The sequence below is a fragment of the Burkholderia sp. Tr-20390 genome (genome assembly GCF_017104595.1).
Classification (GTDB): Bacteria; Pseudomonadota; Gammaproteobacteria; order Burkholderiales; family Burkholderiaceae; genus Burkholderia.
Window position 1 is genome coordinate 1 of the sequence record NZ_JAAGPC010000038.1, and the last position, 57365, is coordinate 57365.

53 protein-coding genes and 2 pseudogenes (1 of these 55 running past the window's edge) are annotated in these 57365 nt (G+C 65.5%); 19 read left to right on the forward strand and 36 right to left on the reverse strand.

What is annotated here, in order from left to right; genetic code table 11:
* On the forward strand, positions 1-628 hold a 628-nt coding region (locus G3N98_RS13220), incomplete at its 5' end, for an isochorismate synthase (RefSeq protein ID WP_241025900.1).
* Between the two features lie 25 nt (positions 629-653).
* Here the strand turns inward: G3N98_RS13220 and G3N98_RS13225 are convergent.
* Entirely contained in the window at positions 654-1538 is an 885-nt protein-coding gene (locus G3N98_RS13225) for a LysR family transcriptional regulator (protein WP_206148410.1), read from the reverse strand.
* A 76-nt stretch (positions 1539-1614) separates the two neighbouring features.
* Here G3N98_RS13225 and G3N98_RS13230 point away from each other — a divergent pair, with 76 nt between their 5' ends.
* Positions 1615-2916, forward strand: a complete 1302-nt coding sequence (locus tag G3N98_RS13230; protein ID WP_206148411.1) for an aspartate aminotransferase family protein — start codon at positions 1615-1617, stop codon at positions 2914-2916.
* Positions 2917-2951: 35 nt separating this feature from the next.
* Here the strand turns inward: G3N98_RS13230 and G3N98_RS13235 are convergent, their stop codons facing one another.
* Positions 2952-4196 carry a LuxR C-terminal-related transcriptional regulator gene (locus G3N98_RS13235; protein WP_241025901.1) on the reverse strand — a complete coding sequence of 415 codons (1245 nt, stop codon included), beginning with the start codon at positions 4194-4196 and terminating at the stop codon, positions 2952-2954.
* A 321-nt stretch (positions 4197-4517) separates the two neighbouring features.
* On the opposite strand from G3N98_RS13235, the gene G3N98_RS13240 reads away from it, so the two are divergent.
* Positions 4518-4790: a hypothetical protein gene (locus tag G3N98_RS13240; protein WP_089475382.1), complete on the forward strand. Its 273-nt coding sequence runs from the start codon at positions 4518-4520 to the stop codon at positions 4788-4790.
* Positions 4791-5081: 291 nt separating this feature from the next.
* Here G3N98_RS13240 and G3N98_RS13245 read toward each other — a convergent pair whose 3' ends face one another.
* Positions 5082-5831: an SDR family oxidoreductase gene (locus G3N98_RS13245; RefSeq protein ID WP_206148412.1), complete on the reverse strand. Its 750-nt coding sequence runs from the start codon at positions 5829-5831 to the stop codon at positions 5082-5084.
* A gap of 45 nt (positions 5832-5876) precedes the next feature.
* Between G3N98_RS13245 and G3N98_RS13250 the strand changes: the two genes are divergently transcribed.
* The 3 genes from G3N98_RS13250 to G3N98_RS13260 all read left to right on the forward strand — a co-directional run bounded on the left by G3N98_RS13250 (position 5877) and on the right by G3N98_RS13260 (position 8237).
* Positions 5877-6854 (forward strand): AraC family transcriptional regulator, encoded by a 978-nt coding sequence (locus G3N98_RS13250; protein WP_089475384.1) that lies wholly within the window; start codon positions 5877-5879, stop codon positions 6852-6854.
* Positions 6855-6927: 73 nt separating this feature from the next.
* Complete coding sequence (locus G3N98_RS13255; RefSeq protein ID WP_206148413.1) at positions 6928-7785, forward strand: AraC family transcriptional regulator; 858 nt, start codon at positions 6928-6930, stop codon at positions 7783-7785.
* A 44-nt stretch (positions 7786-7829) separates the two neighbouring features.
* Positions 7830-8237 (forward strand): DUF2000 family protein, encoded by a 408-nt coding sequence (locus tag G3N98_RS13260; RefSeq protein ID WP_089475386.1) that lies wholly within the window; start codon positions 7830-7832, stop codon positions 8235-8237.
* Positions 8238-8429: 192 nt separating this feature from the next.
* Here G3N98_RS13260 and G3N98_RS13265 read toward each other — a convergent pair whose 3' ends face one another.
* From G3N98_RS13265 to G3N98_RS13280, 4 genes are all read right to left on the reverse strand, one after another.
* The gene (locus G3N98_RS13265; protein WP_089475387.1) at positions 8430-8780 is read right to left on the reverse strand and encodes a VOC family protein; all 351 of its coding nucleotides are present in this window, start codon (positions 8778-8780) and stop codon (positions 8430-8432) included.
* Between the two features lie 66 nt (positions 8781-8846).
* On the reverse strand, positions 8847-9770 hold the full coding sequence (locus tag G3N98_RS13270) for a DMT family transporter (protein ID WP_206148414.1): 924 nt from the start codon (positions 9768-9770) through the stop codon (positions 8847-8849).
* A 13-nt stretch (positions 9771-9783) separates the two neighbouring features.
* Complete coding sequence (locus tag G3N98_RS13275; RefSeq protein ID WP_175239140.1) at positions 9784-10770, reverse strand: 2OG-Fe(II) oxygenase; 987 nt, start codon at positions 10768-10770, stop codon at positions 9784-9786.
* A 29-nt stretch (positions 10771-10799) separates the two neighbouring features.
* Positions 10800-11780: a hypothetical protein gene (locus G3N98_RS13280; protein WP_175239141.1), complete on the reverse strand. Its 981-nt coding sequence runs from the start codon at positions 11778-11780 to the stop codon at positions 10800-10802.
* Positions 11781-11912: 132 nt separating this feature from the next.
* Here G3N98_RS13280 and G3N98_RS13285 point away from each other — a divergent pair, with 132 nt between their 5' ends.
* On the forward strand, positions 11913-12764 hold the full coding sequence (locus G3N98_RS13285) for a LysR substrate-binding domain-containing protein (protein ID WP_175239142.1): 852 nt from the start codon (positions 11913-11915) through the stop codon (positions 12762-12764).
* 81 nt (positions 12765-12845) lie between these two features.
* Here G3N98_RS13285 and G3N98_RS13290 read toward each other — a convergent pair whose 3' ends face one another.
* From G3N98_RS13290 to G3N98_RS13310, 5 genes are all read right to left on the reverse strand, one after another.
* Positions 12846-13547 carry an ABC transporter ATP-binding protein gene (locus tag G3N98_RS13290; protein WP_039366289.1) on the reverse strand — a complete coding sequence of 234 codons (702 nt, stop codon included), beginning with the start codon at positions 13545-13547 and terminating at the stop codon, positions 12846-12848.
* Positions 13547-14320, reverse strand: coding sequence for a high-affinity branched-chain amino acid ABC transporter ATP-binding protein LivG (gene livG, locus G3N98_RS13295; protein ID WP_069252315.1), 774 nt, complete (start codon positions 14318-14320; stop codon positions 13547-13549). The genes G3N98_RS13290 and livG overlap by 1 nt, the downstream gene beginning before the upstream one ends.
* Complete coding sequence (locus tag G3N98_RS13300; RefSeq protein WP_206148415.1) at positions 14317-15588, reverse strand: high-affinity branched-chain amino acid ABC transporter permease LivM; 1272 nt, start codon at positions 15586-15588, stop codon at positions 14317-14319. The genes livG and G3N98_RS13300 overlap by 4 nt, the downstream gene beginning before the upstream one ends.
* Positions 15589-15599: 11 nt before the next feature.
* Entirely contained in the window at positions 15600-16526 is a 927-nt protein-coding gene (gene livH / locus G3N98_RS13305; protein ID WP_041493199.1) for a high-affinity branched-chain amino acid ABC transporter permease LivH, read from the reverse strand.
* Positions 16527-16708: 182 nt separating this feature from the next.
* Positions 16709-17824, reverse strand: a complete 1116-nt coding sequence (locus G3N98_RS13310; protein ID WP_089426904.1) for a branched-chain amino acid ABC transporter substrate-binding protein — start codon at positions 17822-17824, stop codon at positions 16709-16711.
* A gap of 813 nt (positions 17825-18637) precedes the next feature.
* Between G3N98_RS13310 and G3N98_RS13315 the strand changes: the two genes are divergently transcribed.
* Positions 18638-19261: a hypothetical protein gene (locus G3N98_RS13315; RefSeq protein WP_206148416.1), complete on the forward strand. Its 624-nt coding sequence runs from the start codon at positions 18638-18640 to the stop codon at positions 19259-19261.
* 311 nt (positions 19262-19572) lie between these two features.
* Here G3N98_RS13315 and G3N98_RS13320 read toward each other — a convergent pair whose 3' ends face one another.
* Together G3N98_RS13320 and G3N98_RS13325 are read right to left on the reverse strand one after the other, a co-directional pair.
* The gene (locus tag G3N98_RS13320) at positions 19573-20013 is read right to left on the reverse strand and encodes a hypothetical protein (RefSeq protein ID WP_346779084.1); all 441 of its coding nucleotides are present in this window, start codon (positions 20011-20013) and stop codon (positions 19573-19575) included.
* Between the two features lie 216 nt (positions 20014-20229).
* Positions 20230-20484, reverse strand: a complete 255-nt coding sequence (locus G3N98_RS13325) for a hypothetical protein (protein WP_206148417.1) — start codon at positions 20482-20484, stop codon at positions 20230-20232.
* Between G3N98_RS13325 and G3N98_RS39780 the strand changes: the two are divergent.
* A pseudogene (locus G3N98_RS39780) lies at positions 20483-20702 on the forward strand (hypothetical protein); the annotation flags it as partial. The gene G3N98_RS13325 and the pseudogene G3N98_RS39780 sit on opposite strands and share 2 nt — an antisense overlap.
* 256 nt (positions 20703-20958) lie before the next feature.
* Here the strand turns inward: G3N98_RS39780 and G3N98_RS13330 are convergent.
* The 13 genes from G3N98_RS13330 to G3N98_RS13390 form a co-directional block, all read right to left on the reverse strand.
* Positions 20959-21231, reverse strand: coding sequence for a hypothetical protein (locus tag G3N98_RS13330; protein ID WP_206148418.1), 273 nt, complete (start codon positions 21229-21231; stop codon positions 20959-20961).
* 296 nt (positions 21232-21527) lie between these two features.
* Entirely contained in the window at positions 21528-22010 is a 483-nt protein-coding gene (locus G3N98_RS13335; protein WP_206148419.1) for a hypothetical protein, read from the reverse strand.
* Between the two features lie 5 nt (positions 22011-22015).
* On the reverse strand, positions 22016-23302 hold the full coding sequence (locus G3N98_RS13340) for an RHS repeat-associated core domain-containing protein (protein ID WP_241025902.1): 1287 nt from the start codon (positions 23300-23302) through the stop codon (positions 22016-22018).
* Positions 23303-23425: 123 nt separating this feature from the next.
* Positions 23426-23851: a hypothetical protein gene (locus G3N98_RS13345; protein ID WP_206148420.1), complete on the reverse strand. Its 426-nt coding sequence runs from the start codon at positions 23849-23851 to the stop codon at positions 23426-23428.
* Between the two features lie 136 nt (positions 23852-23987).
* Positions 23988-24392, reverse strand: a complete 405-nt coding sequence (locus G3N98_RS13350) for a barstar family protein (protein ID WP_206148421.1) — start codon at positions 24390-24392, stop codon at positions 23988-23990.
* Between the two features lie 3 nt (positions 24393-24395).
* On the reverse strand, positions 24396-28694 hold the full coding sequence (locus tag G3N98_RS13355) for an RHS repeat-associated core domain-containing protein (protein WP_346779085.1): 4299 nt from the start codon (positions 28692-28694) through the stop codon (positions 24396-24398).
* Positions 28691-29149, reverse strand: coding sequence for a DUF1795 domain-containing protein (locus G3N98_RS13360; protein ID WP_175029656.1), 459 nt, complete (start codon positions 29147-29149; stop codon positions 28691-28693). Before G3N98_RS13360 ends, G3N98_RS13355 begins: the two co-directional genes overlap by 4 nt.
* 17 nt (positions 29150-29166) lie before the next feature.
* Positions 29167-31305 carry a type VI secretion system tip protein TssI/VgrG gene (tssI, locus tag G3N98_RS13365; protein WP_206148422.1) on the reverse strand — a complete coding sequence of 713 codons (2139 nt, stop codon included), beginning with the start codon at positions 31303-31305 and terminating at the stop codon, positions 29167-29169.
* Between the two features lie 405 nt (positions 31306-31710).
* Entirely contained in the window at positions 31711-32220 is a 510-nt protein-coding gene (locus G3N98_RS13370) for an OmpA family protein (RefSeq protein ID WP_089475699.1), read from the reverse strand.
* 85 nt (positions 32221-32305) lie between these two features.
* Complete coding sequence (locus G3N98_RS13375) at positions 32306-33574, reverse strand: diguanylate cyclase (RefSeq protein WP_175239147.1); 1269 nt, start codon at positions 33572-33574, stop codon at positions 32306-32308.
* On the reverse strand, positions 33571-34278 hold the full coding sequence (locus tag G3N98_RS13380; RefSeq protein ID WP_206148423.1) for a YfiR family protein: 708 nt from the start codon (positions 34276-34278) through the stop codon (positions 33571-33573). Before G3N98_RS13380 ends, G3N98_RS13375 begins: the two co-directional genes overlap by 4 nt.
* 281 nt (positions 34279-34559) lie before the next feature.
* Positions 34560-36806, reverse strand: a complete 2247-nt coding sequence (locus tag G3N98_RS13385; protein ID WP_206148424.1) for a molybdopterin cofactor-binding domain-containing protein — start codon at positions 36804-36806, stop codon at positions 34560-34562.
* Between the two features lies 1 nt (position 36807).
* A complete protein-coding gene (locus G3N98_RS13390; protein WP_206148425.1) occupies positions 36808-37302 on the reverse strand; it encodes a (2Fe-2S)-binding protein in 495 nt (164 codons plus the stop codon).
* 128 nt (positions 37303-37430) lie between these two features.
* Between G3N98_RS13390 and G3N98_RS13395 the strand changes: the two genes are divergently transcribed.
* Positions 37431-38324, forward strand: coding sequence for a LysR substrate-binding domain-containing protein (locus G3N98_RS13395; protein ID WP_206148426.1), 894 nt, complete (start codon positions 37431-37433; stop codon positions 38322-38324).
* A gap of 9 nt (positions 38325-38333) precedes the next feature.
* On the opposite strand, the gene G3N98_RS13400 is transcribed toward G3N98_RS13395, so the two are convergent.
* A complete protein-coding gene (locus G3N98_RS13400; protein WP_089441835.1) occupies positions 38334-39224 on the reverse strand; it encodes a LysR substrate-binding domain-containing protein in 891 nt (296 codons plus the stop codon).
* A gap of 243 nt (positions 39225-39467) precedes the next feature.
* Between G3N98_RS13400 and G3N98_RS13405 the strand changes: the two genes are divergently transcribed.
* From G3N98_RS13405 to G3N98_RS39785, 8 genes and pseudogenes are all read left to right on the forward strand, one after another.
* Positions 39468-40370 carry an amidohydrolase family protein gene (locus G3N98_RS13405; RefSeq protein ID WP_011354246.1) on the forward strand — a complete coding sequence of 301 codons (903 nt, stop codon included), beginning with the start codon at positions 39468-39470 and terminating at the stop codon, positions 40368-40370.
* A 36-nt stretch (positions 40371-40406) separates the two neighbouring features.
* Positions 40407-41312 carry an amidohydrolase family protein gene (locus tag G3N98_RS13410; RefSeq protein ID WP_089462178.1) on the forward strand — a complete coding sequence of 302 codons (906 nt, stop codon included), beginning with the start codon at positions 40407-40409 and terminating at the stop codon, positions 41310-41312.
* Positions 41313-41393: 81 nt separating this feature from the next.
* Entirely contained in the window at positions 41394-42788 is a 1395-nt protein-coding gene (locus G3N98_RS13415) for a UbiD family decarboxylase (RefSeq protein ID WP_089475403.1), read from the forward strand.
* Entirely contained in the window at positions 42785-43399 is a 615-nt protein-coding gene (locus G3N98_RS13420; protein ID WP_206148427.1) for a UbiX family flavin prenyltransferase, read from the forward strand. The genes G3N98_RS13415 and G3N98_RS13420 overlap by 4 nt, the downstream gene beginning before the upstream one ends.
* Entirely contained in the window at positions 43396-44517 is a 1122-nt protein-coding gene (locus G3N98_RS13425; protein ID WP_206148428.1) for a GTP-binding protein, read from the forward strand. The genes G3N98_RS13420 and G3N98_RS13425 overlap by 4 nt, the downstream gene beginning before the upstream one ends.
* Before the next feature lie 61 nt (positions 44518-44578).
* Positions 44579-45952: a nucleobase:cation symporter-2 family protein gene (locus G3N98_RS13430; RefSeq protein ID WP_175239153.1), complete on the forward strand. Its 1374-nt coding sequence runs from the start codon at positions 44579-44581 to the stop codon at positions 45950-45952.
* A gap of 85 nt (positions 45953-46037) precedes the next feature.
* The gene (locus tag G3N98_RS13435) at positions 46038-47420 is read left to right on the forward strand and encodes an amidohydrolase family protein (RefSeq protein ID WP_206148429.1); all 1383 of its coding nucleotides are present in this window, start codon (positions 46038-46040) and stop codon (positions 47418-47420) included.
* A 14-nt stretch (positions 47421-47434) separates the two neighbouring features.
* Positions 47435-47566, forward strand: a pseudogene (locus G3N98_RS39785) (Asp/Glu/hydantoin racemase); the annotation flags it as partial.
* Positions 47567-47605: 39 nt separating this feature from the next.
* Here the strand turns inward: G3N98_RS39785 and G3N98_RS13440 are convergent.
* A complete protein-coding gene (locus G3N98_RS13440; protein WP_206148430.1) occupies positions 47606-48331 on the reverse strand; it encodes an SMI1/KNR4 family protein in 726 nt (241 codons plus the stop codon).
* A gap of 218 nt (positions 48332-48549) precedes the next feature.
* On the opposite strand from G3N98_RS13440, the gene G3N98_RS13445 reads away from it, so the two are divergent.
* A complete protein-coding gene (locus tag G3N98_RS13445; protein WP_206148431.1) occupies positions 48550-49791 on the forward strand; it encodes an FAD-binding oxidoreductase in 1242 nt (413 codons plus the stop codon).
* A 30-nt stretch (positions 49792-49821) separates the two neighbouring features.
* Here G3N98_RS13445 and G3N98_RS13450 read toward each other — a convergent pair whose 3' ends face one another.
* From G3N98_RS13450 to G3N98_RS13480, 7 genes are all read right to left on the reverse strand, one after another.
* Entirely contained in the window at positions 49822-50589 is a 768-nt protein-coding gene (locus G3N98_RS13450; protein WP_089475410.1) for a FadR/GntR family transcriptional regulator, read from the reverse strand.
* A gap of 190 nt (positions 50590-50779) precedes the next feature.
* Positions 50780-51652, reverse strand: coding sequence for an amidohydrolase family protein (locus G3N98_RS13455; protein WP_206148432.1), 873 nt, complete (start codon positions 51650-51652; stop codon positions 50780-50782).
* Positions 51653-51712: 60 nt separating this feature from the next.
* A complete protein-coding gene (locus G3N98_RS13460) occupies positions 51713-52654 on the reverse strand; it encodes an ABC transporter substrate-binding protein (RefSeq protein ID WP_206148433.1) in 942 nt (313 codons plus the stop codon).
* 97 nt (positions 52655-52751) lie between these two features.
* Entirely contained in the window at positions 52752-53789 is a 1038-nt protein-coding gene (locus tag G3N98_RS13465) for an ABC transporter permease (protein WP_206148434.1), read from the reverse strand.
* A 27-nt stretch (positions 53790-53816) separates the two neighbouring features.
* Positions 53817-55355, reverse strand: a complete 1539-nt coding sequence (locus G3N98_RS13470) for a sugar ABC transporter ATP-binding protein (protein ID WP_206148435.1) — start codon at positions 55353-55355, stop codon at positions 53817-53819.
* A 12-nt stretch (positions 55356-55367) separates the two neighbouring features.
* A complete protein-coding gene (locus tag G3N98_RS13475) occupies positions 55368-56144 on the reverse strand; it encodes an SDR family oxidoreductase (RefSeq protein WP_206148436.1) in 777 nt (258 codons plus the stop codon).
* A gap of 43 nt (positions 56145-56187) precedes the next feature.
* Positions 56188-57365, reverse strand: the 3' portion of a protein-coding gene (locus G3N98_RS13480; RefSeq protein WP_206148437.1) for an L-fuconate dehydratase. It continues 100 nt past the right edge of the window; 1178 of the gene's 1278 nt are visible here — the last part of the coding sequence; its start codon lies off the right edge, out of view; the stop codon is at positions 56188-56190.

A 57365-nucleotide genomic window follows, 5' to 3' on the forward strand; every position in this document is an offset into this window, starting at 1 on the left:
TATACGCTCTCCTGTGGCGTTACTCGAGTTCCGACGTGTTCTCTTCCGCTCTCCCGACGACGATCGCGCGCTCGGCGCGGCCTTGATGGATTCCGCGAAGGAACGGCTCGAACACGCGCTCGTCGTCGACGCGATCCGCGCGGCGCTCGCGCCGCTGTCGCGCACGCTCGACGTGCCCGAGCAACCGTCGCTGCACCGGCTGCCGAGGCTGCAGCACCTGAGCACGCCGATCCGCGCGACGCTGAAGGCGGACGCGACGCTGCTGCAGGTCGTCGCGGCGCTGCACCCGACGCCGGCCGTGGCCGGCCATCCGCGCGCCGAAGCGCTCGACCACATCCGTGCGCATGAAGGCTTCGATCGCGGCTGGTATGCGGCGCCCGTCGGCTGGATCGACGCGCACGGCAACGGCGACTTCATCGTCGCGCTGCGCTCCGCGCTGGTCGACGGCGGCGCGTGCCGGTTGTTCGCGGGCTGCGGCATCGTCGCCGATTCCGAGCCGGCCAACGAATATCAGGAGACCGAACTCAAGTTGTCCGGCATGCAGGCGGCGATCCGCATGCGCGATGCGGCGGCCGATGCCGACGCACGCGGCCCGGCCACGATGTCGGCCTCGTCGACGGTCGAGTGATGCGTCGGCGCGGCGGCCGCGCGCATCACAACAGCGGCAGCGTGAGCCGGATATGCTCGGCGAACGCCGCCGTCAGATGCGACGGCCGCTTGCGATCGAACTTCAGCGCAATACCCACGGCCGGCAACGGCGGCAGGCGCGGATCGCCGGTGACGATCGCCAGGTCGGCCGGTACCGCCGTCTGCGTCATCACCGCGAACGCCTGCCCCGAACGCACCAGCGCGATCAGCCCCGCGAGACTGCTGCTCGCATACGCGACGCGGTAATCGCGGCCCGCGCGATCCAGCGCCTCGCAGGCCGCGAGGTGATCGAGCGTGTCGCGATCGGACAGCGCCAGCGGCAACGGATCGAAATGCGCGGGTTCGAGCCCCGGATAGCCGATCCAGACCAGCTGCTCGCGGCGAATGATGTCGTCGTTCGCGCCGTCGTCCGTCAATGAAATCATCGCCAGATCGACTGCGCGTTTGTCCAGTTGCTCGATGAGCCGCGGCGTCGGCCCGCACACGACCTCGACGATCGCCTGCGGATGCTGGCTCGAAAACTGCCGCAACAGCGCAGGCAGCCAGACTTCCGCGTAATCGTCCGGGCAGCCGAAGCGGATCGTCCCCGACAACCCCGTGCCGCACAGGTCGGCCATCGCCTCGTCATGCAGCCGCAGGATGCGCTGCGCATGCACCAGCAGCCGCTCGCCCGGATAGGTCAGCACCACGCCGCGCCCGGTGCGCTGGAACAACGGCTGGTCGACGGCCTCCTCGAGCCGCTTCATCTGCTGGCTGAGCGCGGACTGGGTCCGGCCGACGCGCGCGGCCGCGCGGCTGAGCGCGCGCACCTCGGCAATCACGACGAACGAGCGCAGCAGGTCGATTTCGAGCGAAAGCGCCAAGGTATTAGCTCCTTTTCTACCTTGCATTAGAACTATTCGTTTCCATCAAACCAGACGCGCACCTAGACTGCAAGCGCCCCCTGCCCCTTCCTGGAGACGCCCGATGCCCCTGAACGACGACCCGACCTTCTGGCGCAACGCCACGCAGCACCTGGTCCGCTACGGCGGCACGTTCGAGCCGATGATCATCGAGCGCGCGAAGGGCAGCTTCGTGTACGACGCGGACGGCCGCGCGATCCTCGATTTCACGTCGGGCCAGATGAGCGCGGTGCTGGGCCACAGCCATCCGGACATCGTGTCCGTGATCGGCGAATACGCGGGCAAGCTCGACCACCTGTTCAGCGGGATGCTGTCGCGGCCGGTCGTCGACCTCGCGACGCGCCTCGCCGACGTCACGCCCGTCGGGCTCGATCGCGCGCTGCTGCTCAGCACCGGCGCGGAGTCGAACGAAGCGGCGATCCGGATGGCGAAGCTCGTCACCGGCAAGTACGAGATCGTCGGCTTCGCGCAGTCGTGGCACGGGATGACCGGCGCGGCCGCGTCGGCCACCTACAGCGCCGGCCGCAAGGGCGTCGGGCCGGCCGCCGTCGGCTCGTTCGCGATTCCGGCGCCGTTCACGTACCGGCCGCGCTTCGAGCACAACGGCGCCTACGACTATCTGGCCGAACTCGACTACGCGTTCGACCTGATCGATCGCCAGTCGAGCGGCAACCTCGCGGCGTTCATCGCGGAACCGATCCTCAGCTCGGGCGGGATCATCGAACTGCCGGAAGGCTACATGGCGGCGCTCAAGCGCAAGTGCGAGGAACGCGGGATGCTGCTGATCCTCGACGAGGCGCAAACGGGCGTCGGCCGCACCGGCACGATGTTCGCGTGCCAGCGCGACGGCGTGACGCCCGACATCCTGACGCTGTCGAAGACGCTCGGCGCCGGGCTGCCGCTCGCGGCGATGGTGACGTCCGCGGCAATCGAGGAACGCGCGCACGAACTCGGCTACCTGTTCTACACGACGCACGTGTCGGACCCGCTGCCCGCGGCCGTCGGCCTGCGCGTGCTGGACGTCGTGCAGCGCGACGGGCTCGTCGAGCGGGCGAACGTGATGGGCGACCGGCTCCGGCGCGGCCTGCTCGACCTGATGGAACGCTTCGACTGCATCGGCGACGTGCGCGGGCGCGGGCTGCTGCTCGGCGTCGAGATCGTCAAGGATCGCCGCACGAAGGAACCGGCGGACGGGCTCGGCGCGAAGATCACGCGCGAATGCATGAAGCTCGGGCTCAGCATGAACATCGTGCAGTTGCCGGGCATGGGCGGCGTGTTCCGGATCGCGCCGCCGCTGACCGTCAGCGAAGCGGAAATCGATCTCGGGTTGTCATTGCTCGACCAGGCGATCCGGCGCGCACTGTAACGGAACACGCGATGCAACGCCGGGCGCCTCGAATCCTAGTCGAGCCGCCCGGCCCGGAACACGCTGCGCAATTCGTCATGATTGTGGACGTTGAGCCGGCGATAGATCTTGCGGACATGATCGACGACCGTGCTGTCGCGCAGCGCGAAGTCCCGCGCAATCTCGCTGTGTGAGCGGCCCAGCACGAGCTGTACGCAGAGTTCGCGTTGTCGCTCGGTCAGGCCGAACGCGAAGCCGAGGCGTTCGACCATCAGCCTGAGCGGCGGAAAGTGTTCGATATGGATCACGATCGCGGCATCGCGTTGCAACGCGGTCGCGTCGGTACAGCGATAGGCCTTGAAGCGGAAACGCCCCGCAAGGTTGCGACGCTCGAGCGTCGCGGGTGGCGCCGGGTAGCCGAGCCAGATCCGGTTGAGGTTCGACCGCAGCGGCGCGAGCCAGTCCGGCAAGCGTTCGTGACGATAGAACGCGAGCGGCTCGCCGGTCGCGAGCGCCAGCATCCGGATGCTGTCCACGTTGTGCAGCAGGAGCCGGCCATCGTCGTCGACCACCAGGGTCGCGGACTCGCTGCATTCCGATTCATGCAGCGTGGGCCGCACGGGCCGCGACAGCGCGTGGGCCAGATGCCGCGCCATGGGTTCGATGTCGCGATGGTTCTTTTCCGAGAACGGACGACAGCCCGGTGCGCGCGACAGCAGCAGGCTGCCCCAGCCGCGCGTGCCGTCCGTCGCGGTCAGCTCGAGACAGTGGCGCATCGACACCGGCTGCCACAGGTCCGCATACATGTCGCTCGCGAGCAATGCATCGTCGTAGTGCGCGCTGTTGTCGAAACCGCGGCCGCGGCGCATCGCCTCGGAAAACGTGATGCCCAGCACCTGCTGCCGGGACGTGTTGTGGATGTTCGCGAAATATGTCGGCAATAGCGAATAGACCCCCTCGTTTTCGCTGTACACGTCCGACACGGCGTAGTGCTCGTCGGCATAGAAGAACATGCCCCAATCGGCACCGACGATGTGCCGGGCCGCCTCAATCACATGAGGAATGACGAGATGCGGCTCGACGGCAAGCGAACAGAGCCGGCGAATATGGCTTGCAAGCGCGACGTGTTTGTCAGACATGAATGCGCTCCTCGAACATGCACCGGATTCGTTCGCGGGTCGCGGCGAGACGCTCGACTTCATACGCTCCGCGACGTCTGTGCAGTGTAGGCATTCCACATGACAACTACGGCAATTGCCCCCTTTCAAGAGGGCGTTAAACCGGCATGCGGGTTCTATCATTCCGCCATTCCGGCTGCATTCGCGTGACGAACCCGCTCCTGCGTTCGGCATGGGGGGATTTGTCCGGCGCGATGCAATGAAGGCGGAATGACCCGATTCACGATGCGCGAGTCAAACGCGCACAGGACGACTCGACACGCGCGACAGAAGCATCGCGTGAATCCGCGCATGCCGACGCGTCAATCGCCGTAAAACCTTGATGAAATGCCCGGGGGAGGATCGACGTTGCGCGTACGGGCAGCCTGCGCAACGTCGACATACGCGGACGATGCAGCATCCGCGTCGTGGTTGTTGCATTGCTTGTTCATGTGAGGTGCCACGATGAAGAGCATGGTCAAGGCGGCGTTGGCCGCCATTTGTGTGTTGGGTGCGTCAGGCCTCGCCCGGGCGCAGGACGATGGCGCCGCGGCGGCGTCGAGCAAGCCGTCCGACTCGGCGATCAGCGCGACGTCGATGGGCAGCATGCCCAGCGGCGGGGCGCAGGCAGGCGGGCCGACCGGGCTCACCCGCGCACAGGTCAAGGAGGAATACCTGCGGATGCAGAAGTCGGGGGATCTTCAGCGTCTCAACCAGCTGTACCAAGGCGGCCAGTAGCGGCAGAGGTCCGGCTCGGCGTGGTCGCGCATGTATCGGGTGGGGGTAGCTGGCGCGACCCTGCAGGGCCGGCGGATAGACAGGCAGCGAGTAAAGGCGCGCCCGGCGTTCTTTCATGCCGAGTGCGACAGGCAGAACCGCACGGATCGCCTCCGCCCGTGATGCATGCACGTACGTGCATGCCACCGCGCCGGCGGCTCGTTTCAAGCCGGAGGCATCCCGCCTCACTCGCGCAAACGAGCTTGCCTGATCCGTTTACCGGCAAGCCGGTTCGCCCCATGTCGGTGAGCCTCAGCCCGCTTCCGCCGCCCACGCGACGGCATCGGCGCCGGCCGGAATGCGCATCGGGCTCGACGGATCGGTCGCCGCGCGCCATACCGCTTCGGCGACGTCCTGCGCGTGGGTGACCGGCGCGGATTCGTCGACGATGCGCGCAAAGACCGCCGCTGCAAATTCCGCATAAGCCTCGTGCTCGAAGCCATGCATGTGCGCGCGCGCGTTGTCGGCGAAACGCGTGTCGGGCGCACGCCCCGGCAGCACGAGATGCGCACGCACGCCGAACGGCGCGAGTTCGAGCGCCACCGATTCGGTGTACGCATTGACCGCCGCCTTGCTGGCGCGATAGGCGGCGAGCAGCGGCAGCACCTTCAGCGTGACGCTCGACGTGACGTTCACGACCACGCCGGCCCCGCGCCGGCGCAACTGCGGCAGCACGGCTTCCGTCACCGCGATCGTGCCGATCGTGTTGGTCTCGAACAGCGCGCGCACGGTGTCGATCGGCATCAGTTCGGCCGGTGCGGCCGCACCGAAACCCGCATTGTTGACGAGCACGTCGATCGGGCCTGCGGCGTCGATCGCCGCGCGGATGCTGTCGGGGTTCGTGACATCGAGCGCCAGCACGCGCAGGTTCGGCGACGGCGGCAGCACGCCCTCGCGCGGCGTACGCATCGTCGCGACGACCTGCCAGTCGCGGGCCAGGAAATAGCGGGCGATCTCGAGGCCGAAGCCGGAGGAACAGCCGGTGATCAATACGGTCTTCATGCGAACTCACTCCTGTGACGTGTTGAGCATGTGTTCGTACGATAGATGGCCGGATCCGTATTCGCTACAATCGAAAATCCAATTTTCATTTGCGAGAGTCCGGCGATGATCGATCCGTTGGCCGAGGTCGTGACGCTGCTGCAGCCGAGCACGCGGTATTCCAAGCTGGTTCACGGCGCAAGCCCCTGGCGCATCAGCCGGACGGTCGCCGGCGAGCCGTTCTATTGCGCGGTCCTGGATGGCGGGTGCCGCGTCGCGATCGACGGACATCCGCCGATCGAGCTGCTGCCCGGCGATTTCGTGTTGATTCCGGCTGCCTACGGCGTGTCGATCTCCAGCTTCGAACTGCCGCCGCCGGGTGTCGAAACGGCCGCCCCGGTCATGCTCGACAACGGCGAATACCGGATCGGCGACGCGGACCGCCCGGTCGACACGCGCATGATGGCGGGCAATTGCAGCTTCAGTTCGCCCGACGCTGCGCTGCTGGTGTCGCTGCTGCCGCAATACGTGCACGTGCGCGGCGAGCCGCGCCTGACCACGCTCGTGCAACTGGTGCGGGACGAATCGCGTGCGCAGCGGCCCGCGCGCGAACTCGTGCTGTCGCGTCTCGTGGAAGTGCTGCTGATCGAGGCATTGCGCTTCTCGGCCGGCACGGATGCGTCGCCCGGCCTCGTGCGCGGGCTCGCCGACAGCCGTCTCGCCGCCGCGCTCCGCGGGATGCACGCACGCCCCGCGCACCCGTGGACGGTCGTCGAGCTCGCCAGGGAAGCCGCGCTGTCGCGCTCGACCTTCTTCGAACGCTTCAGCCGCGCGGTCGGCGTCGCGCCGATGGAATACCTGCTCACCTGGCGCATGGCGCTCGCGAAGAACCTGCTCCGCCGCAACGAGGGCCGCATCGCCGAGATCGCGGGCCGCGTGGGCTACAGTTCCGCGAGCACCTTCAGCGTCGCGTTCACGCGCCACGTCGGCCGGCCGCCCGCGCAATACGCACGCGACGAGCAGGCGACGGCAAACGAAGCATGATGCGCGCCCGTCCCCACTGCCCCGCGACCTGCGTACACTATTCGTCACGCAACGACGAAGCGCGACGCATCCGATGACGACACCCGCGAAGCACATCGACACAACCGGCCACTGGCTCGTCGCGCGGCGCGATGCGGAAACCGGCATCGAAAGCCTGCATGCGCATTTCAACGGCCATGCCTACGATGCGCACGATCATGACGACATGCTGGTCGGTTTCACCGAACAGGGCGTCCAGCAATTCCAGTGCCACCGGTCGGTGCATACGAGCGTGCCGGGCCGCGCGATCCTGATCGAGCCGGGCGCGCTGCACGACGGCCACGCGCCCGAAGCCGGCGGCTTCACCTACGGGATGCTGTACCTGCCGCAAGCGTGGGTCGAGCGCGCGGCGCGCCGGCTGGACCTGCCGGGCCTCGGCGGCGTCGAGGCGTCGTTCGGTCATACGCTCGTCGACGATCGCGGCCTCGTCGACGCGATCCGCCAGGCGTTTCTCGCGATCCACGGCAACGAAGGCAAGCTCGCGCGCGACCAGACGCTCGACCGCCTGCTGATCCGGCTCGGCGGCGAACTGCGCGGGCCGCTCATGCTGGAAAGCGCCGTCGTGCCGCCCGCGATCGCACGCGTGCGCGATCTGCTGCATGAACACATGGACGACAACATCGGGCTCGATGAACTCGCGCATGCAGCAGGGATCGACCGGTTCCGGCTGACGCGGCTGTTCCAGCGTGCGTTCGGCACGTCGCCGCACGCGTACCTGGTGCGCTTGCGGCTGCGTGCCGCGCGCCGGCTGCTGGCGGCCGGCCGCACGCCCGCGCAGGCGGCCGCGGACGTCGGCTTCGCCGACCAGAGCCACCTGGGCCGCTGGTTCCGCCGCGCGTACCGGATCACGCCGGCCGCTTACCGGCAACTCTGCACAAACGTTCCAGACTGATCGCGCGCGGCAGCCGATCATGAGCGTCTCTACAAGGAGCACTCATGTTCGATACCAAGGTCGCGCTGATCGTGCGCGACGATCTCGCCGCGTGGCAGAAACTCAATGTCGTCGCGTTTCTCGCGACGGGCGTCGCGGCCGAAGCGCCCGAAGCGCTCGGCGAACCGTACGAGGATGCGGCGGGACGCCGCTACGGCCGCATGCTGGGCCAGCCGATGCTGGTGTTCTCGGCCGACCTGAACGGCCTGCAGGCCGCGCACCGGCAGGCGCTGTCGCGCGAGCTCACGATCGTGCCCTACGTGCACGCGATGTTTTCGACCGGGCACGACGCGGCCAACCGCGACGTGTTTCGGGCCGGCGATGCGGAGAATCTCGACTTCGTCGGGCTGGCGCTGCGCGGGCCGAAGAAGGCGGTCGACAAGGCGGTGAAGGGGTTGGCGTTGCATGCGTGATGCACCGACGTTCTGGCTACCCGATACAGCCCGCGTTGCCGATTTTGTCCCGATTCGGACGAATTGCCCGGATGTAGCGCATTTCGCTACGATCGAAGCCGATTGGGCTACACATTGACTTCGCCCGGTACGCCCTCCGTCATGCCCAGGCGTGACCGGGCACGACGCAGCCCGCCGCGATGTATTTCGGAATCAGCGATGCGCAAGCACGTTGACCAGCTTGCCGAACGGATCGCGCACATAGAACCGCCGCACGCCCCACGGCTCGTCGGCCGGGCCGTACTCGACCGGAATCCCGGCCGCAAGCACGCGTGCGAGTGCGTCATCGACGTCGTCGACCTCGATCGACAGATCGGGGGTCGGCGTGCCCGATCCGCCCTCCGATGCGAAGCTGATCTGCACGTCCATCTGCTCGGCATTGCCGTAGGTCGCGATCCAGCCGTGGTCCATCAGCAGGTCGAGGCCGAAGATCCGTTGGTAGAAGCGCTTGGCGTCGTCGACTGACCGGGTGTCGATATTGGCGACGATCCGTTTGACTTTCATCGGGTTCCTTCGCTGAGCATGACAGTACCGCGACGCTACACCGGAACCGCGCGCGCAACCAGTGCATCAACGGCCGGCCGCCCCCATGTTCGCCCGCCGCGCCCGCGCGGGCCGCTCCACGTGCTTGCCGGCCAGCCACACGCCGATCGCGACGACCACGATGCCGAGATAGGTCGTCACCTCGATCCGGTCACCGAACATCCACGCGGCCCACATCAGCGTCACGGGCGGTTCGAGATAGACGAGGGTCGCCACGCGCGTCGCGGGCATCCGCTTGAGCAGCGCCCACAACGACAGATAGGCGATGAAGGTCGAGAACACGGTCAGCCACACGACGGACACCCACACGTTCGGCTGGGTCGGCACGTGCAGGTTGCCCGTGACGATCCCGCACACCGCGAACAGCACGAGGCTCACGCAGCCCTGCACGAACAGCGGCAAGAACAGTCCGTCCTCGTTGCTGCGCGCGGCCGTCAGCGCGCGGCGCCGCTGATAGATCGTCGCGATCGACAGCCCCAGCGCGGACACCAGCGGCAGCAGGTACATCACGAGCCCGACCGACCCGGCCGGCAGCGCATACTGCCCGCCGATCACGATGCCCACGCCGACGAACCCGACGACGAGCCCCGCCCACTGGCGCGCCCCGCTGCGCTCGCTGCCTTCGAGCGACGTCATCGCGGCCGTGATGAGCGGCTGCATCGCGGCGACGATCGCGGCGATGCCGGGCGGCAAGCCGTGCTGAATCGCCACGTACACGCAGGCCAGGTAAAGAAACTGCGACAGGAAGCCGATCACCGCGTGATAGCGCAGCTTCTCCCACGTCAGGCGCGCGAGCTGCCGGTTGAGGACGATCGCGAGGCACAGCGTGACGAGCAGGAACCGCCAGAACAGCAGGTTGAACGCGCCGGCCGTCTCCGCGCCGAGCTTGGCGCCGATGAAGCCGGAACTCCACGACAACACGAAAACGAGCTGGAGCAGGAATAGCTGCATGGGGCGACGGCTCTCAGAAAGTTGCCGGGGACAGGCGCGGGTCTGCCAGATCCCCGGGGCGAATCGGTTCGAGCCCGAGGCGGTGATACTGCAGTTCGGCGTCGTCCCGGAGCGCGCGCTGCAGCGCCAGCCAGTTGACGACCGTGCGCGGGATGCCGTCGTCCGACGCGAGATGCCAGAAGCCGTTGTCGTCCTCCCGCGTGGTCGGGCAATGAAACGACAGCACCAGCGACATGCGCCGCCCCGCGTCGACCGGTTCGACGCCATGGAACAGCTTGCTGCCATAGATGAGCAGCGCGTCGCCCGCGTTGTCCAGATTCGCGGTCTTCACGTGCCGGCGTTCGCGATCATGGCGATCGAACGTCTCCGCGGTCGATTCGTAGAACAGAAAGTTTCCGCCCTCGTAGTCGGATCGATCCGACAGCACGATGTTCAGCACGAAGCTGGTGCCGTCGGTGTGCCACATGCCCAGCTGTTCCTTGCCGTCGCGCTGGCTCGTCGGGTAGTAGTAGTTGAACTGCGAGCGCGCATTGACCATCGGATACGGAATCAGCGGCACACCGGCCAGACGCGACACCCGCAGCAGGAACGCACGGTCGTGCATCATGTCGTCGATGAACCGCGAGCGCTCCGTCACCGCACGCACGCGCTTCGAGATGATCCAGTTGCTGCTCGACGCGCTGCGCTCCAGCGCGCGGCCGATCTCGCGCAATGCAGCAACCGCCTCGTCGGAAAACAGCCCGCGAAGATGGCACACCGCGTTGAGCGCATCCGAGCGCGTGCCGCGCATCGGCACACCGCGATAGCCGAGCGCGTCGAGATTGCGCCGGTATCGCACTTCATAGTCGTCGCGCAGGCAGGCGCTGCTCCAGCGCATCGGTTCCGTCGCGGCATCCAGCGAGCCGTCGACATTCGCGCCGCCGGACAGCGACGTCTGCAACGCAAGCCGCACCCGATCGAACCCGCGCGCAAACACCGGCAATGCATTTCCCTTGTTCATCGCGTGCCTCGCTGTCGTGGTTGCGGCATTCAGCCCTTGAACTGGGCGATCTGGTACACGACGCTGCCGTCGCCGCTGTGCAGTTCGTCGATCACGCGGCAATTGGCGTGGCTGTGGCGCACGTGGCGGAATTGCTCCGGCGTGTATTTCAGGCAGACGTTGGTGATCAGGTGCCCGTCGGCCCCGGCTTTCGATACCGGTTGCAACGTGACTGCCACATGGAACTGGTCGCCGAGCAAATTGAGCCGGACGATCGACACATGGTGCTCACCGAGCGGCTCGAAGCCCTGCTGCCGGCTGACGACTTCGGAAAACCGCACCATGTTCTCGTTCCGGTAGAAGTTGTAGATGGGCTCCTCCCTCCCCTCGACCAGCAGCTGCATCTCCGACACGACGTAGGTCGACTTGCCGCCGAGATTGCGGATCAGCCGGCCGATCGTCACGGGCAATTCGTTGCCTTCCTGGAAACCGAGCATCGTGATGAACGTCACGTCCTGGCCCACGTCGATGTGGTTCCATTGCACGTTCCGGTAATCGTCGGCGATGTAGTTGAAACAGCCGGGCGTTTTCAGGAACGGCATGATCGCGTGCCGCATCGCGTCTTCGGACGACTCGTTGATGTCGACGGCCGTATAGCGCAGATGGTCCGGGCCGCCGCCGCTGACGGCCTTCACGAGTTCGGTCGTCTTGACCGGCTCCGGCCCGAGCTCGATGTAATGCACATCGCGGCCGCGCGACAACGTCGCGAGCCGCTCGCTCAACTGGCCGATCGCTTCGCGCAACGAACCGTTGCCGTCGCGGTCCGCGCACAGCGCGGGGCTCCGCACGCCCAGCTCGTTCAGGTTGCGCATCAGCGCAAACACCTCGCGCCCGGCTTCCTTTCTCCTCGCGTCATCGTCGCTGCGCTTGAGCGTCGAATACTTTTCGTGATTCTCGACCGTCCATACCGACTCGGCCTTCAACTTCCTGTCCCGCACCAATGCATCTACAACGAAATCATTGATCGACATGAATCGTTCCCCGGATACGTGCACCGCGCGACCGGCTGCCTGCCGTTGTCTGCCTGTTGACCGAGAATATGGGATGCTCAATAATTCCGTCAATCGACATTACCTGAATCACTGATTCGGAAAAACCAAATCATGCCGCGCACCCTGGACGTCGACCTGCTGCGAACCTTCCACGCCGTTGCAAAGCTCGGCCGCTTCAAGGATGCGGCCGTTCACGTGAACCGCAGCCCGTCGTCGGTCACCGCGCAGATCCAGAAGCTCGAGGAGATGGTCGCGCAGCGCCTGTTCACGCGGAACAACCAGGCCGTCGAACTCACGCAGTACGGCCACAAGCTGCTGAGCGACACCACCGAGTTCCTGCTGAGCCACGACCGGCTCGTCGAATCGCTGTCGCCGCAGATGCTGACCGGCAAGCTGCGGCTCGGCATCCCCGATTCGTACGCCGCGCACTTCATGGCGGAATTCCTGCCGCGCTTCGCCGCCGACCGGCCGCTGCTCGAACTGACGGTCGAAGCACGCTCCAGCGAAGAGCTGCAGTCGCTGTTCGCGCGCGGCCAGCTGGACATCACGATCGCCGTGGTGCCGAAAGCGACGCCGCACGGCGAGCTGCTCAGCAAGACCCATCCGGTGTGGGTCGCCGCGCGAACCTTCAAGTTCAATCCCGACGCGCCGCTGCCGATCGCCGTGCAACTGCAGGGCTGCCCGTACCGCGACACCGCGCTGAACGCGCTGAAGAAGGCGAAGATCCCGCACCGGATGCTGCTCGAGAGCGCCAGTTCGCCGGCGGTCGAGGCGTGTATCGCGAACGGCCTCGCGGTCGGCCTCATCGAACACGATCGCGTGTCCGGCAACCTGACGAGCCACGTCGCCGGGATCGTGCTGCCCGATCTCCCGCCGCACCTGATCACCATCCTGACGGACGACAGCAATCGCGCCGCGCTGCATCTGCGCGACGTTCTGAAAAGCACCTTCAGGATCGGATGAAGACAAGGCCGGGAACCGGCCTTGCATGAGAAAGCGAAGAGGACGCGCCGCCGGCCCGTTGCAGGCCGGCGGCGTTCGGCATCAACCGCCGAGGTACGCCTGCTTGATGCGATCGTTCGCGAGCAGGTTCGCGCCCGTATCGGCGAGCACGACGCGCCCCGTTTCGAGCACGTAGCCGCGATCGGCCACACCCAGCGCCTTGTTCGCGTTCTGCTCGACGAGGAACACCGTGACGCCTTCGTCGCGGATCGTGCGGATGATGTCGAAGATCTGCGCGATCACGAGCGGCGCGAGGCCGAGCGTCGGCTCGTCGAGCAGCAGCAGACGCGGCTTGCTCATCAGCGCGCGACCGATCGCCAGCATCTGCTGTTCGCCGCCCGACATCGTGCCGGCCCGCTGCGTCGCCCGTTCCTTCAGGCGCGGAAACAGCTTGAACACGTGCTCGATGCCGTCGTCGATCTCATGGCGGCTCGCGAAGAAGCCGCCCATCTTCAGGTTCTCGAGCACCGTCAGGCTCGGGAACACGCGCCGCCCTTCCGGCGAGATCGCCATCCCCTGCCGCATGATCTGGTGCGTCGACATCGCGGTGATGTCCTTGCCCTCGAACAGCACGCGGCCCGACGACGCGCGCGGCGTGCCGCACACGGTCATCATCAGCGTCGTCTTGCCGGCGCCGTTGCTGCCGATCAGCGTGACGATCTCGCCCTTGTTCACCTCGATCGACACGCCCGCGAGCGCCTCGACCGCGCCGTAGTGCGTATGGACCTGTTCCAGCTTCAGCATCACTCTTCCCCCAGATACGCCTTGATCACGCGCGGGTCGTTGCGGACCGCTTCCGGCGTGCCGATCACGATCGGCCGGCCGTGCTCCATCACGAGGATGCGGTCGGACACGCCCATCACGAGGCTCATGTCGTGTTCGATCAGCAGCACCGATACGCCGAACTCGCGGCGCAGCTTGTCGATCAGGTGCTGCAGCTCGATCTTCTCCTGCGGGTTGAGGCCGGCCGCCGGCTCGTCGAGCATCAGGAGGCGCGGCTCGGTGATCATGCAGCGCGCGATCTCCAGACGCCGCTGGTGCCCGTACGACAGCGTGCCCGCCGGCCGGTTGGCGACCGACGTCAGCCCCATCCGGTCGAGCCACACGGCCGCGCGTTCGAGCGCTTCCTTCTCGGCACGGCGATACGCCGGTGTCGAGAACAGGCCGGGCAGCAGCCCCGCCTTCACCTTGCGGTGCTGCGCGACGAGCAGGTTCTCGACGACGGTCAGCGACTTGAACAGGCGGATGTTCTGGAACGTGCGCACCAGGCCCTTCAACGCGATCTTGTGGCTCGGCAGCCCGCCAATCGCGTGGCCGTCGAGCACGACGTCGCCGCCGGTCGGCTTGTAGAAGCCGCCGACGCAGTTGAACACCGTGGTCTTGCCCGCGCCGTTCGGCCCGATGATCGCGAACACCTCATCGCGACGCACGTCGAAATCGATCCCGTCCACCGCGAGCAACCCGCCGAAGCGCATCTGCAACCCGGCGACCTTCAACAGTTCCGTATTCGCGCTCATTGCGGCAGCTCCACGTGGGGACGGCTCGCGGGCAGCAGGCCCTGCGGACGCCACATCATCATCAACACCATCACGAGACCGAAGATCAGCATCCGGTACTCGGCGAAGCCGCGCGCGACTTCCGGCAGCACGGTCAGCAGGATCGCCGCGAGAATCACGCCGAGCTGCGAGCCCATCCCGCCGAGCACGACGATCGCGAGGATCAGCGCCGATTCGATGAAGGTGAACGATTCAGGATTCACGAGGCCCTGGCGCGCCGCGAAGAACGCGCCGCCGATACCGGCGAACGCCGCACCGAGCGTGAACGCCGACAGCTTGATGCGCGTCGGGTTCAGGCCCAGCGAACGGCATGCGATCTCGTCGTCGCGCAGCGCTTCCCACGCACGGCCCATCGGCATGCGGATCAGGCGGCTCGTCACGAACAGCGTGAAGCCGACCAGCACGAGCGCGAGCAGGTACAGGAAGATCACCACGTGGTCGCCGCTGTATTCCAGCCCGATCAGTTCATGGAAGGTCTTCGCGCCTTCGACGCTCGCGCTGCGCACCATCTCGTAGCCGAACACGGTCGGCTTCGGGATGCCCGAGATGCCGTCCGGGCCGCCCGTGAGGCTCGTCAGGTTGTTCGCGAGCAGGCGGATGATTTCGCCGAAGCCGAGCGTGACGATCGCGAGATAGTCGCCGCGCAGCCGCAGCACCGGGAAACCGAGCAGGAAGCCGAACGTCGCGGCCGCGATCGCGGCGAGCGGCAGGCATTCCCAGAACGACAGCCCGAAGTACTGGTTCAGCATCGCGTACGTATAGCCGCCGACCGCGTAGAACCCGACATAGCCGAGATCCAGCAGCCCCGCGAAACCGACCACGATGTTCAGCCCGAGGCCGAGGATCACGTAGATCAGCGCGAGCGTCGCGACGTCCACCGCGCCGCGCGAGCCGAAGAACGGCCACACGAGCCCGACCGCGAGCAGCACCCAGACGATCACGCGCTGCTGCTGCGCGCCCATCGCGGGCATCGCCGGCAGCTTCACCGACGATTTCGCACGCACGAGCCACGGCTTGAACAGCTGGAACAGGAACACGCCCGCGACCGCGATCCACACCGGCCGCCAGTGCGGCGTGAGCACCACCTGATAGCCTTCGAGCTTCAACTGCAGCCCGAGCACCGGAATCGTGAGGATCGCCGTCAGGAACGCGGCGGCCACGGCATTTTTCAGCGCCTGGCCGATCGAAGCGTCGGCGGCCGGGCGGCGAACGGAAATGACTTGACTCATCTGCGTCTCCCTCAAACCTTTTCGATGTCCGACTTGCCGAGCAGGCCGGTCGGGCGGAAGAGCAGGATCAGCACGAGCAGGCCGAACGCGACGACGTCCTTGTACTCGGCCGGCATGTAGCCTGCGGCGAAGGTTTCCGCGAGGCCGAGCAACACGCCGCCGAGCATCGCGCCCGGGATGCTGCCGATCCCGCCGAGCACCGCGGCGGTGAACGCCTTGATGCCCGCGACGAAGCCGATATACGGGTTCAGCTTGCCGATCGTCAGCCCGATCAGCACGCCGCCGACGGCCGCCAGCATCGCGCCGAGCACGAACGTGAACGAGATCACGCGGTTCGTGTCGATGCCGAGCAGGTTCGCCATCTTCATGTCCTCGGCGCATGCGCGGCACGCCCGGCCCATCCGCGAATGCGAGATGAACAGCGTGAGCGCGATCATCAGCACGAGCGTCACGCAGACGATCATCAGGCGCGAATACGGGATGGTCACGTCGAAGTCGCCACCGAGGTGAATGTCGAATGCGCCGGAGATCAGCACGGGCACGGACACGTCGCGCGCACCCTGGCCGATCTGCACGTAGTTCTGCAGGAAGATCGACATGCCGATCGCGGAGATCAGCGGCACGAGGCGCGGGCCGCCGCGCAGCGGCCGATACGCGACGCGCTCGACCGCGAAACCGTACAGGCCGGTGACGATCACCGACACGATCAGCGCGGCGCCGAGCACGAGCGGCAGCGGATAGCCGGCGGAAATGCCGATGGCAGTGAGGGTCACGAGGCCCACGTACGCGCCGATCATGTAGATCTCGCCGTGGGCGAAGTTGATCATGCCGATGATGCCGTAGACCATCGAATAGCCGATGGCGATCAGCGCATAGATCGCACCCAGCGTCAGGCCGTTGACCAGCTGCTGGGCGAATTGGGGAAAGAAGTCAGTCATGTGCGGGAAGCTCCCGTTGGCGTCGTGTCGCCTGCCGTCGCCGGATCACGGCGTGGCCGCGCGCAACGCACGGTGTCGTCTCGGGCCGCCCCATGGCCGCGCAATGGGCAGATGCGCGGCCAATACGCACCCGCCCCGTCCGGGTCTCGGACAGGGCGGCATGCGCGGGCGGATACTCCGTCTTACTTGGCGGCGGTCTTCGTCGCGTCCTTGTGCCACGTGTACACGACGAACTTGAACGCCTTCAGGTCGCCCTGTGCGTCATACGCGACCTTGCCGATCGGCGTGTCGAACGTCGTCTTGTGCATGTACGCGGCGACCTTGGTCGGATCGGTCGTCTTCGCTCCGGCGATCGAGTCGGCGATGATCTTCACCGCGGCGTACGACGGCATCTGGAACGGGCCGTTCGGGTCGCGCTTCTTGTCCGCGAACGCCTTCACGAGCGCCGCGTTGGCCGGATCGGCCGAGAAGTCGGCCGGCAGCGTGACGAGCATGCCTTCCGAGGCCGGGCCGGCGATCGCCGTCACGTCCTTGTTGCCCACGCCCTCAGGCCCCATGAACGTGGCCTTCACGCCCTGCTCGCGCGCCTGGCGCATCAGCAGGCCCATTTCCGGGTGGTAACCGCCGAAGTAGACGAAGTCGACGCCTTGCGACTTCAGCTTCGTGATGATCGCCGAGTAGTCCGAATCGCCGGCGTTGATGCCTTCGAACAGCACGACCGGAATCTTCGCGGCTTCGAGGTCCTTCTTCACCGACGATGCGATGCCCTGGCCGTACGACTGCTTGTCGTGCAGGACCGCGACCTTCTTCGGCTTCACGTTGTTGATGATGTAGTGCGCGGCGGCCGGGCCTTGCTGGTCGTCACGGCCGATCGTGCGGAAGATGAAGTGGCGCTTCTTGCCTTCCGTCAGTTGCGGCGCGGTGGCCGACGGCGTGACCATCACGATGCCTTCGTTCTCGTAGATGTCGGAGGCCGGGATCGTCGAACCCGAGCACACGTGACCGATCACGTACTTGATCTTCTGGCTGACGATCTTGTTGGCGACGGCGACGGCCTGCTTCGGTTCGCATGCGTCGTCCATCATCACGACTTCAAGCTTGTTGCCGCCCGCACCGCCTGCAGCGTTGACCTGCTCGATCGCGGTCAGCGCGCCGGCCTTCACCATGTCGCCGTATTGGGCGACCGAACCGCTCATCGGACCAGCGATGGCGATCTTCACGGTTTCCGCTTGCGCGGCGGCGGCGCCGGCGGCGAACAGCACGGCGGCGGAAATGGACGTAAGACGGGACAGCGTCATCTGGGAGCTCCTCGATGTTGTTTAGTCATACGGGCAAAGGCGGCATGACTTGCGCAATCGAACAGCACCCGGGGCGAGGACATGGGACACGCCCGAGACACATAGAAGACGGAACTCCAGCGGAATGTTGCGTAGCGGGGCCCGGCTCTTGCAGTCCCCGAAGGGGACGTCTGGTTCGGAAAGACATCGTGATGCGTCTTGCATTGCGCAAGCGTTTCGCCTGCCCCGCTTGCCAAATCGCTTGTTCGGAGGGATGGTCCGACAGCCATTGGCAAGGCAGTCGAAATTATATGGGCGTTTTTAAATCGTCTGTCAAAAATGCCGGTCGACCGAGGGAAAACACGGAGGGTTTTGGGGGTAGCGGTGGCGATGGGGGCGCAACCGCGTGAGGGGCGAGAACGTTTGGTTGGGGTGCAATTGGGTTGCTATGGGGTGGGGCTGATTGGGTGAGTGCCTTGCTGCGCTTGGCTTTTGGCGGTCTCGGATTTCGTGCGGGGCGTTTTCGGGTTGTTAAGGGTCGGACCGCTGAAACTTAATCAACTGACGATTGCTTTGCTGGGCACCAACTCGGGGCGTTCGATCGAGGCGGTCAATCCTACTGTTTACAAACAAAACTAAACATCTGGAAGCTGATCGTTATTTTTATGAAATAATACGATTTCGCTTCTGCAATCCAGCCAGCCTTCCTGCGAGTCGTATACCCAGCGCCTCGCAGTCGCTTCAGGGCCGCTTCGACGCCCCTCCGTCGCCCAGCCGCCAGCCAGTGATCTGCCGTTTTTTTTCCCATCGCATATCACCTGCTTCGGAACGCTGATGAATCACCCTCTCTGCCTCTCTTCCGCCGCCGCGATCGCGTGTGCGCTTTCTGTTTCTGCCGTCGATGCTTCCGGGCGCGATTCGCTGACCGATCGGTCGGTGGGTGCCAATGTGTTTCGGTCGGAGCGTCGGGCTGCGGCTCGGAATGACGGGCATGCGGCGCGAACGGGCCACAGTCGCCTGGAGTACGCCGCGCCGATGGAGCGCGGTCCGTTCGATACGCCGGATACGCGGCCGTTGCGGGTGACGGGCGATGCGCTTGTGGTACCGACGCCTTCGGTTGAGCACGAGCCCGATTTTGTATTGCCGTCGAACCGCGTCGCGCTCGGCGCGGGTGGGAGTGACAGTTTTGGTCGCGCGGTGCCTGGATATGCACAGCGCGCGGAGAACTGGAATGAATACCTGCGCGCGAACGGATCGCGGCCTGCTGGTAGTGGCGGTTCGTATGCGCCGCAGCGGCCGTACGACGCGCCGCGCGGTCCGCATGGGGCGCCGAATCCGTTCGATCCTTCGGTGCCGCAACCGGAAACGCGGACGTTTTATGACAACGGCGTGGGGACGAAGTGCACGGCGACGGGCGGTGCGGGGACGTCGCGGTCGTCTTGCAATATCGGGTGGTGAGGCGCGGGGGGGCGACGTCCGTGGTTGCTCTGAACGCCGGTATGGCGATAGACCAGTGTCTTGCCTCCATCGCGAAATGGGCGTAGCAGCTCTCGTCTCGTTACGATGGCATGCGCATTGGGCATTCGCGTAAACGCTTAATCAACTGCTGGTTTCTAGTGCAATCGATGGGGCAATATTGTCCAGCTATCGTCGCCCGCGTAGTACTGTTCAAGCCGACTCAATTCAGAACCCTCCTAAACACATTTGATTGACGCCATCCGGATTGAACACCACCACCGCTCGCAAGCAGCATCACTCACTTTCGAACTTTAAACTGCCCTATTCCACGCCCCGTCTTCCGCCTTCTCCGGCTCAACGAATGCCCAAATCGCATGACATCGAGTACAGCGATAGTACATTGCAGATCCTGCCGACCCTGGTCCCTCAGAATCAAAACGAGGCGGAGCAATATCCGCGAGGACTCCGCTGGTAACGGCAGTATCGCGACGTTGCGAATATTGTTGATATTCCAGGCGTGATTCGAACTGTTTGGGCGAGCCAACTGCCAGACAGTACTCGCACGCTGGAAGTAACTGCGCGATCACTCCATTGCTCCGGGCTTCACTTCCTCGTCTGAGCTTGAGTAATTGACCTCGTGGAATTTGCGCCTCGACACGAGCACTTTCGTTGCCCAACCACACACGCAGTTGCTGCAAATCGATATCTCGATCGCGATAGCGGCGAAACATCTCCTGAATATCCTGATCCACTGACCTTTCCCCTCTGACGTATTCATGAGGCTAGCCCACAAACTTACGGCTAACATCGTCGACTGGGTGAGGTCAGTAGTCCCGGCTCAGACTGCAGCTCAGCCCCGTCTGGTCGCTACCCACTGGCCAGCAACGGTTTTTCACATAAGAAAAGGCGGCGTTATCCATCGACGCGACAGCCCCTTCAAGCGCGCAAATATGAACTAACCGAATCGCTTACGATTCGCACCGCGCCGGAAGCGCACTTACGGTAGCCGCCGCCTTACCCTGGTCGATCCGTGCCAGCGGCACATAGCTATTCGACTCATACAAGTACGTCAGCGCTTCCTCGCCCTGACGATCGTGGTACGTCTCCTGCACGAGCCGCATGCCGTCCCACTGGTAGTCCGTACTCGCATAACCCCCATTCAGCTTCCGAATCCGCCGGCCGAACGCGTCGTATTTGAAATGCGTCGTCCCGACGGTCTTCAACTGGTATGAATACCTGCGGGCGGACGGCTCAAGGCCGGCTGGTAGTGGCGGCTCGTATGCGCCGCAGCGGTCGTACGATGCTCCGCGCGGCCCGCATGGTGCGCCGAATCCATTTGCAGCCGGAGATGCGGACGTTCTATGACAAAGGTGCGGGGACGCATTGCACGGCTACGGGCGGTGCGGGGACGTCTCGGTCGTCTTGCAATATCGCCTGGTGATGCGCCGCAGCGACCAGTAGCGGCGGTCCCATCACACGCGCTGCGCGACATCGCGCAGCGCGGCCGCATCCTGCGGCGTTCCTCTTACATCTGCGTGATGATCAGCCTGCCCGGCTCAATCCTGATCTGAGCCTTTCGGCCCGGAACAAATCCAGCATCGTTGACCAGCGAAATTCCACCGATCTTCAGACACGGATAAGACTTGCTCGACCTGCGGGAGCGTGATTGTCACGGGTATCCCACATTTCCTATTTCGTTAAGAAACGTTGCCCACGGCAGCATTCCAGGCGCGCTCGAAATCCTCCTCCTCGACTTCTTCATGTGGTGAGATTTCAAGCTCGCCCTTCATCCCGTCAAATAGCAAAAAACCAATATCAGAATTCCAATCGCGCCGGGATGACGACGCGTAGACAGATCCATTGTCAGGTCGATTAATCTGGCGCGTCGCGACACCATTAACAAATTCCGTGAAAATCTCTCCGAGGCCGCACGGAAACTCTGTTCTGGAACAGAAATATTCTTTCCTCATGAGCAACCGATCCGCTTCATTTACGCACTTCAAAACATCACGTGGCCTCTTCTCTTCAACCAGGGAGGTTCCAAGATGTGACCCCGTCTCCTTGCCCTCACATTGCCCCCGCGGCGCCTACGGCAGCGGGTGCATCACATTCCCTGCAGGACTTGCATAAAGTCCCGGCGATACCCCCGCAGCACCATGTAGCCTCGTCAGATAGTGCTTCCGCCGTTCCAGCTCCCGGATTCGGCAGCAGCGCGAGTTTGTGGCATGTTCCTATCGGCTAGATGTTTTCTCCGTCGGATCCGTAATTATTCGACAACCTCAACGTCCGGATTTAACTTCTGATAGATACCTATAGCCTCTGAGCCGACATTTGAAATCGTACGAACCCCACACGGCTCGAATTTCTCACACACCTGGCCTTCATTATCAACATAGCGCCTCCTCAGCCGATCATAAAAGCAGTGATTCGGAAAAACATCCATCTCCGACTCATTCAAATGCCCGACATTCTCAAACCCTCCCTTCTCCCTCCAGTCCATCGCCGTAACAAGGGCGGGCGGCACAATCAAATTATTTTTATCCAATATAAATTTAGAATTTTTCTCAGCCGAAATCTCGTTGTACAGATAAATTATACAAATCTCCTCCGAGCCATACTTGAAATCATCCTTCACCACGAGCCCCGGGATGAATCCAACTCCCTTCAAATGCATAACGAATAAATCTCCTTTTTCCGGAGTCGCTTTTTTCCCACCTTCCAGGAGATCAATCACTTCCTTCATTTTCACTTGCTTCATTCGAGTAGATGCCCCCATCCGTTATCCTGCAACCAGTTTCGGCCCCATGTTACAGCATCGTTATACAAGGGGCGATTCGGATCAATGCTGTTGTCGATATTCGTAAATTCGCCGCGCTTGGCATCAATTATCGCCTGCTCGACTGATCTCGCCTGATTTCTCGGAAGCTGTCCCGTCTCATCTGTAAGCAAATCGAGGTTATAACCAAGGTTTTTGGCGTACCGTGTAGACGGATCTTTTGCTATCCCGACGTAATTTGGCTCTTGTCCCCTTGCACTTCTCAGATACACATCCGCCTTGCCGCGACTGCGCGCCACCCAATCCTCAAATGATTCCGGCGTGGACTTGGTGGAGCATGGGGACAGCCCGAACGGATCAATCCACGAGATCGGGTTTCGCGCATAGTGATAGAGGTTAGTTCCGCCCATCAACCCGATTGGATCCGGATTGATAAAGCGCCCGATGTCCGGATCGTAGAACCGGAACGTGTTGTAGTGCAACCCAGTCTCGCGGTCCAGATACTGCCCCTGGAAACGCAGATTTTGCGCCCGCGGCACATCAGTTGGCACTGGCGCCATCGCTTGCACATCACCCCACTCAGGCGTCGGCTGCCGCCGCGCCCTCGCAATCCACTCCTCCTGTACCGCGTTGCCCCACACTTTGTACCGAGCCTGCCAGACCAGCTCGCCATCGGCGTTAGTCAGTTCCTCCGGCAACCCCGACACATCGTTATGGAAATAGTAGACCGCATCCCGTGCATTGGCGTCGTTAGCCGCCGCCTTGCCCTGATCGATCCGCGCCAGCGGCACATAGCTATTCGACTCATACAAGTACGTCAGCGCTTCCTCGCCCTGGCGATCGTGATACGTCTCCTGCACGAGCCGCATGCCGTCCCACAGGAAGTCGGTACTCGCATAACCCCCATTGAGCTTCCGAATCCGCCGACCGAACGCGTCGTATTCAAAGTGCGTCGTCCCGACACCAAGCCGGTCCTTCGTCACGACGATCTTCAACTGGTTCCAGTCGTCGTACTCAAGTACCAGCTCTTTGGCCGGCCCGTGCCCACTCAACTTGCGAACCAGCCGACCATATACGTCGTACTCGAAGCGCTTGTCCTCGAACACCTTGAGCCGGTTGTGCTCGACGAAGCCTCCCGGGTGATCGCTCGACACCAGGTTGGCTGCCGCGTCCCAACGAAACACTTCCGACCGCAATCCCGGCCCGACCGCCTGTTCAATGCGACCCGTCGGGTCATACCGATAGCTCGTCGTGCCATAGCGCAAATCCCGCTTCGGAATCACATGGTCCGCAGCATCGATCAGCTATTAGGGGCTACCTTTGGCAGCCCCCGCACCCTTCAAAATCTATCCCCGGAAGAATAGACTTTGTCATTAAGCCACACAATCTCAAAATGAATAAACCCACAACTCCTCAAAAACAAAATCCAAACTTAAAAAATCCGTCAATCTCTCAAAATCATCAAACTCATCCGGCAAAGAAAGCCCCACCCCCTTTACATCATCCACTTGAACAAATCCGCACCATGCAATCTGAGTTTCAGTATTCTTCAATACTTCACCCACGGCCATTCCAGGCCACAACTTATCCAAGTATTTCCCCGCGAACTTACTATTGCATGCCAGACTTTCTATCCGACCATTTTCCGGATCATGATAGATCGCAATTGTTTCATCAATGCTAACTACGTTCTGACCGGTACGCTCTACGACATGCGTCTCGCTCAGTCTATCAATGACGTCCTGAACCTGCTCACTGAGAAGAATCCCCCCCAGCGATTTACTTGGAACAATTATGTTATTCAGCATCTCCACTCACAACGTTCATGCGTGACTTGCTTCGCCGTCAGTCGCCCGATCGCATCGCGTTGCCCCAAAGCCAGCGTGTACGACTAAGCACGGACGGTCGACTGCTACCTCGAAGGTCCGCCCGTACGCCTCTTGTTTGCACTCAACTTGGAGTTTGAAAAACCAGCAACGTCTTCATCCTGGATGCCGTCACGTTAGGATCAGCCAACGAAGTACACAGATCGGTGAGTATGTCCGTGGCAATAGCAAATGCTTCAGGATCCGCGACCTTCAGACAATCTGAATTTAGCCAGAATATCGCTATTTCCCCCCGCTCCAATTCGTCCAAGCCCGACCACAGAGAATCTGCTAAAGCATCCCAGCTTCGGTTGCTGTGTAACGGTGGATCTAGCGGGCATGTGCTACGAATCGCATCAAAAAACTGCTCCTTGGATGCAATTTCCGTAGGCAAAAACATAACCAGCCAACCGCCGCGCCTGCACTCTTCGGCAATGCGCTCTGCTTCGGCCGAATCGACCACGTAAAGTCCTGGCTTATCCAGCATCATGAATCACCTGATTTGAACAAAAGCGGGATTTCCCGTATCGCCATAATGTGTCCATGTGTAATACATCTCTCCCGTTTGGCTGTTCACCACAATACGGTTAGTGCCCGCACCTGTAGTGCCTGCCGATGGCGCTACCCGATACTCTTGATATGGGGATGTTGGGCCTTTATCTCCCGGCAAGTCCCCAGCCCAATTCTTAAACTGCGTGCCCCACTTCTTTGACAAAGGCCCCGTAGGTACCGTGCCGTTGTCGATATGACTCAAGGTATTCAGCAGCGCTGACTCTTCGGCCGCAGGTAACGATCCCGGAGCAATTCGCGCAATCGGATCTTTCGGTGTTCCTGTCGTCGATCCGCACGTCAGCCCCCAAGGATCAATCCACGAAATCGGGTTTAGCGCATATTGATAGAGGTTCGTTCCACCAAGCAATCCGATCGGATCCGAAGTAACGAAGCGCCCGATGTCGGGATCATAGAACCGAAAAGTGTTGTAGTGTAGGCCCGTCTCACGATCCAGATACTGCCCTTGTAAGCGCAGGTTCTGCGGTCGCGGGACACGGGCCGACTGGAGCACATCCTCCCGCAATTCACCCCACGCTGGGGTCGGTCGACGCGGAGCCCGCGCGACCCACTCCTCCTGTACCGCGTTGCCCCACACCTTGTACCGAGCCTGCCAGATCAACTCGCCATCAGCGTTAGTCAGTTCCTCCGGCAACCCCGACACGTCGTTGTGGAAATAGTAGACCGCATCCCGCGCATTGGCGTCGTTAGCCGCCGCCTTACCCTGGTCGATCCGTGCCAGCGGCACATAGCTGTTGGACTCATACAAGTACGTCAGCGCTTCCTCGCCCTGACGGTCGTGATACGTCTCCTGCACGAGCCGCATGCCGTCCCACAGGAAATCCGTACTCGCATACCCCCCATTGAGCTTCCGAATCCGCCGACCGAACGCGTCGTATTCGAAGTGCGTTGTCCCGACACCAAGCCGGTCCTTCGTCACGACGGTCTTCAACTGATTCCAGTCGTCGTACTCAAGTACCAACTCTTTGGCCGGCCCGTGCCCACTCAACTTGCGAACAAGCCGCCCATATACGTCGTACTCGAACCGCTTGTCCTCGAACACCTTGAGCCGGTTGTGCTCAACGAAGCCTCCCGGGTGATCGCTCGACACGAGGTTCGCCGCTGCGTCCCAGCGAAACACTTCCGACGGCAATCCTGGCCCGGCCGCCTGTTCAATGCGACCGGTCGGGTCATAGCGATAACTGGTCGTGCCATAGCGCAGATCCCGCTTCTGGATCACATCTCCCACAGCGTCGTATTGCCACTGCTTCGCCAGCAGCTCGTCCGCCGCCCTGCCTCGCTGTGCAACGTGCCGGGCACGACGGCCAACCGCGTCATACCCGAAATGACTCGTCAGCTTGCCTTGCGTCCGCAGAACCTCCCGATGCAGATCATCGCGCTCGATGTCCGCCACTGCAGCCCCGTCAACACGGATCTGATGCACATGGCCCGATCCGTAATGCAGCCAGTCGATCGTACGCTCGCCTGAAATCGTGGTGCTGACGCGGTTACCCAGCTCATCGTAGGTATGCGCAAGCCAGCCCGTCGGCGTGTACTCCTCGAGCACCTCACCGCGCGGCCCGTACTTCAGGCTGACCCGATTCTTCAACAAAGGACCACGAGCGGCCAGCGTGTACAACTCGGCCGACGCGATTCGGCTCGCCTTGTCGTACAGGTACTCACAACGTTCATGCGTGGCTTGCTTCGCCGTCAGTCGCCCGATCGCATCGCGCTCGTATCGCGTCTCGATCTTGCCATCCCGCACGATCGTGCCTTGGCCACACACGTCGTACTCGTATGTGCGCTTGTGGCCATCGAGCCCGATCTGCGCAGCCACCAAGTCGCGACGGTCATACTGGAAGCGATACGACTCGCGATTTTCGTTGGTCAAGCTCGCAAGCCGGAACGCATCGTCGTACCCGAATCGCACCACACGATTAGCCGCGTCAGTACGAGCAAGCAGCTGTCCACGCGGATTGATCTCATACCGCGTGCTGCGCTGATTCGCATCGACAACCTCAACGAGACGCCCGGCCAAGTCATACCGGAACGCCTGACGAGCACCATCCGCCGTCCCGATCCCCGTGACCCGCCCCATCGCATCCGTTTCGTACACGGTCGACTGCCCGGCCGCATCGGTCACACGCGCGAGCGCACCACGTGCGTCATACGCAAACCGCGTAACCTTGCCGGAACAATCGGTATACGACGTCAACTGCGCACGACCATTCCACTCAAGGAACTTGTACCCACCCCGCGCATCGCGAATCGTGTGCACGAGCCCGCGCTCGTCCCGGTGATACTCGGTTGCAAAACCCGCCGGATCGCGTGTCAACGTCAGATTGCCGCGATCGTCGTAACGGTATATCCACCGGGAATTCGCCGGATCGGTTTCCGCGACAGGCAGGTCGTAGTACCCATTCCACTCGGTCCGCTCAACCTGGCCAAGCGCATCGATGCGCTGCGTCTGACGCCCGCGCTCGTCATATTCGAAGCGCGTCGTGTTCCCGGCCGGATCGGTCGTGCTGACCAACTGCCGCTTTGCGTTCCACTCCAACTGCCACACGTGGCCTTCGGCATCCGTATGGCTCGTCGGCTGCTGATCCTCGTTCCATGTCCAGCGCGTCACGCGACCGATCTGGTCGGTAATCGTCACCGACCGCTGCGCGAGATCCGCGTCGAACGTGTACGCTTCGCCGTCGTTGGTCCAGTGGCGCACCACACGCGCGTCGCGGCCGACACCCTGCCACGCATAAAAACACTGCAGGCCGCCAGGCAGCGTGTGCTGGACCATCAGCCCATGCTCGTATGCGAAGCGTCGCCCGATATGACCGCTACGATCGGTAACGGCCACCAGTTCGCCGGCGTTGCCATACGCGTACCGCACCAGCGTGTCGGGTTGTTCACCGTCAACGCCACGGGTCAGCTCGATCGCGCCGATACGTTGCGGATGCAACTTGTCGTAGGACAGGGTCAGCAAGCGACCGGCGCTGTCGTGCAACCGTACGGGTCGCACGATCTCATCGTGAGCTTCTCGCTCAACCTCGATCCAGTTACCGTTGCGATCTTCGAGACGCCACAGCTTGAGCGCTTCGCCATCCGCATCGGTACGAGCGCGGCCGAAATCGCGATACACCCCGTCGACCGTCTCGACCACATAGTGGCCACCTTCGGTGCAGATCAGGTAAATGCCTTCCGGCACGCTGAAATGGCTTTCACCCGGCGACACGGCCGGGAACACGATATCGCGCCCCTGCTCGTCCCAGTACGTGATCGACACCACTTCGCCGTGTTCACGTGCAAGCCGCAACTCGACGCTGATCGGCACGCTCCACCCCGTCCCGAACAGGCTGTCGGCACGATCGTCGAGACTGCTATAGAAACGCTGCCACACGATCGGCAGCGGCCCGGGCAGGACGAAGTCGGTATCGTCCGTACCATCGAGCACCTTGCTGCCGGTAATGACGTCGACCGGATGCCCCGCCGACGGCCTCGCCAGACTACCCAGCCAGGTTCCGAACGCACCCCCCGCGAAATTCACCGCAAGACATGGCACCTTGCTTTTCAGGAAGTCGCCCCAGCTCATCTTCCCGCGGCCGCACACCGCGAGCGCGATCCCAAGCGCGGCCCCCAGCCACCCGAGCCGCGTGGCCGACTTCACATCCCGCACCCGCTGCGTCCCACCGCCGATAAATACGTTGTCCGAGCCTTCGGCAATCGTCCCGTCACAGGTCGTCTTGTCGCCAACCCGCGCGGCCGGTTGATCGTTGATATAGACGCTGCCCGACCCGTCGGCAATCATCTGTGGCCCGGGATGATCGGTACACGCAACGGTATCGAGATCGCCCGGCTTCGCCGCCCGCGCCGCCGGCTTGTCGTTGACGTAGACGTTGCCCGACCCACTCGCGATCTTGCCTTTGATCTCGGGCGGCACGAGCGAATTGGCCACCGACTTCGCGCCGTCGTCGATGGCATCGTTCATGCCGCTCGCTTCCATCAGCGCGCCGGAGCCGACCGCCACGCCTACACCGATCGCAATCACGAGCGGCGTCGCCAACCCCGCCGTGCCGATTTCGAGCGCAGCGAGGCCGGCGAATATCAGCCCCTCCATCGCCTCTGCCACCAACGCACCGACGATGGCGCCGCCGACTACCGACCCAACAGTGCCGACAAGCTCACCCAGGAGCGACGTATGCTGGATCGGATCTTCGAAGCGTGCGGCCGCGAAGTTTTCCGCGCTCACGACGCGTCACCCGGCCCGAGGAGGGACGGCCGAGCCGCGCGCGGCTGGAAACTGGCGAGCATGCGTTCGGCGATCGCCTGCTGTTCCTCGGTCAGCGGCGCCGCGCTGGTCAACGTCATCACCAGCACGCGGCCGGCGTCATCCGATGGGAACATCGTCTGCACCTGATGCCAGAGCCTGCCGTCCCGCTCGAGCGTGGAATCGATCTGAATGCCCGCGCGAGACCCCACCGTCACCGGCCGACGCGCCTTCTCGGTCAGCATCCTGGCATCGCGCGACGCGACTTCCCATTCGCGCGCGACGAACGCGTCGAGATTCTCCCCGTCTCGCAACCGTCCGCGGGCGATCACGAGATTGAGGCCGCCGGGGCCAGCGTTCATCATCAGGATGTTAACCGTGCGGTCGAGCGCCGCGTCCGGCAGTTCAAAGGTGCCTTCGTGGATTGCGTAGTGCATGGCTGGTTTCGTTCGAGTTATTTGTTGAGGTCGATACGCGTGCCGTTGATCATCACGCCGTCGTCGGTCATCAGGATCACGGAGCCCTTGTGCTCGAGGCGGATGCCTTCCGGCGCGAGCGAGATCGAGCTGTCCATCACCTTCAGCAGGATGCCGCGCTCGGCCATGTAAACCTGTGTGCCACCGCCGCCATCCTTGGCCGGCGTCGTCACCTCGACGGTGGTCGCGGTCGTGCTGCGCTTCTCGGCGATCGTCTCGGTCAGGTTGCCCTGCGGAATCTGCTTCTCTTCGCTGCCCGTCGCCACCAGCACGGTACGCATCGGCCCCAGCACCTTGTGCGTCTCGTTGTTCTCGACGACGGTGTTCATGTCCTTCTGCGCGTGCATGAAGAATTCCTGCATGCCGTTCGTGTCGGTCATGCGGATCTCGTTCGACCCCTGCCCCTTGTGCGTCTGACTCTTGATCCCCATCGTCTGACCGGCCGCACCGTGATACGGGTTGCCCTGTTCGCCATTGAACACACGACCGACGATCACCGGGTTATCCGGGTCCCCCTGGTTGAACGCCACCAGCACTTCCTGCTTGATCCGCGGAATCGCGGCCGCGCCCCAGCCGTCGCCCGCCCACGGTTGCGATACACGCACCCACATCGAATCGGAGCCGTCCTTCTTGCCGCGCCGGTCCCACGGGAAATGCACCTTCACGGCGCTGCCGTTGGTGTAGATTTCCTCGCCCTTCGGCCCGACGACGATCGCCGACTGCGTGCCGTGAATCACCGGCTTCGGCGTGCCGCGCGGCGCACGGTACGGAATCTTCTTCGGCAGCAGCGCGAAGCTGTTGCGATACGGCAGCTTCGCGCTGTGCTGCGTGTAGTCGTTCACCGCCTCGTGACGCACGTGCAGGATCACGTATTCCTGGTTGTTCTCGAGCACCGGGTGATTCGCGACGGTGACGGCGCCCGCCGTGGTCATGCGCCACGCGTAGCCGCCGCCGGTATAGCGATGGGCCTGCGCCTCCTCGGCCTCCATCGCGAAACGCGCGTAGCGGTTGCCGTCGTCGCCGTGGTCGTACAGCGACTGGTGCTCGAACCGCTCGGTCGCGTCGAGCCGCGCATGCTTGAGGTTCTGCGGCCCGGCCTCCACCAGCATCAGCGGCGACGACGGGTTCTGGTGGTTGAAGTCGCGGAACGTGACCTTGCCCACGCCAAAGCGCCGACCTTCGTGCAACTGGTCGATGCCGCTGTCCTCGCTCGCCTCGGTGGCCGCGAACGGCACCGTCGCGAGCCCGTCGATCGGGCGGAACAGCAGGTTCGAATCGCCGATCACCAGGATGTGCTTGTCCTTCTCGTAGCGGTGCGTCCAGACCAGCCCCTCCTGCTCCATCAGCCGCGCGCAGAAGTTGTAGTAGCTCTCCTGGTACATCACGACGTACTCGAGCGGCTTCTGGGCCGTGCGGATATCGAATACGAAGTCGGAGAAGCCGTGCTCCTGGAAGATCTCGGTGAGGATGTCCTGCGCGGTCTTGTTCTGGAAGATCCGGCAGTCGGTGGAGCGCGTCAGGAACCAGAACCAAGGCACCGCCGTGAGGTGATATTGCGTGACGTTGCCGGGGTTGCCGGCGCGGTCGAACGACGCGACGTAGCCGTCGAAGTAACGATCGTTGTCGGCGGCGCCCGATGCGACGACGCGCTCGAGCGTCGACAGGCGCGCCTGCTGGTCGAACCGGATCTTGACCTGCTGGCCGATCAGGTCCTCGGGGCGCAGGTCGTGGCGATGCGACAGCAGGTCGAGGTGGATCTCCGGCAACCGGTTCACGTGCTCGTCGACGACGGCAGCGCTGACCAGCAGCACGTCCGGGCCGAGCGGCGTATCGAGCGTCACGTAGCGGTTGAGTTGAGTCAGGCGCGCGGGGTTGGCGGCGCCGTTGATCGCCTCGGCAATCGCGGCGGGCGTCTTGTCCATCAGCGAGAAGCCGGTCTGCGCGAGCTGCATCGCGCGCTGGACGGTGTCGACGTGCCCGGCCAAACCCGCAAGCGGCCCGAGGCTGCCGGCGACGCTCGACGCAACCGGGCCGGCGAGACCGCCGAGCGCGCTCAACGAGCCGAGCGCACTACCGCCCATTCCAGTGGGAATACCCCCGTTCGGAGCGAAACTCATTCTTGTTCCTTCTTGTGTTCTCAGGTTCCTGGTGCCGGCTGACCGGCCCGAAGCCCCGATAATGTAGGACAAAATCCGGACGCGTGAAAGACACCTGCAAACGTTTCCGTTCGGGCCCCCGATAGCCCGAAAACAGGCCGGCAGCCGGCCGCCCGGACGGCAGTTGCCCATGCCGAATCACCGCGCCAGTACGCGCGGAACACGACACAATCTGCATGAAACGTGTGACAGATCCGTACGGGGCGAAGCGTCGCCCCAGTCACGATGAAATAGTGCGAACGCTCGGAACGGAACGCGCGCCGGCAAACGCTGCCGTGCCGCTACACGCTGCCGGTCGTCGCGTTCGATCGCATGCCTTCCGTAGCTTTCAAACGCCTTTCTTTCCGTGCGGGGAAACCGCCGCGGTCACCGCGGCGACACCACGATCGCCGCCCGCCGGTTCTGCGCCCTGCCTCCCGGCGTCTTGTTGTCCCCGACCGGATCGCTCTTCCCTTTCCCGACGACCGCGATGCGCTTCGCATCGAGCCCCACGTCGACCAGTTCAAGGGCGACGACCTCCGCCCGCCGCCTGGACAACTCGACGTCATACTTGTCCACGCCTTCCTGGTCCGAATAGCCGTAGACCCGTACCCCGTTGATCCCCGCCGAGTGGAGCGTGCGACCGATCCGTTCGACGATCCGCCGCACATCGGGCTTGAGGTTGTAGCGATCGAAATCGAACAGGATCGGCCCGGTCGAGCCGAACTCGAAACCCTGCTGGGTTTCCTGGAAACCGGCCGACTTGAGCGCGGTGACCTGCGTCTGCGTCAATCCACGATGAAGCGGCGGCGTATTGCAGCCTCCCAGCAGCATGCACAAAAGCAGCGCGCTGCCGACGCACATGCGCCCAATGCCCACCGGAAACGTGTTGTTCATCATTGACCCCTTCGATTGCACGCGCATCGCGAGCGCTCTTCCAACCCACTGCCGCGGCCTCGCCCGCAGCGTGAAACGATGGACCTCAAGCCGCCCCCGCGACCCCTTCCGCCAGTTGCCACGAGCCTGGCCGGGCGCGCTTGGCGCGGTACATCGCGGCATCCGCCGCCCGCAGCAAGCCGCTCGCATCCGACGCGTGATCGGGATACAGCGCAACGCCGGCACTCATCATGGTGGCCACCACGCGGCCGTCGGACAGCTCGATCGACGGCGCCATACCGGACAAGATCTCGTCAGCAATACGACATACGCTACCCGCGTCGCGCACGGCCGGCAGCATGACCGCGAATTCGTCGCCGCCCAGGCGCGCGACCAGGTCGGTCTCGCGCACCTGCGTGCGCAGTCGTGACGCGATGCCGATCAGCACCGCGTCGCCGGCGTCGTGGCCGAGGCAGTCGTTGATTTCCTTGAAGCGGTCGCAATCGAGGTACAGGATCGCGACCCGCTGCCCCGTCACCCCGGCTTCGCCGAGGGCGAGTGCGAGACGCGACTCGAACTGCACGCGGTTGGGCAGCCCCGTGAGCGCATCGTGCGTCGCCTTGTGTTCGAGCGACGCGTTCTCGTCGCGCAGCGTGTTCTGCCACTCTTCGAATTCGTCGAGCAATGCATTGAAGTCGTCGCCGAGCTGGTTGAGTTCGGCAATCGATGCGGGCTCGACGCGCTGCGCGAACGCACGTTCGCGCCGCACCGCGTGGGCGACGCCCGCCAGCGCGCGCAACGGCGAAACGATGCTGCGCAGCAGGCGTTGCGAGCTGATATACGCACCGATCACGCTGACGGCCAGGCAACCGAGAATGCCGCCCACGCCGCCAAGCAGGAATCCGAAGAACTGATGCCCACGGCCGCGCACGACGACGTGGCCGACGACGATGCCGTCGTGCACCACCGGCGCGGTCACGGGCCCCGGCAACGCGAGGTCGGCGACGACGCGCTCGAGCCGCGCGATCCCGCTGCCGGCAGGCAACTGCCACGTCGCGAACGGCTGGCCCTTGCTATCCGTGACCACGACCTGCGCGACATCCTCATCGCCGGCGATCATCCCGATCGCCTCGGCCGCCGCGACGCGGTCGCCGAACACGAGCGCGGCCTCCACCGTATACCCGAGCGAGCGCGCCAGCAGGTTCAGGTTGTTGCCGGCATACGCACGCAATGCAATCACGGCCACCACGATCAACGACACGGCGGCCATCGTGACGGCGACGAATGCGAGGCGCAGGTGCGCGCGACGCAGCACGCTTTGCAGCGTCGGGCGCGGCACGCGCGACAGGGAGACCGGAGGGGCGCGCCGTGTCATGGTGCCCCCGGCCGTCGCGCGAGATTGAGCACGTTCGGATGCACGCGCACGCCACTGCGTGCGACCGCGTCGAGATTGATGTCGAACGACACGCGCTCGCCGTCGACGTTGAGACAGAACATGCCGCCCGCGGTGCAGGATGGATCGTGCTCCGAAATTGTCAGCACCGGATGGCCGGCCACCGCTGCCCCCACGCGCGCGCGTTCCTCTGCGCCCAGGTTGCCGAGATAGACGATGTCGCAGGCGATGCCGAGCGCGGGATCGTCGAAGCGCACACGCTGCACGTCGAGCAGCGTCGAGCCGGCCTGCAGCGTATCGGTCAGGCCGCGCGCATGGTCGGGCCGGCCCGTGACGCACAGATGCAGGCGCACGGGTGTCGTCGGCCAGCGGGTGAAACTGATGATGCCCAGCACGACCTGACGCACGGCCGTGTCGGATGTCGCCCCGCCCGGACCGGCGGGATCCGCGGGGCTTGCGGGCGCAACGATGCGCACCGTGTCGGCGGGATCGAGCGCCTCGGCGGAAGCCCCGGCAAGCACGGCCTGTGCAGCCCCCAGAACGCAAACGATTGCGACCAGCGCATGGCGCAGCGGAGCGGTTCGACCCGGGCAGCCGGGCACCGTTCGCGCGGCGATTGCCGCCGCGTCCGCTGGCGTCGCCGCAGTCGCGAGACTGGCAGCCGACGCGCACACTTTCGCATCCATGATGGCAACATCCGCTGGCGTCGCTCCGGCGCTGCCTCCTGCCTCCCTCCATGCACGTGCAGGCACCGAATTACGCGCATGATGGCTTCATCTTAGGTAAAAATTCGCATCACCAACCAGTGGGAAACACCCGCGAGCAGCGCGAGAACTTGTGCGGAATCGGCGCTTGCGCGCGACGATGCGGGCGAACGCATGCGCCGACGTCGACCCGGCTGCGACGTCGGCGCATTGATCAGCGGAATGGCGGCCGATGCGAGTCAAACTTCATACGTTCGGTCACGCTACGCCACCGCCGACAAATCGAAAGGCGTCTCCCGCAACCGCTTCCCCGTCAGCCGGAATACCGCGTTCGCGATCGCCGGCGTCACCGCCGGGCTCGACAGTTCACCGACACCGCCCGGCTTCGCCGGATCGCCCTGCACGATATGAATGTCGGTATCGGGCATGTCGCTCATCCGCATCACGCGATACGTATCGAAGTTCGACTGCTGCACGCGGCCGTGCCGGAAGTCGATGCGATCGGACGTCGCATGGCCGAGCCCCCACATCAGGCCGCCGTACAGTTGCTCGTCGACGCCGGCCGGCGACACCGCGATCCCGCAATCGGCGACGCACGTCAGCTTCTCCACGCGCACCGCGCCGTCCTTGCGCACGACCCGCGCGACCACCGCGACATAGCTGTCGTACGCCTGGTTCGTCGCGATGCCGAGTGCGACACCGTCCGGCAGCGGCTGGCCCCACCCCGCTCGTTGCGCCGCTTCACGCAGCACGGCCGCATGGCGCGGCCGGTCGCGCATGTGCGCGAGCCGGAACTCGACCGGGTCGCGCTTCGCCGCGTGCGCGGCCTCGTCCATCACCGATTCGACCGCGAACACGTTCGGGATGTAGCTCACTGCGCGGAACCAGCCGGTCGGCACACCCGTCTCCAGCCGGATCCAGCCGATGTCGCGATGCGGCGCCGAATACGCGAACTCCCATTTCGTGATGGCCTCGGTCGTGCTGAAATCCATCCGGTCGGCGCGCTCGAGGTAGCCGGGCTCCCACTGCTGCGGCGAGGCGGGCATCACGGCGCGCAGCCACAGCGACGCGAGATCGCCCTTTGCATCGAGCACCGCGCGCGCACGGTGGTAGCTTGCCGCGTGATAGAACAGCGCACGCATCTCGTCCTCGCGGCTGTTCATCAGCTTCACGGGCTTGCCGGTCTTCACCGCGAGCCACGTCGCCTCGAACAGCCAGTACTTCGATTCGCGCGCGCCGAAGCTGCCGCCCGACACCAGCTCGTGCAGCGTCACCCGATGCGAAGGAATGCCGCCGATCACCTCCGCTGCTTCCATCGCGGTCGACGGCACCTGCAGCCCGCCCCAGTATTCGATACCGCCGTTGCGTGCCCACACGGTGAGGTTGATCGGCTCCAGCGGATTCGCGGCCTTGTGCGGCATCGCATACGACGCCTCGATCGTGCGCGCGCCGGCCGCATGGGCCTTCGCCGGATCGCCGTCGGCGATCGTCGGCACGACGCGCGCGGCCGGATCGTCGAGCCACGCGGCCTGGCGCGCGGCGAGCGTGCTGCTGTCGAAGGTTTCGAACAGGCTGTCCTCCCATTCGATCGTCAGCGCGGCCTGCCCTTGATGCGCGGACCAGTAGTCGTCCGCGAGCACCGCGACGCCGGCCTGGTTGCCGCCGAGCACGTCGGGGCGCGGCGGAATCTGCAGCACGTCGCGCACGCCGGGAATCGCAAGCGCCGCCTTCGCATCGACGCTGCGCACGCGGCCGTCGATCACCGGCGCGCGCGTGACGACCGCGACCAGCATCCCCGGCAGCGACACGTCGATGCTGTACGGAAACGAGCCGTCGGACTTCTGCGCGGCGCCGCGCTTCTTGCGCAGCTTGCCGATGTAGCGGAACTCCGTGGGATCTTTCAGCGCGACCTGCTTCGGCGCCGGCAACTGCGCGGCCGCCTGCGCGAGCGCGCCGTACGTCGCCCGGCGGCCGCTCGACGCATGCAGCACGGCGCCGTCTGCCGTCGTACACGCAGAAGCGGGCACACCCCATTGATGCGCCGCCGCTTCGACGAGCATCGCACGCGCGGTCGCGCCCGCTCGACGCAGCCGGTCGTACTCCATCGCGACACTCGTGCTGCCGCCGGTCGAGAACACTTTCCACAGCGGATGCAGGTAGTCGGCGAAGAACGGATCTTCCGGCGTGATCACGTCGACCCGGAACGGATCGACGTCGAGTTCCTCGGCCACCACCGCCGCGAGCGCGGTGCGCGTGCCGGTGCCCGAATCGTGCTTGTGCACGACGAGCTTGATCGTGTCGTCGGGCAGCACGCGCACCCACGCGTTCGGTTCGAATTCGCCGGCGGCCGGATGCGGATCGCCGCTCGCGTGCTTGCCCGCGGCCGCCGCGTCGGGCATCCGGAAGCCGATCGCGATGCCTGCGGCCAGCAGCGCCGAACCCTGCTTGAGAAAACGCCGGCGCGGCGTGCCGTCGCCATGCGGTGCATCCGCTGCGTGATCGTCGCGCATGTCACGCCTCCTTCGCGGGTTCGGCCGCGGCCTTCAGCGACGGATCGCCCGACGCCGCACGCTTGATCGCGCGATGAATGCGCGCATACGTGCCGCAGCGGCAGAGGTTGCCCGACATCGCCTGCACGATCGCGTCGTCGTCCACCGGCTGCCCGCCCTTCAGCAGCGCGGCCGCCTGCATCAGTTGCCCCGGCTGGCAATAGCCGCATTGCGGCACGTCCTCGGCGACCCACGCGAGTTGCAGCGGATGCCGCCCGTCCGGCGACAACCCCTCGATCGTCGTCACGTGCCGCCCGCGCGCGGCGACGGCCGGAATCAGGCACGCGCGTACGGCCTGCCCGTCGAGATGCACGGTGCACGCGCCGCACAGGCCCTTGCCGCAGCCGAACTTCGTGCCGGTGAGCTTGAGCCGGTCGCGCAGCACCCACAGCAACGGCATATCCCCCGGTACATTCTCGAGCGAATGGCGTGTATCGTTCACGACGATGTCGATCATGCGCGGTCTCCTGATTCGCATTCCTGGGTCGGCCCGCGCCCATCGCGCGGTTCCGGAGCATTATCGAAACGCGATGCACGGGTACGCCAGCGATCATTTCGTCGAATCCCTGTCAGTCGGACTAACAGATGCTCAAGCGATACCCTTCGATCCAGTCGATGCAGGCGTTTCTGCACGCCGCGCGGGTCGGCAGCTTTTCCAGCGCGGCACGCCAGCTGGCGCTCACGCACAGCGCGATCAGCCAGCAGATCCGCTCGCTCGAGGAATTCATCGGCCAGCCGCTGTTCGCCCGCGCCGGCGGCCGCGTGATGCTGACCGATGCCGGCACGCTGTTCGCGAACCAGTTGTCGGACGGGCTCGAGCAAATCGATCGCGCACTGTCGTCGGTGAAGGGGCGCACGGCCGGGCCGTCACTCCGGCTCGACGTCGATCCGGAACTGATGCAGGGCTGGCTGCCCGCGCGGCTGCCGGCATTGATGCGCACGCTCGACGGCACGACGCTGACGGTGCTGTCGGCGCCGCGCCATGATCGCGATGCATTCGACCACGTCGATGTCGCGCTGCGCTATGGCTATGGCGAATGGGAAGGCGTGGACAGCACGCTGGTCTGCCCCGACCGGCTGACCGCGATGGCCGCGCCGGCGCTGCTCGAACGTTACGGGCTGACGGCGCCGCTCACGCCCGAACAGGTGTTGGAACTGCCGCTGCTCGGCTATACGAAGCGGTCGTGGATTCCGTGGCTCGAAGCGGCGGGCCTCGAACCCGTCGAACCGGACACGATCGCCGTGTTCGACAACGCGGCGGGGCTCGTCGCGACGCTCGCGTCCGGGCTCGGCGCCGGGCTGGTGCGCGGGCTGCTCGCCGCCGATGCGCGCCGCGACGGCCGGCTCGTCGAACTCTGCACGATCGCGATTCCGACGCACTACAACCTGCATGCGATCTGGCCACGCGAGCGGCATGCGCGCGTCAAGCCGCTGGTCGACGCGATCGGTACGCTGGTCGCGCAGTCGCTCGCGTGCTGACGCGCGCCGCTACGCGCTGAACTCCGCCGCGACCTCGCGCACGGTGTCGAGAAACGCGCCGAGCACCGCGGACGTATCGTCCGCGCGGTAGCGCGCCTGCAGCGATACCTCGAGCGCCGGCGGCAGCAGCGGCACGAACGCGACGCCGCCCGTCGAGATCTGCCGCGACGACGCGGGCAGCAGCGCGACGCCCAGCCCTTCACGCACCAGCGACAGCAGCGTGTGCACCTCGACGACCTCGTGCGCGATCCGCGGCGTGAAGCGCGCATCGACGCAGCTCTGCTGCAGGAAGCGCGCCAGTTGCGAATGCCGCAAGCCGAATGACACGAACTGCTCGCCGGCCAGCTCGCCGAGCGCGATCGCGTCGCGCGACGCGAGCGGATGGCCGGACGGCAGCACGGCCACGGCCGTTTCGCGCACCACGATCTCGCTGCGGATCGACGGGTCGTCCTGGAACAGCCGGAAGAAGCACACGTCGAGCCGCTTCTCCTTCAGCGCGTCGATCTGCGCGGCGGGCGTCATCTCGTGCAGCGACCAGTGCACGTGCGGATGGCGCTCGGCGAACACGCGCAACGCACGCGGAATCGGCACGACCATCGCCGAGCTGATGATGCCGACCGCAAGCCGCCCCACTTCACCGCGCCCCGCGCAACGCGTGAGATCGATCGCGCGATCGAACTGCGCGACGATCAGCGGCACCTGCTCCTTCAGTGTTTTCCCTGCCTCGGTCAATTCGACGCGATGCTGCGAGCGCACGAACAGCGCGGTGCCGAGCTGCTCCTCGAGCAGCCGGATCTGCTGGCTCAACGGTGGCTGCGAGATATGGAGCCGCGCGGCCGCGCGCCCGAAATGCAGTTCGTCGGCCAGCACCGCGAAGTAACGCAACACACGCATGTCCATATCGCAAACGTATCAAGAGCGTCAGTAAAAAATATTGTACAGAGCACATTCGGCTGGTGACACTCGGTCCCAAGCAGCAGTGCACGTCGCAGTGTGTCACTCGATGCCGGCGAGGGGAAGGCGCAAAAAAATAATGCGCCTTGCAAAGGGCCGCATGAATCCGACCGACAGGTCGCTTCATCGACGTGCCTGCCCGCGATACGGCAACCGGCCTTTCCGGTTCCTCTCAAGGAGATCGAGTAGATGATCATCGACACCAGCTGTTACCCGACGAATCTCGTCGACCTCGCATGGCGTCACGACGGCCCGCCGTTCACCGGCGAGCGCCTGATCGAGACGATGAACGGCCCGTTCCTCATCAACGGCAAACCGCGCCGCGTCGACAAGGCGTTCATCCAGCCGCCGCAAGGCAACACCATTTACACGTATACCGACGGCGAGAAGTCGGGCACCGAATCGATCGACGCGTACATGGCGTACACGGTCGAGATGGTGCGCAAGCACCCCGACCGCTTCATCGGCTGCTTCGTCTACAACCCGCGCTGCGGCGTGGAGAACGGCGTGAACGCGATCGATCACTACGTGCGCAAGCTCGGCTTCAAGATGGTGCAGTTCCAGGCCAACATGCATGCATACCGGCCCGATCGCGCACTCGACTGGCTGCGCCCCGCGCTGAAGAAATGCGCGGAACTCGGCGTGCTCGTGAAGCTGCACACCGGCGACGGCCCGTACAGCATCCCGACCGAGTGGGTGCCGATGATCAAGGAATTCCCGACGGTCAATTTCATCATGGCGCACTTCGGGGTGCAGACGGGCGGCGTCTACTGCTTCGAGCCGTTCCAGCTCGCGATGGACCTGCCGAACGTGTATTGCGAATCGGGCTGGTGCCTGCAGTCGCGGATCGTCGAATTCGCGAAGGTGCTGCCGAAGCACAAGATCCTGTTCGGCTCCGACACGCCGCCGAACGAACCGGGCATGTGGCTGCGGCTGCTCGAGGTGCTGTGCTTCGATCCGCCGCAAGGGATGAATCTCGACGAGGACACGCTCGAGGATTACCTCGGCAACAACACCGCGCGAATGATCGGCCTCGAACCGACGCCCGCGCCGCGCACCGTCGACGAAGCGAAAGCGCTGCTCGCCGCCTGACGCCCGCGCCCCTCTCTCCCGATTCCGGAGCATTGCATGATCATCGATACGCACCTGCACCCGACCAACCTCGTCGACGAGGCGTGGCGCCACACCGGCGAACCGTTCACCGGCGAACGCCTGCTGAAGATGATGGACGGCCCGTACATCATCAACGGCAAGCCGCGCCGCATCGACATGGGCTTCATCCAGCCGCCGCCGGGCAACACCGGCTATCGCGACGGCAACCGCCGCGGCCGTGAAGGCATTCGCGACTACATGGCGTATATCGCCGAGCTCACGCAGAAATACCCCGACCGCTTCATCGGCAACTTCACGTACAACCCGCGCTGGGGCCCGGAGAACGGCGCGGCGGAGCTCGAATTCCACATCAGGGAGTACGGCTTCAAGATGGTGAAGCTGCACGCGAACATGCACGGCTACCGGCCCGATCGCGCGCTCGACTGGCTGCGCCCGGCGATGAAGGTCTGCGCGAAGTACAACATCGTCGTGCTGATCCATACCGGTGACGGACCGTACACGATCCCGACGCAGTTCTATCCGATCATCCGCGAGTTTCCGATGGTGAACTTCATCATCGGTCACTTCGGAATCCAGACGGGTGGCAACTACTCGTTCGAAGCGTTCTGGATGGCGATGGATACGCCGAACGTGTACTGCGAATCGGGCTGGTGCTACCAGTCGCGGATCGTCGAGTTCGCCCGCGAGCTGCCGCGCAACAAGATCGTGTTCGGCACCGATTCGCCGCCGAACGAACCCGGCATGTGGCTGCGCGAGCTGGAAATGCTGTGCGGGCCCGCGCCGCAGGGGATGGATCTCGACGAGGACGGCCTCGAGGACTACATGGGCAACAACATCGCCCGCCTCGTCGGCATCGAGCCGACCAAGCCGCCGAAGGATCTCGACGAAGCGCAGAAGCGCCTCACGTCGACCTACCTGTAACGCGCCGGCAGCCGGATCGCGTGCCGCTCTGAACACGCGCGCGATCCGGCCTTTCCCCTTCCGCATCCGACGGAGTGCATCATGGCGTCCAGCCTTTTCGCCGAGCAGCAGGATTTTCATCACTTCGCGAACGCCTATCGCGAACGCTTTCCGGACGACGTGCTGACGCTCGCGCAGCCGCTGTCCGCCGACCAGGACGTCACGGCCGTCGTCGCGTCGCTCGCCGCGCGCGGGCGGCACGAGATGCTCGTCTGCGAGCGCGTCGACGGTCTGTCGACACCGCTCGTCACCAACGTATTTGCGTCCCGACCGCGCATCGGCCGGCTGTTCGGCGTCGATGCGAACGGCCTGTTCGACGCGTGGCAGCAACGTGCGAACGCACCCGTCGCGCCGGTCGTCGTGCCGCACGGCCCCGTGCTCGATCAGGTGACCGAAGGCGACGCGGTCGATCTCGCGCAGCTGCCGATGATCCGCCACTTCGAAACCGATCGCGGGCCCTACGTGACCAACGCGGTGATCGTCGCCGAAGATCCGGTGACGGGCGTCGCGAACCTCAGCTACCACCGCTCGATGCCGCATGCGCGCAACGCGCTGGCGACGAGCCTGCATTCGCGCGGCCATCTGTGGCGGATGCTGCAGACCGCGAAGGCGCGCGGCGACACGCTCAAGGTGGCGATGGTGATCGGCGCGCATCCGCTGTTCATGCTCGCGGCCGCCGCGCGCGTGCCGTTCGGCGCGGATGAGCGCGCGATTGCCGGCGGGCTGTTCGGCGCGCCGCTGCAGCTCGTGCGCACGCCGCGCCACGGCATCGGCGTGCCGGCCGCCGCCGAGTTCGTGCTCGAAGGCACGATCGATCCCGACGCGCATGCGGAAGAAGGCCCGTTCGGTGAATTCACCGGCTACTCGTCGGACCGCTCGACCAACAACGTGCTGCGCATCGACGCGATGATGCGGCGCAAGGATGCATGGCTCGTCGACGTGGTCGGCGGCCCGTATGCGGAGCACCTGACGCTCGCGCGGCTGCCGCGCGAAGCCGAGATGAGCGAAAAGCTGAAGGCGCGCTTTCCTTCCGTCACCGCGATCCACTATCCGAATTCCGGTACGCACTTTCACTGCTACGTCGCGCTGAAGCAGTCGCGCGACGGCGAGGCGCGCCAGATCATGCTCGCGCTGCTCGGCTGGGATCCGTACCTGAAGAACGTGGTCGCGGTCGACAGCGACGTCGACATCACCGACGACGCGCAGGTGCTGTGGGCCATCGCGACGCACTTCCAGCCGCACCGCGACCTGTTCGTCGTCGACGGCCTGCCCGGCAGCCCGCTCGATCCGTCGTCGTCGGCCGACGGCACGACGTCGCGGATGGGGATCGACGCGACGCGCGGCTCGCGTTTCGACGGCGTGCGCGCACGCGTCGGCGACGCCGCGATGCAGCGTGCCGCGCACGTGATCGCGCAACTCGGCGGAGCGTCGCGATGAGCGCGCGGCGGCTCGTGGTCGGCATCAGCGGCGCATCCGGCTTCGTGTACGGGATGCGGCTGCTCGCGCTGCTGCGCGACCTCGACATCGAGACGCACGTGGTCGTGTCGCGCGCCGCCGCGCTGACGATGGCGCACGAGACCGACTTCCGGCTGTCCGACATCACCGCGCTCGCGAGCGTGCTGTACCGCAGCGACGACATCGCGGCGCCGATTTCGAGCGGGTCGTTCCGCACGCTCGGGATGATCGTCGCGCCGTGTTCGATGAAGACGCTCGCCGAGATCGCGAGCGGTCTTTCCTCCGGCCTGATCTCGCGCGCGGCCGACGTCGTGCTGAAGGAGCGCCGCCGGCTCGTGCTGCTCGCACGCGAGACGCCGTACACGCTCACGCATTTGCGCAACATGGCCACCGTCACGGAGATGGGCGCGATCGTCGCGCCGCCGGTGCCGGCGTTCTACGCGCGCCCCGCTTCGCTCGACCAGATGATCGACCACACGCTCGGCCGCGTGCTCGACCTGTTCGACCTCGATTCCCGCACCGTCCGTCGCTGGAAAGACAACGCATCACAGCCGAACCCGCAGCCCAACCGACTCAACGGAGATGCCTCATGACCCACATCCACACCACCCACAGCGACGTCGAGAAGATTCCGGTCACCGTGCTCACCGGCTTTCTCGGCGCGGGCAAGACCACGCTGCTGAACTACATCCTGCGCGAGAAGCACGGCCGCAAGATCGCGGTGATCGAGAACGAGTTCGGCGAGATCGGCATCGACGGCGGCCTCGTGCTCGAATCGACCGAGGAAATCTACGAGATGACCAACGGCTGCGTGTGCTGCGTCGGCGCGGTGCGCGAGGATCTCGTGCGGATCGTGCGGATGCTCGTCGCGCGCCCCGACCGGCTCGATCACATCATCGTCGAGACGAGCGGCCTCGCCGATCCGTATCCGGTCGCGCAGACCTTCTTCCTCGACGATCCGATCGCGAAGGAGGTCGCGCTCGACGCGGTCGTCACGATGGTCGACGCGAAGCATATCCGCGCGCACCTCGACGATCTGGTGCTCGACGGCCGCGACAACCAGGCGGTCGACCAGATCGTCTGCGCGGACCGCATCGTGATCAACAAGGTCGACCTCGTCGACGCACCGGACGTCGATGCGCTGACCGCGCGGCTGCGCGCGCTGAACACGACGGCGGAGATCGTCACGTCGAGCTACGCGCAGGTCGATCTCGATCGCATCCTCGGCATCGGCGCGAACGAATTCGCGCAGATCCTCGTCGAGAGCGACGGGCTGCAGGCCGATGCGCCGCATGCGGACGAACACGCGCACGCGCATGAGCACGAGCACAAGCATGAGCACGACGACCACGCGCACGAAGCCCACGCACACGACGACGATCACGATCATCACGAACACGACGCCAGCGTGTCGTCGGTCGGCATCGAAGTCGACGCGGACGTCGATCTCGATGCGCTCGAGGCGTGGCTCGGCGAGCTGCGCCGCGCCGATACCGCGAACCTGTTCCGGATGAAAGGCATCCTCGCCGTGCAGGGCCGCGCGCAACGCTACGTGCTGCAGGGCGTGCACGGTGTGATCGAACTGCGCGCCGCGCAGGCGTGGGGGTGCGAGCCGCGCTCGTCACGCATCGTTTTCATCGGCCGCGATCTCGATCGCGCCGCGCTGACCGACCGTTTCCATGCCTGTCTCGCCGCGGCGGTCGCGGCCTGACGGGCACGCCAGGCGGGCGCATCGCGCGCCCGCCCGCAAACGAACTTCAGAGGACACGCCCATGAACGCTGCTTCACATCCCGTCGATCGGGTCCTGCCGCGCCGCCAGATGCTGACGCTCGGCCTGCAACACATGCTCGTCGCCTATATCGGCGCGATCGCGGTGCCGCTGATCGTCGCATCGGCGTTGAAGATGTCGCCCGCCGACACGACCGTGCTGATCAGCACCGCGCTGTTCTGTTCCGGCATCTCGACGATCCTGCAAACGGTCGGCGTCTGGAAACTCGGCGTGCGCCTGCCGATCCTGCAGGGCGTCGCGTTCAGCAGCGTCGGCCCCGTGATCGCGATCGGCCTGACGCCGGGCGTGGGGTTCGCCGGCGTGTGCGGCGCGGTGATCGGCGCGGGCATCATCACGACCTTCGCCGCGCCGCTGGTCGGCCGGCTGCGCCGCCTGTTCCCGCCGGTCGTGACCGGCTGCATCGTCACCGTGATCGGTCTGCAGCTGTTTCCGGTCGCGTACCAGTGGGCCGGCGGCGGCGACGCGGCGAAGCTGCAGTTCGGCGAGCTGTCGTTTCTCGCGGTCGCGCTCGTCGTCGCGGTCGTGATCCTCGCGGTCAACCGCTTCGCGAACGCGTTCCTGCGCAACCTGTCGGTGCTGATCGGGCTCGTCGCGGGCAGCCTGCTCGCGATCGCGCTCGGGATGGGCAACTTCACGAACGTCGCCGCCGCGCCATGGTTCACCGTGCCCTATCCGTTCCACTTCGGTACGCCGGTGTTCGCGATCGTGCCGGTGCTGACGATGGTCGTCGTGATGATCGTGCAGATGGTCGAGTCGATGGGCCTGTTCGTCGCGATCGGCGACATCGTCGAGAAGCAGGTGAGCGAGGAGGACGTCGTACGCGGGCTGCGGGCGAACGGCGTCGCGAGCGCGATCGCCGGCACGTTCGCCGCGTTCCCGTTCATCGCGTTCATGGAGAACGTCGGGCTCGTGATCCTGACCGGCGTGCGCAGCCGCTGGATCGTCGCGGTCAGCGGCATGCTGATGTGCGTCGTCGCGCTGGTGCCGAAGATCGGCGCGATCGTCGCGTCGACGCCGTCGGCCGCGCTCGGCGGTGCCGGAATCGCGATGTTCGGCGTGGTGGTCGCCGCCGGCGTGCAGACGCTCGCGAAAGTCGACTTCGAAGGCAACCGCTACAACGTGCTGATCGTCGGCTTCACGATCGCGACCGCGCTGATTCCGGTGATGGCGCCGAAGGTGTTCGCGCACATGCCCGACTGGACGCAGCCGTTCCTGCACAGCGGCGTCGTGCTCGCATGCCTCGTGTCGGTGCTGCTCAACGCGCTGCTCAACGGTGTGCCGGCGGCCGCCCCCGTTGAATCGCACGTCCATGCCGACGCCGCGCACGGCAGCCCGATGGCGCGCGAGTGCGACTGACGGGCTGCATGCCGCGCGCGGCATCGAGCCCGCGCGGCGCCTGGCGAACAACAACCCGACTATCCGTATCCGAGGAGACCCGACCATGAGCGTTCCTTCTTCTTCGCTGCTGATCCGCAACCCGATCGCGGTCATGAGCGGCCGCACCGGCGACGCCGCGCGGCTCGGCCAGGCCGACCTGCGCATCCGCGACGGCCGGATCGAGACGATTGCGCCCGATCTCACACCGCTGCCCGGCGAACGCGTGATCGACGCGACCGACTGCGTCGTCTACCCGGGCTGGGTCAACACGCATCACCACCTGTTCCAGAACCTGCTGAAGGCCGTGCCGGCCGGGATCAACGCCGGCCTGCAGGAATGGCTCGCGGCCGTGCCGTATCCGCGCGTCGCGCGCTTCACACCGGCACTCGCGCGCATCGCCGCACGGCTCGGCTTCGCCGAGCTGCTGCTGTCCGGCGTGACGACCTGCGCCGATCATCACTACCTGTATCACGCGGGCGGCACGACCGAGACCGGCGACCTGCTGTTCGACGAAGCGGCCAGCTTCGGGATGCGCTTCGTACTGTGCCGCGGCGGCGCATTGCAGGCGGCCGGCGATCATCCGGGCTTCGCCGGCACGGCATTGCAGCCCGAGACGCTCGACCAGATGCTTGCCGACATCGAGCGGCTGAAGGCGCGTTATCACGACGCGGGCACGGCATCGATGCGGCGCGTGGTCGTCGCCCCGACGACACCGACCTTCTCGCTGCCGCCCGACCTGCTGCCCGAAGTCGCGCGCGCCGCGCGCGGGATGGGCCTGCGGCTGCATTCGCACCTGTCGGAGACGACGCGTTACGTGGACTTCTGTCGCGAGCGCTACGGCAAGCTGCCGGTCGAATTCGTCGCCGAACACGAATGGCTCGGCCCGGACGTGTGGTTCGCGCACCTCGTCCATCTCGAGGAGAACGAAATCGCGCTGCTCGCCGAAACGGGCACCGGCTGCTCGCACTGCCCCGTCAGCAATGCGCGGCTCGGCAGCGGCATCGCGCCCGCGCCGCGCATGGCGGCGGCCGGCGTGCCGGTGTCGCTCGGCGTCGACGGTGTCGCGTCGAACGAATCCGGCAGCATGACGCACGAAGCGAATTTCGCCTGGCTCGTGCATCGTGCGGCGCACGGTGCGGCGGCCACCACCGCCGAGGAGGTGCTGCACTGGGGCACGCAAGGCGGCGCACGCGTGCTCGGGCTGAACGCGGTCGGCACGCTGGAGGCGGGCCAGGCCGCCGATCTCGTGCTGTACGACGTGAGCGGGCCGCGCTTCAACGGCTTCCACGACTACGCAATCGCCCCGGTTGCGGCCGGCGAGCCCGCGCCGGTGAAGTACAACATCGTGAACGGCCGCGTCGTGGTGGACAACGGCGAGATTCCGGGCCTCGACCTGGCCGCGCTGCGCCGCGAGGCCGTTGACGCCGTGCGGCAGTTGCTCGATTGAACGGACGCTCCGCGATGAATCCGCGCATCCGCGTCGGCATCCTGACGCCGTCGTCGAACACCGCGCTCGAACCGTTGACGACCGCGATCGTCGCCGGGCTGCCAGGCGTCAGCGTGCATTTCGCGCGCTTCACCGTGACCGAGATCCGACACGCCCGACGCCCGAAAGGCGCCGGGCGTGTCTCATCATCGCTTGTCGGCTTCCTCGACGAACATCTCGAACCACGCGTTCATCACGGCCCAGAAATCCACGGGCTCAAGCTCGGTCGGACGCTCGTGCCACCATAACCACCCGGCCGGGTTGCCACCGCTGGCCGCTTCACTCGAATCGACGCACAGCCAGTCACCGCTGCCGTTATGAAACACGGTGCGCACGAGATCCGGGTTCACGCCGAGCTTGCGTATCTCGACAGGCGTCAGGTCGAGCTTGCCGGCAAGCGCAGCCTGATCGGCGAGCGGCAACGGCCCCATCGAATTCGCGGGAAAGAACGTCCAGCCGTCATGCACGGTTTGATGGAAACGCCGCAGCGCTTCAGGCAGCGCAGTCCACGGTGGCGCATCATCCGGCCACCGCTCGCGCAACGGCGCGCGGCCGATGAAGAAATTCAGGTCGTCGTGCTCGACGGTGTACGGATACAGCAGCGCGACGTCGCCGCCGTCGTTGCGGAACACGGCCGGACGCGCGAGCTTGTCGCGAAAGAACTGCGCGACGCCCGGCAATCGATCGATGATGCCGGCCCACATCTGCACGAGCCTGTCCGCGAGCAGGTCGTCCGGCGCGGCGAGCAACGCGCGCCATGCAGGCGGCACGTCGACATCGGCCGGCATCTCGTCCGCCGCGAGCCAGACGTGGCCCGTCGCCCGAAAGCGCTTCAACTCCGCCGCATAATCCGCTGCGGTCAACTCGATCATCGCGTGTCACCCTCGAAGGCCGGAATCCGCGCATTCTACTGCCCGCGTCGGCACGACGATCGCGAATCGTCGCGCGCGGGCCACCTGTCGTGCGCAGGCCGCGCGCGTCCTCTTGGTGCCCCACGCCGTCGCGAGTATGCTTGCAGTTCGAACTGCTCTCCAACCCGGGCGCATCCGCGTCATCGCGGGCACGCGCCGCTCACCGTCACTCACCACTGATGGATTTCGACGTCATCGTTCTCGGCGCAGGCATCGTCGGCGTCTCCGCGGCACTCCACCTGCAGGATCGCGGGCGCAAGGTCGCCCTCGTCGATCGCGGCGCGCCCGGCGAAGGCACGAGCTTCGGCAACGCGGGGCTGATCGAGCGCTCGTCGGTCGAACCGTATCCGTTCCCGCGCAGCCCGTTCACGCTGATGCGCTATGCGCTGAACCGCTCGACCGATCTCTACTGGCACAGCGCGTCGCTGCCCGCATTCGCGCCGTGGCTCGCGCGTTTCTGGTGGGAATCGGCACCGCTGCGTCACGCGGCGGCGTCGCGCGACATGCTGCCGCTGATCGAGCGCTGCATCGTCGAGCACGACGCGCTGATCGCGCGGGCCGGCGCCGGCGAACTCATCCGCGCGAACGGCTGGCTGGAAGCGTTCCGCACGCCCGCGGCATTCGAACGCGGCGTGACCGAAGCCGGACTCACCGCGCGCCGTCACGGGCTCGGCATCACGCCGCTCGATGCGGCCGCGCTGAGCGCGCACGAACCGAGCCTCGCACCCGGCTTCTGCGGCGCGCTGCACTGGCTCGATCCGAAAAGCGTCGTCGACCCGTCCGCGCTCGTCAAAGCGTACGCGCAACTCTTCGTGCGAGGCGGCGGCACGCTGCTGACGGGCGACGCGGCGAGCCTCGACGCGCTGTCGCCGGGCTGGCAGGTCAGGACGCAGGACGGCATGGCGGCCGCGCCGGCCGTGGTCGTCGCGCTCGGCCCGTGGTCCGACACGGTGTTCGGCAAGTTCGGCTACACGATCCCGCTGCGCGAGAAGCGCGGCTATCACATGCACTACGCGCCGTCCGCGCGCGGCGTGCCGTCGGCGCCGATCGTCGATCGCGAATACGGTTACGTGATCGCGCCGATGAAGCGCGGGCTGCGGCTGACGACCGGCGTCGAGATCGCGCGGCGCGGCGTGCCGCCCACCGGCGTGCAGCTCGAACGCGCGGAACGCGTCGCGCGGCCCGTGTTCGGTTTCGGCGAGCGGCTCGACCCGCAACCCTGGCTCGGCTTCCGGCCGTGCACGCCCGACATGCGCCCGGTGATCGGCCCCGCGCCCGCGCATCGCGGGCTGTGGTTCGCGTTCGGGCACAACCATCACGGGCTGACGCTCGGCCCCGTCACCGGCCGCCTGCTGGCCGAGATGATGACGGGCGAAGCGCCGTTCACCGATCCGGCGCCGTATCGCGCGGATCGCTTCTGAACGGGCAACCGGTCACGCTTCGACCCGCGCTCAATCGAGCGCGCGGCCGAAGATGCGGATCACTTCGTCGAGATGCTCGGCCATCGCGCGGCGCGCGGCGTCCGGGTCGCGTGCGCGGATCGCATCGAGGATCGCGCGGTGTTCCAGCTCCGACCGGTGCGGCATGTCGTTCGGCATGTACAGCGACTGCAGCCGCTGGAACATCAGGTCGTACTTGTGCGCGAGCAGCTGCTTGATCATCAGCGCATACGCGGCGTTGTCGCTCGCCTCCGCGATGCGGATGTGAAACAGCCGGTCGCCCGGATGCGTGAGCGAGCCGCTGAGGTTGTCTGCCTGGTTGCGCAGGAACGCCTCGTGGATCCCTTCGATCTGCTCGTCCGAGCCGTGCTTCGCGGCCAGCGACGCCGCTTCCGGCTCGATCAGCCGGCGTGCCTGCAGCAACGCGAACGGCGGGATTTCGGTATCGAGGTCGAGTGCGATGCCGAGTTCGGGATCGATCTCGACGATCGTGAACGGCACGGCCTTCTCCGCAGCGACAGGCGCGGGCTCGGGTGCGGCGGCCGTTTCGGGATGGCGCACCTTCACGCCGTCGCCGACGCGCACGCTCACGAGTCCGCTCACTTCGAGCGCGATCAGCGCCTCGCGCACCGAGGTGCGCGACACACCGAACTGTTCGGCCAGTTCGCGCTCGGGCGGCAGGTAGCTGCCCGGCGGAAAATCGCCGGACTCGATCATCGCACTGAGCTTGTCGGCGATCTGCTGGTAGAGGCGGCGGTTCTGAATCGGCTGGATGGACATACGTCGGGACTGGTGATCGGTTTCGTTTCGGACGGCCGCGCGCGCATCGCACGCAACCGTTTGCGCCTATTCTAAAGGTTCGGCCCCGGGCATCGGCTGCAGCATCGATGCGACCGCAACCATCGACACACCGTGGCACCCGTCGCCATTCGTCCGACGAAGCCACGCCCCAACGCACACGACCGCGCGCTCACGTCGGCACCGCGTAGCAACGCGCGGCGGTGCCGCCCCACAGCGCGGTGCGCTCGGCCGCCGACAATCGCGATTCGGCCCAGCGCTCGATGATCGACGCCACTTCGTCATACGACGCGGCCAGCAGGCACACGGGCCAGTCCGACCCGAACATCAGCCGCTGCGGGCCGAACGCGTCGAGCGCCGCGTCGAGACACTGCTCGATGCGCCGGACGTCCTTCCCGCGCAGCCCGCGCTTCCAGTCGGCCTCGGTCACGAGCCCCGACAGCTTGCACACGACATGCGGCAGCGCGCCCAGCTCGCGCAACGCGGCGCGCCAGCGCGCGAGCGCCGTGTCGTCGCGCTCGAAGTCGGCGAGTGCGGGCTTGCCGACGTGATCGAGCACGAGCCAGTGCGCGTCGTGCCGCGCACAAAACGCCCACACCTCGCGCAACTGGCGCTCGAACACGAGCACGTCGTACACGTAGCCGTTCGCCTGCAGCCACGCGATGCCGCGGTTGAAGCCCGGCTCCGCGACGAACGCACCGGCATCGGCTTCGTCCTGCACCTGGTGACGAAACCCGCGCAGCTTCGGGCTGCGCCATTCGGCAATGCGATCCGCGAGCTGCGGCGCGGCGAGATCCTCCCAGCCGACCACCGCCGCGATGCGCGCATCGTCGCGCGCGAGATCGAGCAGGAACGCCGTCTCGTCGCGCCCGGCGCGCGCCTGCACCGCGATCGACGCGCCGATCGCCTGCGCATGCATCAGCGGCCACAGCGCATCGGGCAGGTAGTCGCGCGCGAGCACGCCCATGCCGGGGCCGATCCACGGGTAATCGGCGGCGCGATAGCGCCAGAAGTGCTGATGCGAATCGATACGCACTGAGCCCATGATGCCCTCGTGTCCGGTCGCCGCGGCGGCGTCGCGCGCCACCGCCGCGCGACGCAACGTTCAGTCGTACAACACCGCCGTGATCTTCGGATCGTCGATATTGGTCTTGTCGTACCAATAGAAACCGGTATCGATGACCTTCGGCAGCTTCTCGCCCTTGATCGCCTTCACGGCCGCCTCGACCGTCTTGTAGCCGATCCCGACCGGGTTCTGCGTGATCGCGCCGGCCATCAGCCCGCTGCGGATCGCGTCCTTCTGCTGCTTGCCGGAATCGTACCCGACGATCACGACCTTGCGCTTCATCTCGCGCACGCCGTTGACCACGCCGATCGCCGAGCCTTCGTTGGTGCCGAACAGCCCCTTGAGCTTCGGATACGCCTGCAGGATCGACTTCGTCACCTCGGTCGACTTCAGCTGGTCGCCTTCGCCGTACTGCACGGTCACGACCTGCACCTTCGGGTGCGCGGACTTCATCCGTTCGAGGAAGCCGTCGCGGCGGTCGATGCCGGTGCGGCTCGTCTGGTCGTGCGCGACCACGGCCACCTCGCCTTCGTCGCCGATCAGCGCGGCGAGCTTGTCGGCGGCGAGCGACGCGGCGGCCTTGTTGTTGGTCGCGGCCGTCGTCACCGGGATGTCGCTGTCCACGCCCGAGTCGAACGCGATCACCGGGATCTTCTCGGCCTGCGCCTTCTTCAAGAGCGGCAGCGCGGCCTTGCTGTCGAGCGCCGCGAAGCCGAGCGCGGCCGGCTTCTTCGCGATCGCGGCCGACAGCATGTCGATCTGCTTGTCGACCATCGCCTCGGTCTCCGGCCCTTCGAACGTCACCTTCACCTTGTAGTCCTTCGCGGCCTGCGTCGCGCCCGCTTTCACGGCCTGCCAGAACTGATGCTGGAAGCCCTTCGAGATCAGCGGGATGTAGGTTTCCTGCGCCTGCGCGCCGGCCGTGACGCCGACGGCGAACGTCAGCCCGACGATCGCGTTCAACACCTTGCTCCTGATCACTTCGCGTCTCCTTTTTTCGTATCGACTCAACCGACTGGAACGACTGGGACGCCGGCCGGGACCGGCGATGAAGCACCTGCCTGCGTGAATGCGACCGTCAGCGGCGCCGCCGGCGCAGGATATCGACGTAGACGGCGAGGATGATGATCACGCCCGTCACGACCGTCTGCCATTCCTGCGCGACCGACATGATGCGCAGGCCGTTCGTCAGCACGCTCATGATGAACGCGCCGATGATCGTGCCGACGATGCTGCCCGCGCCACCCGACAGCGACGTGCCGCCGATCACCACGGCCGCGATCGCATCGAGCTCGTAGCCCTGCCCGAGCGCCGGCTGCGCGGAATTCAGCCGCGACGCGATCAGCAGCCCGGCGATCCCGCACACCGCGCCGCTGAACGTGTAGACCGCGATCTTCCACGCATCGACGTTCACGCCCGACAGCCGCAGCGCTTCCTCGTTGCTGCCGAGCGCGAACGTGTAGCGGCCGAAGATCGTGCGGTTCAGCACGATCGACGCGCCGATCGCGACGAGGAACAGGATCAGCACCGCGTTCGGAATCGGCAGCGCCGGAATCAGGTTGCCGATCAATGAATCCTGCGCGATCGACGTGAAGCCCGGCGTGTCGTTGAAGTAGATCGGCCGCGTGCCCGAGATCACGAGCGACAGCCCCTTGAGCAGCATCATCATGCCGAGCGTCGCGATGAACGGCGGCACCTTCATCTTCGCGATCACGAAGCCCGACACGCTGCCCGACAGCGCGCCGAAGCCCAGCGCGGCCAGGATCCCGAGCGGCAGCGGCATCCCCCATTTCGTCAGCACGACGCCGGCCATCACCGCGCAGAACGTCATCAGCGTGCCGACCGACAGGTCGATGCCCGACGTGATGATCACGTAGGTGCAGGCGACGGCCAGCACGCCGTTCACCGCGGTGGCCTGCAGGATCGCGACGAGGTTGTCGACTTCGAGGAAGTTCGGCGACGCGACGCTGAAGAACACGATCAGCAGCACGAGGCTCGCGAACGCGAGCAGCTTCTGCCGCGCGGCCGGGTTGAAGAAGCGCGACTTCAGGCTCGATGCGCCGGCCGGCGTGTCGCCGGACGCGAGGGGCGGAACGGGATGCGTATCGTTGGACATGATCGGGTAAGCGTCTCGGCGTCTGATTCAGGACAATACGGTCGACTCGCGCTGCGTCGCGAGCTGCATGATCTTTTCCTGCGTGGCGTCGGCCGCGCGCAATTCGCCGGTCACGCGCCCTTCGCACATCACGAGAATCCGGTGGCTCATGCGCAGCACTTCGGGCAACTCCGACGAAATCATCACGATCGCCTTGCCGTCGGCGGCGAGCGCATCGAGCAGCTTGTAGATCTCGCTTTTCGCGCCGACGTCGATGCCCCGCGTCGGCTCGTCGAAGAACAGGATGTCGCAGTCGCGCAGCAGCCACTTCGCGATCACGATCTTCTGCTGGTTGCCGCCCGACAGCAGCCGCGCCGGCTGCGCGACCGACGGCGTGCGGATCGCGAGCTGCCGCACGTACGACTGCGCGGTGTCGCGCAACGCACGCGCGTCGAGGAACACGCCGCGGCGCACGAAGCGGCGCATGCTCGACAGCGCGATGTTGTTCTGCACGTCCATCCCGACCGCGAGCCCGAAGTGCTTGCGATCCTCGGACAGGTAGCCGATGCCGTGCTTCACCGCATCGGCCGGCGTGCGGATCGTCACGGGCTTGCCGTGCACGCGGATCTCGCCCGCATCGACCGGGTCCGCGCCGAACACCGCGCGCGCGACCTCGGTGCGGCCGGCGCCCATCAATCCGGCGAAGCCGAGAATCTCGCCGCGCCGCAGCGTGAAGCCGACATCGCGGATCGCGCGGCCGCGCGACAGCCCGCGCACTTCGAGCGCGACGTCGTTCGCCGATGTATCGGGCGGCGCGCGGAATTCGGTCCCGAGCTGGCGGCCGACCATCATCGCGATGATCGTGTCCATCGACGTGTCCGCCATCGGCACGGTCGCCACGTACTTGCCGTCGCGCATCACGGTCACGCGATCGGCGATCTGGCGCAGCTCGTCCATCTTGTGCGAGATGTAGACGATGCCGACACCATGCGCGCGCAGGTCGCCGATGATGCGGAACAGCTCGGCGATCTCCGCGTTGTTGAGCGCGGCGGTCGGCTCGTCCATGATCAGCACGCGCGAATCGAACGACAGCGCCTTCGCGATCTCGACCATCTGCTGCTTCGCCACCGTGAGCCGGCCGACCGGCGTACGCGGGTCGAGATCGAGCCGCATCCGCGCGAAGATCGCGGCCGCGTCGCGATTCAGCTTGTCTTCGTCGACGAACACGCCGAAGCGGCCGCGCGGCTCGCGGCCGATGAAGATGTTCTGCGCGACGCTCAGGTGGTTCATCAGGTTCAGTTCCTGATGGATGATGCCGATCCCGAGCGCCTGCGCGGCGCGTGGATCGGCGATCTCCACCGCGCGGCCGTCCATCCGGATCTCGCCTTCGTCGCGCGGGTAGACGCCCGCCAGGATCTTCATCAGCGTCGACTTGCCGGCACCGTTCTCGCCCATCAACGCATGCACTTCGCCCGCACGCAGGTCGAAATGGCAGTCGTCGAGCGCCTGCACGCCGGGGAAGCGCTTGCCGATGCCGGTCAGTGCGATCAACGGTGGCGCGGCGTTCGAAGTCAGGTCGGGTTGCATGGATCGCCGCCCTCAGCTGATCGCACGGTCGAGATGCGTATAGCCGCCGTCGACGAACAGCCACTGGCCCGTCGTGTGCGAGGCACGCGCCGACAGCAGGAACACGGCCGTATCGGCGATTTCGTCGGCCGTCGTGAAGCGTTGGCCGAGCGGCACCTTGCCCGCGATGCCGGCCAGCTTCGCGTCGGGGTCGTCGAAACTGTCGAGCCATCGCCGGTACAGCGGCGTCATCACCTCGGCCGGAATCACCGCGTTCACGCGCACGCCGTCGTCGCGCAACGCGACGGCCCATTCGCGCGTCAACGCGAGCTGCGCGCCCTTCGACGCGCAATAGCCGCTCGTGTTGCCCTGCCCGGTGACGGCCGTCTTCGACGAAACGTTGACGATCGCGCCACGCGTCGCCTTCAGGTGCGGCACGCTGTAGTGCGCCATCACGTAGTAGTGGATCAGGTTGCGTTCGAGCGACGCGACGAATGCGTCGCGCCCGGCATCGAGCCCGATGCTGTCGTTGACGCCCGCGTTGTTGACCAGGCCGTCGAGTCGGCCGAAGCGCGTGACCGTTTCCGCAACGGCATCGCGGCACTGCGCATCGTCCTGCAATTCGACCGAGAGGCACGCGGCCTGCGGCTGCTTCTGCACGAGGGCGCGCCAGAACGCATCGTCGGGCGCGTGGCGCGCGAACACCACCGGAATCGCACCTTCCTCGGCCAGCCGCATCGAGATCGCGGCGCCGATGCCCGACGCGCCGCCGGTCACGATCACGACCTTGTGTCGCAGATTCAAATCCACTTCGCGTCTCCGTCGTTCATGTTGTCGGCACGCTCGACGCGTGTCAGCCGCGGAACCGGTACTGCTCCAGCGATTCGGGCTTCATCTCGATCGAGAAACCGGGCGCCGTCGGCGGCATGTACGCCGCGCCGCGCACGACGCACGGTTCCACGAAATGTTCGTGCAGGTGATCGACGTACTCCGTCACGCGCCCTTCCTTGGTGCCGGCGATGCAGATGTAATCGATCATCGACAGATGCTGCACGTACTCGCACAACCCGACGCCGCCCGCATGCGGGCACACGGGCAGCCCGTACTTCGCGGCCATCAGCATCACCGCGAGAATCTCGTTCACGCCGCCGAGCCGGCACGCATCGATCTGCACGACGTCGATCGCGCCGCGCGCGATGAACTGCTTGAACAGCACGCGGTTCTGGCACATCTCGCCGGTCGCGACCTGCACGGGCGCGATCGCCTCGCGGATCTTGCGATGCCCCTCGACGTCGTCGGGGCTGGTCGGCTCCTCGATGAACCACGGCCGCGCGAACGCCAGCTCGCGCACCCAGTCGATCGCCTCGTCCACTTCCCACACCTGGTTCGCGTCGATCATCAGCTTGCGGTCCGGGCCGATCACCTCGCGCGCGATCGTCACGCGGCGGATATCGTCCGCCAGGTTCGCGCCGACCTTCAGCTTCACGTACTCGAACCCGGCGTCGACGGCTTCGCGGCACAGCCGCCGCAGCTTGTCGTCGCTGTAGCCGAGCCAGCCGGCCGACGTCGTGTAGCACGGGTAGCCGTCGCGCTCGAGCAGCGCGATCCGGTCGGCCTTGCCCGGCGCCTGCCGGCGCAGCAGGTCGAGCGCTTCGTCCGGCGTCAGGCAGTCGGTCAGGTAGCGGAAGTCGATCGCGCGCACCAGCTCCTCGGGGCTCATGTCGGCGACGAGCCGCCACAGCGGCTTGCGTTCGGCTTTCGCCCACAGATCCCACACCGCGTTGACGACCGCGCCCGTCGCCAGGTGGATCGCGCCCTTGTCGGGGCCGATCCAGCGCAACTGGCTGTCCGACGTGACGTGCCGCCAGAAGCGGCCCATGTCTTCGCGGATCCAGTCGAGATCGAGGCCGACGACGAGGTGACGCATCGCGTCGATCGCCGCGCAGCAGATTTCGTTGCCGCGCCCGATGGTGAACGTGAGCCCGTGACCTTCGAGCCCGTCATGGTCGGTTTCGAGCACGACGTAGGCCG

Coding starts and splice junctions, on each gene's coding strand:
- G3N98_RS13225 (WP_206148410.1), bottom strand. CDS start 1,538: ATGCAAGGTAGAAAAGGAGCTAATACCTTGGCGCTTTCGCTCGAAATC.
- G3N98_RS13230 (WP_206148411.1), top strand. CDS start 1,615: ATGCCCCTGAACGACGACCCGACCTTCTGGCGCAACGCCACGCAGCAC.
- G3N98_RS13235 (WP_241025901.1), bottom strand. CDS start 4,196: ATGATAGAACCCGCATGCCGGTTTAACGCCCTCTTGAAAGGGGGCAAT.
- G3N98_RS13240 (WP_089475382.1), top strand. CDS start 4,518: ATGAAGAGCATGGTCAAGGCGGCGTTGGCCGCCATTTGTGTGTTGGGT.
- G3N98_RS13245 (WP_206148412.1), bottom strand. CDS start 5,831: ATGAAGACCGTATTGATCACCGGCTGTTCCTCCGGCTTCGGCCTCGAG.
- G3N98_RS13250 (WP_089475384.1), top strand. CDS start 5,877: ATGGCCGGATCCGTATTCGCTACAATCGAAAATCCAATTTTCATTTGC.
- G3N98_RS13255 (WP_206148413.1), top strand. CDS start 6,928: ATGACGACACCCGCGAAGCACATCGACACAACCGGCCACTGGCTCGTC.
- G3N98_RS13260 (WP_089475386.1), top strand. CDS start 7,830: ATGTTCGATACCAAGGTCGCGCTGATCGTGCGCGACGATCTCGCCGCG.
- G3N98_RS13265 (WP_089475387.1), bottom strand. CDS start 8,780: ATGAAAGTCAAACGGATCGTCGCCAATATCGACACCCGGTCAGTCGAC.
- G3N98_RS13270 (WP_206148414.1), bottom strand. CDS start 9,770: ATGCAGCTATTCCTGCTCCAGCTCGTTTTCGTGTTGTCGTGGAGTTCC.
- G3N98_RS13275 (WP_175239140.1), bottom strand. CDS start 10,770: ATGAACAAGGGAAATGCATTGCCGGTGTTTGCGCGCGGGTTCGATCGG.
- G3N98_RS13280 (WP_175239141.1), bottom strand. CDS start 11,780: ATGTCGATCAATGATTTCGTTGTAGATGCATTGGTGCGGGACAGGAAG.
- G3N98_RS13285 (WP_175239142.1), top strand. CDS start 11,913: ATGCCGCGCACCCTGGACGTCGACCTGCTGCGAACCTTCCACGCCGTT.
- G3N98_RS13290 (WP_039366289.1), bottom strand. CDS start 13,547: ATGCTGAAGCTGGAACAGGTCCATACGCACTACGGCGCGGTCGAGGCG.
- livG (WP_069252315.1), bottom strand. CDS start 14,320: ATGAGCGCGAATACGGAACTGTTGAAGGTCGCCGGGTTGCAGATGCGC.
- G3N98_RS13300 (WP_206148415.1), bottom strand. CDS start 15,588: ATGAGTCAAGTCATTTCCGTTCGCCGCCCGGCCGCCGACGCTTCGATC.
- livH (WP_041493199.1), bottom strand. CDS start 16,526: ATGACTGACTTCTTTCCCCAATTCGCCCAGCAGCTGGTCAACGGCCTG.
- G3N98_RS13310 (WP_089426904.1), bottom strand. CDS start 17,824: ATGACGCTGTCCCGTCTTACGTCCATTTCCGCCGCCGTGCTGTTCGCC.
- G3N98_RS13315 (WP_206148416.1), top strand. CDS start 18,638: ATGAATCACCCTCTCTGCCTCTCTTCCGCCGCCGCGATCGCGTGTGCG.
- G3N98_RS13330 (WP_206148418.1), bottom strand. CDS start 21,231: ATGAGGAAAGAATATTTCTGTTCCAGAACAGAGTTTCCGTGCGGCCTC.
- G3N98_RS13350 (WP_206148421.1), bottom strand. CDS start 24,392: ATGATGCTGGATAAGCCAGGACTTTACGTGGTCGATTCGGCCGAAGCA.
- G3N98_RS13360 (WP_175029656.1), bottom strand. CDS start 29,149: ATGCACTACGCAATCCACGAAGGCACCTTTGAACTGCCGGACGCGGCG.
- tssI (WP_206148422.1), bottom strand. CDS start 31,305: ATGAGTTTCGCTCCGAACGGGGGTATTCCCACTGGAATGGGCGGTAGT.
- G3N98_RS13370 (WP_089475699.1), bottom strand. CDS start 32,220: ATGAACAACACGTTTCCGGTGGGCATTGGGCGCATGTGCGTCGGCAGC.
- G3N98_RS13375 (WP_175239147.1), bottom strand. CDS start 33,574: ATGACACGGCGCGCCCCTCCGGTCTCCCTGTCGCGCGTGCCGCGCCCG.
- G3N98_RS13380 (WP_206148423.1), bottom strand. CDS start 34,278: ATGGATGCGAAAGTGTGCGCGTCGGCTGCCAGTCTCGCGACTGCGGCG.
- G3N98_RS13385 (WP_206148424.1), bottom strand. CDS start 36,806: ATGCGCGACGATCACGCAGCGGATGCACCGCATGGCGACGGCACGCCG.
- G3N98_RS13390 (WP_206148425.1), bottom strand. CDS start 37,302: ATGATCGACATCGTCGTGAACGATACACGCCATTCGCTCGAGAATGTA.
- G3N98_RS13395 (WP_206148426.1), top strand. CDS start 37,431: ATGCTCAAGCGATACCCTTCGATCCAGTCGATGCAGGCGTTTCTGCAC.
- G3N98_RS13400 (WP_089441835.1), bottom strand. CDS start 39,224: ATGGACATGCGTGTGTTGCGTTACTTCGCGGTGCTGGCCGACGAACTG.
- G3N98_RS13405 (WP_011354246.1), top strand. CDS start 39,468: ATGATCATCGACACCAGCTGTTACCCGACGAATCTCGTCGACCTCGCA.
- G3N98_RS13410 (WP_089462178.1), top strand. CDS start 40,407: ATGATCATCGATACGCACCTGCACCCGACCAACCTCGTCGACGAGGCG.
- G3N98_RS13415 (WP_089475403.1), top strand. CDS start 41,394: ATGGCGTCCAGCCTTTTCGCCGAGCAGCAGGATTTTCATCACTTCGCG.
- G3N98_RS13420 (WP_206148427.1), top strand. CDS start 42,785: ATGAGCGCGCGGCGGCTCGTGGTCGGCATCAGCGGCGCATCCGGCTTC.
- G3N98_RS13425 (WP_206148428.1), top strand. CDS start 43,396: ATGACCCACATCCACACCACCCACAGCGACGTCGAGAAGATTCCGGTC.
- G3N98_RS13430 (WP_175239153.1), top strand. CDS start 44,579: ATGAACGCTGCTTCACATCCCGTCGATCGGGTCCTGCCGCGCCGCCAG.
- G3N98_RS13435 (WP_206148429.1), top strand. CDS start 46,038: ATGAGCGTTCCTTCTTCTTCGCTGCTGATCCGCAACCCGATCGCGGTC.
- G3N98_RS13440 (WP_206148430.1), bottom strand. CDS start 48,331: ATGATCGAGTTGACCGCAGCGGATTATGCGGCGGAGTTGAAGCGCTTT.
- G3N98_RS13445 (WP_206148431.1), top strand. CDS start 48,550: ATGGATTTCGACGTCATCGTTCTCGGCGCAGGCATCGTCGGCGTCTCC.
- G3N98_RS13450 (WP_089475410.1), bottom strand. CDS start 50,589: ATGTCCATCCAGCCGATTCAGAACCGCCGCCTCTACCAGCAGATCGCC.
- G3N98_RS13455 (WP_206148432.1), bottom strand. CDS start 51,652: ATGGGCTCAGTGCGTATCGATTCGCATCAGCACTTCTGGCGCTATCGC.
- G3N98_RS13465 (WP_206148434.1), bottom strand. CDS start 53,789: ATGTCCAACGATACGCATCCCGTTCCGCCCCTCGCGTCCGGCGACACG.
- G3N98_RS13470 (WP_206148435.1), bottom strand. CDS start 55,355: ATGCAACCCGACCTGACTTCGAACGCCGCGCCACCGTTGATCGCACTG.